Genomic DNA, 55,074 nt, shown 5'->3' on the forward strand with positions numbered 1-55,074 from the left:
CTACCTGCGCGACGACCCGGCCTGCGCCTTCCGCTGCTTCATCGACATCTGCGGCGCCGACTACCCGCAGCGGGCGCGCCGCTTCGACGTCGTCTACCACCTGCTGTCCCTGCGCCATAACATGCGGGTGCGCGTGAAGGTGCAGACCGACGCCGCGACGCCGGTCCCTTCCGCCATTCCCGTCTTCCCGGCGGCCAACTGGTTCGAGCGCGAGACCTACGACCTCTACGGCATCCTGTTCTCGGGCCATCCCGACCTGCGCCGGCTGCTCACCGATTACGGCTTCGAGGGTCACCCGCTGCGCAAGGACTTCCCGCTGACCGGCTTCGTCGAGGTCCGCTACGACCAGGACGAGGCGCGGGTCGTCTACGAGCCGGTCAAGCTCACCCAGGAATTCCGCAACTTCGACTTCCTGTCGCCGTGGGAGGGCACGGACTACGTGCTTCCGGGCGATGAGAAGAAGTCGAGCTGAGGGTCGCGGTCATGTCTGAGCACAACATCCGCAACTTCTCGATCAATTTCGGGCCGCAGCACCCGGCGGCGCACGGCGTGCTGCGCCTCGTGCTGGAACTCGACGGCGAGGTGGTCGAGCGGGTCGATCCGCATATCGGCCTGCTGCATCGCGGCACCGAGAAGCTGATCGAGCACAAGACCTATCTCCAGGCGACGCCCTATTTCGACCGGCTCGACTACGTGTCGCCGATGAACCAGGAGCACGCCTTCTGCCTGGCGATCGAGAAGCTCGCCGGGATCGAGGTGCCGCGGCGGGCCCAGCTCATCCGCACCCTGTTCTGCGAGATCGGCCGGCTGCTCTCCCACCTCCTCAACGTCACCACGCAGGCGATGGACGTCGGCGCCCTCACGCCGCCCCTCTGGGGCTTCGAGGAGCGCGAGAAGCTGATGATCTTCTACGAGCGCGCGAGCGGTGCCCGTTTGCACGCCAACTACTTCCGCCCCGGCGGCGTCCACCAGGACCTGCCGCCCGCGCTGATCGACGACATCGAGGCGTTCTGCGATCCGTTCCTGCAGGTGGTCGACGACCTCGACAACCTCGTCATGGCCAACCGCATCTTCAAGCAGCGCAACGTCGACATCGGCATCGTCTCGGTGGACGAGGCGATGGCCTGGGGCTTCTCCGGCGTGATGGTTCGCGGCTCGGGGATTCCGTGGGACCTGCGCAAGTCGCAGCCCTACGAACTCTACGAGGAGATGGAATTCGACATCCCCGTGGGAAAGAACGGCGATACCTACGATCGCCAGGTGATCCGCATGGAAGAGATGCGGGAATCCGTGAAGATCATGAAGCAGTGCTGCGCCAAGCTGCGCGAGCCCGCCGGACAGGGGCCGATCGCCTCGGTCGACGGCAAGTTCGCGCCGCCGCCGCGCCGGGAGATGAAGCGCTCGATGGAGGCGCTCATCCACCACTTCAAGCTCTACACCGAGGGTTTTCACGTGCCCGAGGGTGAGGTGTATGCGGCGGTCGAAGCCCCCAAGGGCGAGTTCGGCGTCTACCTCGTGTCGGACGGCACCAACAAACCCTACCGCTGCAAGATCCGCGCGCCGGGCTTCGCCCATCTTCAGGCGATGGACTGGATGTGCCGCGGTCACCTGCTCGCCGACGTGTCCTGCGTGCTCGGCACGCTCGACATCGTGTTCGGCGAAGTGGACCGCTGAGGGAGACGGACCGAAACGTCATGGCGAACCGCAGGCTAGCCCCCGCCGCCGAGCAGCCCCAGAGCTTCGCGTTCACCCCCGAGAACGCCGACTGGGCGCGCGGCCAGATCGCGAAATATCCGGAGGGCCGGCAGGCCTCGGCCGTGATCCCGCTGCTGTGGAAGGCGCAGGAGCAGAATGGCGGCTGGCTGCCGCAGAAGGCGATCGAGGCGGTCGCCGACCAGCTCGGCATGCCGCATATCCGCGTGCTGGAGGTCGCGACCTTCTACACGATGTTCGCCCTGGAGCCGGTCGGCCGGTTCTGGATCCAGGTCTGCGGCACCGTGCCCTGCGATTGCTGCGGGGCGAAGGAGCTGAAGGCCGCGCTCCACGATCGCCTCGGCCCCTCGGGCCACGTCTCGGCCGACGGCAATTTCTCCTGGCTCGAGGTCGAGTGCCTCGGCGCCTGCTGCAACGCGCCGATGGTGCAGATCAACCAGGACTATTACGAGGATCTCAACCCCGAGAGCCTCAACAAGCTCATGGACGATCTGGTCGCCGGCCGTCCCGTCAAGGTCGGCTCGCAGATCGGCCGGATCTCCTCGGAGCCGAAGGACGCCGTCAACACCCTGACCGACGAGAGCCTGTTCGACGGCTCCCGCATCGGCGCGTGGCGCAAGCGCTTCGAGCAGACCGAGGGCGCCGACAAGGGCGAAGACAGCGTCAAGAAGGACGAGGCCGCCTCGACCGAGGCCCGCGTCAAGGACGAGCCCAAGCCGGCCCGCCCGTCGGCCGGACGCGCCAACGAGTCGAACGCCGTCGATGCCCCCGCCGAGCGGGCGAGCGCCGGCGAGACGCCGGTGAAGCCGGAGGATCGGGCCGAGGCCCGCGAGGCCGAGACGGCGCCGGCCCAGGCCGTGGCGCTCGAAGAGGACAAGCTTCTCCGCACCGAGCCGCCGCAGCATCCGGCGACCGTCGGCGCCGGGGACGACGTGCCCGAGGGCGAGAACCCGGAGGCCCGGGCCGACGCCGCCGGCACCCGGCCGAAGGGCCTCGACGCGCCCCGCGACGACCGTCCGGACGACCTGACGAAGATCAAGGGCATCGGCCCGGTCAACCAGCGCCGGCTCAACGACCTCGGAATCTGGCACTACGACCAGATCGCCGCGTGGTCGCCGCCGGAGGTGGCCTGGGTCGGCGCCTATCTCGCCTTCCCCGGCCGGATCGACCGGGAGAATTGGGTCGGACAGGCTTCCGACCTCAGCGGCAGCAAGGGTTGAGGAGCGGATCATGCTCTCCGATCAGGATCGCATCTTCACCAATCTCTACGGCCAGCACTCGCCGGGGCTCGACGCCGCGAAGAAACGCGGCGCCTGGGACGGCACCAAGTTCCTGCTGGAGATGGGCCGGGACTGGATCATCGACGAGATGAAGGGCTCGGGGCTGCGCGGTCGCGGCGGCGCCGGCTTCCCGACCGGGCTCAAGTGGTCGTTCATGCCCAAGAAGTCCGACGGGCGCCCGCACTACCTCGTCGTCAACGCCGACGAGTCGGAGCCGGGCACCTGCAAGGACCGGGAGATCATGCGGCACGATCCGCATCTCCTGATCGAGGGCTGCATGCTGGCCTGCTTCGCCATGGGCGCGCATGCCTGCTACATCTACATCCGCGGCGAGTACGTGGCGGAGAAGTTCGCGCTCCAGCGCGCGGTGGACGAGGCCTACGAGGCGCGCCTCGTCGGCCCGTCCAACGTCCACGACTACCCCTTCGACATCTACGTCCACCACGGCGCGGGCGCGTATATCTGCGGCGAGGAGACGGCCCTCATCGAGAGCCTCGAGGGCAAGAAGGGGATGCCGCGGCTGAAGCCGCCGTTCCCGGCCAATATGGGCCTCTACGGCTGCCCCACGACCGTCAACAACGTCGAGTCGATCGCGGTGGCCGGCACGATCCTGCGCCGGGGCGGCGCGTGGTTCGCGGGCCTGGGCGGCAAGAACAACACCGGCACCAAGCTGTTCTGCGTCTCGGGCCACGTCAACAAGCCCTGCAACGTCGAGGAAGAGCTCGGCATCACCTTCCGCGAACTGATCGACCGGCATTGCGGCGGCATGCGCGGCGGCTGGGACAATCTTTTGTGTTCCATCCCGGGCGGTTCATCCGTCCCGCTCGTTCCGGCCGAGCAGATCATCGACGCCAAGATGGACTTCGACACCCTGCGCAACCTCGGCTCGGGCCTGGGCACCGCGGCGGTGATCGTGCTCGACAAGTCGACCGACATCGTCGGCGCGATCGCCCGTATCTCGTACTTCTACAAGCACGAGAGCTGCGGCCAGTGCACGCCCTGCCGCGAGGGCACCGGCTGGATGTGGCGCGTGCTGACCCGCATGGCCGCCGGCCGGGCGCAGAAGCGCGAGATCGACATGCTGCTCGAAGTCACCAAGCAGGTCGAGGGCCACACCATCTGCGCGCTCGGCGACGCGGCCGCGTGGCCGATCCAGGGGCTGATCCGGCACTTCCGCCCCGAGATCGAGAAGCGGATCGACCAGTACAGCGCCAACCCGCACATGGATGCGGTGCCGATGGCGGCGGAGTGAGTGCCATGACCGGCGAACCCAACAATCTGGTTCGCGTCTACCTGAGGCGCATCGACGAGAACGTCGATCGCCTCATCGACGACGTGAACGACCTGAAGGGGCGGGTTTCCGGTGTCGAAGAGAATCTGGCCGGCGTCCATCGCCGGATCGACCGCCTTGAGATTCGCGTCGAGCGCATCGAGCGCCGACTCGATCTCGCCGACGCGACACATTGAGCTGAACCGATGACCAAAATTCTCATCGACGGCACCGAGGTCGATGTCCCGGCCGACTACACCCTGCTTCAGGCCTGCGAGATCGCGGGTGCGGAGATCCCGCGCTTCTGCTTCCACGAGCGGCTGTCGATCGCCGGCAATTGCCGCATGTGCCTGGTGGAGCTCAAGGGCGCGCCGAAGCCCGTGGCCTCCTGCGCCTACGCGGTGAAGGATTGCCGCCCCGGTCCCAACGGCGAGCCGCCGGAGGTGCTGACGCGCTCCGGCACGACGAAGAAGGCGCGCGAGGGGGTGATGGAGTTCCTCCTCATCAACCACCCGCTCGATTGCCCGATCTGCGATCAGGGCGGCCATTGCGACCTGCAGGATCAGGCGATGGCCTACGGCGTCGACTCGACCCGCTACAGCGAGAACAAGCGGGCGGTCGAGGAGAAGTATATCGGCCCGCTGGTGCGCACGGCGATGAACCGCTGCATCCACTGCACCCGCTGCGTCCGCTTCCTCGCGGAAGTCGCTGGCGTGCCGGATCTCGGCGCCATCGGCCGTGGCGAGGACATGGAAATCACGAGCTACCTCGAAGAGGCGATGGGCTCGGAGCTGCAGGGCAACGTCGCCGACCTCTGCCCCGTCGGCGCGCTGGTCCACAAGCCGCAGAGCTACAACGTGCGCCCGTGGGAGCTGCACAAGACCGAATCCGTCGACGTGATGGACGCGGTGGGCTCGGCGATCCGTCTCGATGCCCGCGGCCGCGAGGTCATGCAGATCGAGCCGCGCATCAGCGAGGAGATCAACGAGGAGTGGATCTCCGACAAGACCCGCCACGTGGTCGACGGCCTGCGCCTCCAGCGCCTCGATCGCCCGTTCCTGCGCGAGAACGGCCGCCTGCGTCCCGCCTCCTGGGGTGAGGCCTTCTCGGCGATCGCCGCCCGGGTGAAGGGCGCCGATCCGAAGCGCGTCGGCGCCCTCGTCGGCGACCTCGCCGGCGCGGAGGAGATCTTCGCGCTCAAGCAGCTGATGGGCTCGCTCGGCGTCACGAATCTCGACGCGCGTCAGACCGGCGAGACGCTCGATCCGGCCTGGGGCCGGGCCGCCTACACGCTCGGCGCGACCATCGCCGGCATCGAGCAGGCGGACGCGATCCTGATTGTCGGCGCCAACCCGCGCACCGAGGCCTCGCTCCTCAACGTGCGCATCCGCAAGCGCTGGCGCATGGCCCCGGTCTCGATCGGCCTGATCCTCGACGAGCAGCCGGACCTCACCTACCCCTACACCTATCTCGGCGCCGGCACCGACACGCTCGGCTCCATCGCCAAGGGCGAGCACAGCTTCCTCGACGTGCTGAAAAAGGCCGAGCGTCCGCTCGTCATCGTCGGCGAGGGCGGCCTCGGCGCGCTCGCCGCCGCCGCGGCCCTGGCCAAGGATGTCGGCGCGGTGAGCGAGGGCTGGAACGGCTTCGGCGTGCTCAACACGGCGGCCGCCCGCGTCGGCGCCCTCGATCTCGGCTTCGTGCCGGGGGAGGGGGGCCTGACCTTCACGCAGATGCTGGAGCCGGGCGCGCTCGACGTCGTGTTCAACCTCGGCGCCGACGAGCGGGTGATCGCGCCGGGTGCCTTCGTGATCTACCAGGGCACCCACGGCGATGCCGGCGCGAGCCGCGCCGACGTGATCCTGCCGGGGGCCGCCTACACCGAGAAGAGCGCGACCTACGTCAACCTCGAGGGCCGGGTGCAGATGGCCAACCGCGCCGGCTTCCCGCCGGGCGACGCCCGCGAGGACTGGGCGATCCTGCGCGCGCTCTCCGACGTGCTCGGCAAGCGCCTGCCCTACGATTCCCTCGCCGCCCTGCGCAGGGCGATGTATGCGGAGCATCCGCATCTCGCGGCGGTCGGGCAGGTCGAAGCATCCGACGCGGCGGCCACCTTGTCGACGCTCGCGGCGCTGCCGGGCGGGGGCGCGAAGGGCGCCTTCTCCTCGCCGGTCGCCGACTTCTACCTCACCAACCCGATCGCCCGCGCCTCGCGGGTGCTCGCCGAGTGCTCCGGCCTCGCCCGGGGCCGCGCCCTCGAAGCGGCGGAATAAGGGACGCCCGCGATGACCTTCTGGGAAGTGCTCGGCACCGTCCTCCTGATCGCGCTGAAGAGTTTCGTGCTGCTGGCGGCACTGCTCGTCTTCATCGCCTACGCGCTGCTTGCCGACCGCAAGATCTGGGCGGCGGTGCAGCTGCGCCGCGGCCCGAACGTGGTCGGGCCCTGGGGCCTGTTCCAGTCCTTCGCCGACCTGTTGAAGTTCGTGCTGAAGGAGCCGGTGATCCCGGCGGGCGCCAACAAGGCGATCTACCTGCTGGCGCCGCTGGTCTTCGCCATGCTGGCGCTCGCCTCCTGGGCGGTGATCCCGCTTGCCGACGGCTGGGCGATCGCCGACATCAATGTCGGCATCACCTACATCTTCGCGATCTCCTCGCTCGGCGTCTACGGCGTCATCATGGGCGGCTGGGCCTCGAACTCGAAATACGCCTTCCTCGGTGCGCTCCGCTCCGCCGCGCAGATGATCTCCTACGAGGTCTCGCTCGGCTTCGTCATCATCTGCGTGCTGCTCTGTGCCGGGAGCCTCAACCTCTCGCGCATCGTCATGGCGCAGGACACCGCGCTCGGCCTGTTCGGCTGGTACTGGCTCTGGCTGTTCCCGATGTTCGGCGTGTTTTTCGTCTCGGCGCTGGCCGAGACCAACCGCCCGCCCTTCGACCTGCCGGAGGCCGAATCGGAGCTCGTGGCGGGCTACATGGTCGAGTATTCCTCGACTCCGTACCTGCTGTTCATGCTCGGCGAGTACGTGGCGATCATGACCATGTGCGCGCTCGGCACCGTCCTCTTCCTGGGCGGCTGGCTCTCGCCGATCCCGTTCGTGCCCTTCACCTGGGTGCCCGGCGTGATCTGGTTCGCGCTCAAGGCCAGCTTCCTGTTCTTCATGATCGCCATGGTGAAGGCCATGGTGCCCCGCTACCGCTACGACCAGCTCATGCGGCTCGGCTGGAAGGTCTTCCTTCCGCTCTCGCTGATCTCGGTCATCGTCGTCGCCTTCGTCCTCAAGCTCACCGGCCTCGCGCCGGGCGCTTGAACCTCACGAAATTGGAGATCGCGCCGTGCAGCTCGATCAGGTCGCCAGAAGCCTTCTCCTGAAGGAGTTCGTGTCGGGGTTCTTCCTCGCCATGAAATACTTCTTCAAGCCGAAGGCCACGATCAACTACCCCTTCGAGATGGGCCATCGCGGACCGCGCTTCCGCGGCGAGCACGCGCTGCGCCGCTATCCCAACGGCGAGGAGCGCTGCATCGCCTGCAAGCTCTGCGAGGCGATCTGCCCGGCCCAGGCCATCACCATCGAGGCGGGCCCCCGCCGCAACGACGGCACGCGGCGCACCACGCGCTACGACATCGACATGGTGAAGTGCATCTATTGCGGCATGTGCCAGGAGGCCTGCCCGGTGGATGCCATCGTCGAGGGGCCGAACTTCGAGTTCTCGGTCGAGACCCGCGAGGAGCTGCTCTACGACAAGCAGAAGCTGCTCGAGAACGGCGATCGCTGGGAGCGCGAGATCGCCCGCAACATCGCGATGGACGCGCCCTACCGCTAGTCCGCCGCCGGTTGTGCCTTGCACAGCCCAGTTCTATAGACGGGCCGCCGCCTGCGGCCGAGGGTCCACCGAGGCAGAAGGGAGCCGCTCGACCGAGCGGCCGATGCTGAAAATCGCATGACCGCAGCCGCCGCCTTCTTCTATCTCTTCGCGGGCCTCGCCGTGGCCTCGGGCTTCATGGTGATCGCTGCCAGGAACCCCGTCACCTCGGTGTTGTTCCTGATTCTCGCCTTCGTGAACGCCGCCGGGCTGTTCGTGCTGATGGGCGCCGAGTTCCTGGCGATGATCCTCGTCGTCGTCTATGTCGGCGCCGTGGCGGTGCTGTTCCTCTTCGTCGTGATGATGCTCGACGTGGACTTCGCCGCCCTCCGCCAGGGCTTCCAGCGCTACCTGCCGATCGGCGGCCTGATCGGGGCGATCTTCCTGATCGAGCTGCTCCTCGTCGTCGGCACCTGGACTATCGATCCGGGCCTCGTGCAGGCGCCGCTCGGCCGCGCCGCCCACGGCGAGACCGCCACCAACACCGAGGCGCTCGGCCGGGTGCTCTACACGGACTACGTCTACGCCTTCCAGATCGCCGGCCTGATCCTGCTGGTGGCGATGATCGGCGCGATCGTGCTGACCCTGCGCGAGCGCACCGGCGTGAAGCGTCAGAACATCTCGGTGCAGAACGCCCGCACCCAGGCGATGGCGGTCGATACCATCAAGGTGCCCTCGCGGCAGGGCGTGGAGGTCTGAGGCCGATGATCGGATTGAGCCACTACCTGACGGTCGCCGCGATCCTGTTCACGCTCGGCGTGCTCGGCATCTTCATCAACCGCAAGAACGTCATCGTCATCCTGATGTCGGTCGAGCTGATCCTGCTCGCCGTGAACATCAACCTCGTCGCCTTCTCGACCCACCTCAACGACATCACCGGACAGGTCTTCGCCCTGTTCGTGCTGACGGTCGCCGCGGCCGAGGCCGCGATCGGGCTCGCGATCCTGGTGGTGTTCTTCCGCAACCGCGGCTCCATCGCCGTCGAGGACGTGAGCATGATGAAGGGCTGACGGCTCCCCCGCGCCGCCCCTTCGTCCGCCTGCTGCGAGGCAATCGAATTCTATGTATCACGCGATCGTCTTCTTCCCGCTGATCGGTGCCCTGATCGCCGGCCTGTTCGGCCGGCGCATCGGCGCGCGGATGAGCGAGCTCGTGACGACGGGCTGCCTCGCCTTCGCAGCCCTGCTGTCCTGGGGCGCCTTCTTCCTCGTCACCGGCGACGGCCGCGCCGAGACGGTGCCCGTCGCGCAATGGTTCTCGGCCGGCGACCTCGTGGTCGACTGGGCCTTCAAGGTCGACACGCTGACGGCGGTGATGCTCGTTGTCGTGACCTCGGTCTCGACCCTCGTGCACCTCTACTCCATCGGCTACATGCACGAGGATCCGCACCGGCCGCGCTTCTTCGCCTACCTGTCGCTGTTCACCTTCGCCATGCTGATGCTGGTGACCGCCGACAACCTCGTGCAGATGTTCTTCGGCTGGGAGGGCGTCGGCCTCGCCTCCTACCTGCTGATCGGCTTCTGGTACGAGAAGCCCTCGGCGAATGCGGCGGCGATGAAGGCCTTCATCGTCAACCGCGTCGGCGATTTCGGCTTCTCGCTCGGCATCTTCCTGGTGTTCGTCCTCACCGGTTCAGTGGGGTTCGACGCCATCTTCGCCAAGGCGCCGGAGCTGAAGGACGCGACTTTCCACTTCCTCGGCCATGACTGGCACGCCCTGACGCTCGCCTGCCTGCTCCTGTTCATGGGTGCCATGGGCAAGTCGGCGCAGTTCCTGCTGCACACTTGGCTCCCCGACGCGATGGAGGGCCCGACGCCGGTCTCGGCGCTCATCCACGCCGCCACCATGGTCACCGCCGGCGTGTTCATGGTCGCCCGCCTGTCGCCGCTGTTCGAGCTGGCGCCGACCGCGCTCACCGTCGTCACCGTCATCGGCGGCATCACCGCCTTCTTCGCGGCGACCGTCGGCCTCGTGCAGAACGACATCAAGCGGGTCATCGCCTACTCGACCTGCTCGCAGCTCGGCTACATGTTCGTTGGCCTCGGCGTCGGCGCCTACGCCACCGGCGTGTTCCACCTCTTCACCCACGCCTTCTTCAAGGCGCTGCTGTTCCTCGGGGCCGGCTCGGTCATCCACGCGATGCACCACGAGCAGGACATGCGGAACATGGGCGGCTTGCGCCCCTACATCCCCTTCACCACGGCGATGATGACGATCGGCACGCTCGCGCTGATCGGCTTCCCCTTCACCGCCGGCTACTATTCCAAGGACGCGATCATCGAGGCGGCCTACATGTCCGACCGCCCGGGCCACGTGCTGGCGTTCCTCGCCACCGTGATCGCCGCGCTGATGACCTCGTTCTACTCCTGGCGGCTGTTCTTCCTCACCTTCGAGGGCCCGCAGCGCTGGGCGGCGCACGGCGCCCACGGCCACGACGCGCATCACGATCACGCGCATGACGACCATGCGCACGCCGATCACGGGCATGGCGCGCACGCCCACGCGGCGACCGCACACCAGGCCGACGGCGCGCCGGGCCACCACGAGGGCGTCGCCCACGACGACAAGGGACACGACGTCGAGCCCGCCTCGCACAGCGCGATCGAGCATCACGACGACCACGCCCACAAGCCGCACGAGAGCCCGCTCGTGATGACGATCCCGCTCGGCATCCTGGCGTTCGGCGCCCTGTTCGCCGGCCTGATCTTCAAGGACCGCTTCATCGGGCACGACATGGACAAGTTCTGGGGCCACGCGCTCCCGCACGGGTCCGGCAACGACATCATGCACAAGATCCACGACGCGCCGGGCTGGGTCGCCGCCTCGCCCTTCGTGATGCTGGTGCTCGGCTTCCTCCTGGCCTTCTGGATGTATCTCCGCCGGCCCGACATGCCGCACCGCCTCGCCGAGTCTCAGCCGATCCTGTACCGTTTCCTGCTCAACAAGTGGTACTTCGACGAGATCTACGACCGGATCTTCGTGCGGCCGGCCAAGAACTTCGGCCTGTTCCTCTGGAAGGAGGGCGACGGCCGCATCATCGACGGCTTCGGCCCGAACGGCATCTCGGCGCGCGTGGTCGACATCACCCGCGGCGTGGTCCGCCTGCAGACCGGCTACGTCTACCACTACGCCTTCGTGATGCTCGTCGGGGTCGCCGGCCTGATCACCTGGTACCTCGTCTCCGGCGTGCCTGGGGGGACCCACTGATGCTCGGCCTCGGTCTTCTCTCCGGGCTCCTGATCGTCCCGCTCGCGGGCGCCGCCTTCATCCTGACCCTGGGTGAGGAGACGGCGGCGGTGAAGCGCAACGCCCGCTGGGCGGCGCTGATCACCACGATCGTCACCTTCCTGCTCTCGCTGGTGGCCTGGGCCCGCTACGACATCGCGAGCCCGAGCTTCCAGCTCGTCGAGAGCCATGCCTGGCTCGCCGAAACGATCCGGTTCAAGCTCGGCGTCGACGGCTTCTCGATGCCGCTGATCCTGCTGACCACCTTCCTGATGCCGTTCTGCATCGGGGCCTCGTGGCTCTCGGTCGAGAACCGGGTCAAGGAGTACTTCGTCGCCTTCCTCGTCCTCGAGACGACGATGATCGGCGTGTTCTGCGCCCTCGATCTCGTGCTGTTCTACCTGTTCTTCGAGGCCGGCCTGATCCCGATGTTCCTCATCATCGGCATCTGGGGCGGCAAGCGGCGCATCTACGCGAGCTTCAAGTTCTTCCTCTACACCCTGCTCGGCTCGGTGCTGATGCTGCTCGCCATCATGGCGATGTACTGGGAGGCCGGCACCACCGACATCCCGACGCTGCTCGCGCACCGCTTCCCCGTCGGCCTGCAATGGTGGCTGTGGCTCGCCTTCTTCGCGAGCTTCGCGGTGAAGATGCCGATGTGGCCGGTCCATACCTGGCTCCCCGACGCCCACGTCGAGGCGCCGACGGCGGGCTCGGTGATCCTGGCGGGCATCCTGCTCAAGATGGGCGGCTACGGCTTCATCCGGATCTCGCTGCCGATGCTGCCGGACGCCTCCGCCTCCTTCGCGCCGCTCGTCTTCGCCCTGTCGGTGATCGCGATCATCTTCACCTCGCTCACCGCGATGATGCAGACCGACATCAAGAAGCTGATCGCCTACTCGTCGGTGGCGCATATGGGCTTCGTCACGCTCGGCCTGTTCACCCTGAACGAGCAGGGCATCCAGGGCGCGCTGTTCCTGATGATCTCCCACGGCATCGTCTCGGGCGCGCTCTTCCTCTGCGTCGGCGTCGTCTACGACCGGATGCACACCCGCGAGATCGCGGCCTATGGCGGCCTCGTGAAGCGGATGCCGCTCTACGCCGCGGCGATGATGGTCTTCACCATGGCCAATGTCGGCCTGCCCGGCACGTCTGGCTTCGTCGGCGAGTTCCTGGCGATGATGGGCGCCTTCCGCGCCAACCCAACGGTGGCGTTCTTCTCTGTCTTCGGCATCATCCTCTCGGCCGGCTACGCGCTCTGGCTCTACGCCCGGGTGATCTACGGCAAGCTCGACAAGCCGAACCTCCAGGGCATCCTTGATCTCGACCTGCGCGAGAAGATCATCATCGCGCCGCTCGTCGCGCTGACGATCTGGTACGGCGTCCATCCGGCCCCCGTGCTCGACACCTTCGCGCCCTCGACCGAGGCGCTGATGCAGAACATGCGCACGGCGCTCGCCAACACGCAGACCGCGGAAGCCGCCGCCAAGGCCGCGAAGCTCGCGGCGGCGGACAACATGGCTGGACCCGAGTCCCAGAAAACCGTCGAGGCCGCCGCGCGATGACCCCGATCCAGTCCGTCCTGCCGGCGATCACGCCGGTCCTGCCGGAGATCGTCCTGAGCGTCGGCGCTCTGCTGCTCGTCCTCTACGGGGCGTGGCGCGGCGAGCGCTCGTCCGAGGGCGTCAACGTCGGCGCGCTGATCCTCCTGATCTTCACCTTCTTCCTCGTCGTCTCGCAGACGGGCAACGTGACGACGCTGAACGGCGCCTTCATCGCCGACCCGTTCGCGCGGGTGATGAAGTCGCTGATCCTGATCGGCTCGGCGGCGACCATCCTGCTCTCGCGCGACTACTTCCAGCGCGAGCGTATCGACCGGTTCGAGTACCCGATCCTGATCGTGCTCTGCACCATCGGCATGCTGGTGATGGCCTCGGCCAACGACCTGATCTCGCTCTATCTCGGGCTGGAACTGCAATCGCTCGCCGCCTACGTCATCGCCGCCTTCCACCGCGACGACGTGAAGTCCACCGAAGCCGGCCTGAAGTACTTCGTGCTCGGCGCGCTCTCGTCGGGCATGCTGCTCTACGGCGCCTCGCTGGTCTACGGCTTCACCGGCACGGTCTCCTTCCCCGGCATCGTGACGGCGCTGAACGGTCCGTCGAGCTTCGGCATCGTGCTCGGCATCGTGTTCGTGGCCGCGGGCGTCGCCTTCAAGCTCGCGGCGGTCCCGTTCCACATGTGGACGCCGGACGTCTACGAGGGCTCGCCGACGCCGGTCACCGCCTTCTTCGGCTCCGCGCCGAAGGTCGCCGCCATGGCGATGACGGTGCGCGTGTTCATCGGCGCCTTCCCCGACGTCACGGCGGTCTGGCAGCAGATCATCGTGTTCGTCTCGATCGCCTCCATGGCACTCGGTTCGTTCGCCGCCATCGGCCAGCGCAACATCAAGCGCCTGATGGCCTATTCCTCCATCGGCAATGTCGGCTACGCCCTGATCGGCCTCGCCGCCGGCTCGGAGGAGGGCGTGCGCGGCGTGATCATCTACATGGTGATCTACCTCGCGATGACGCTCGGCGCCTTCGCGGTGCTGCTGTCCCTGCGCCGCAAGGACAAGATGTTCGAGACGATCGACGATCTCTCAGGGCTCTCGCGCACCCATCCGTGGCTGGCCTTCTGCCTCGCCGCGATGATGTTCTCGCTGGCCGGCATCCCGCCGCTCGCCGGGTTCTTCGCGAAGTTCTACGTCTTCGCCGCCGCGATCAAGGCGGGGCTCGTCACGCTCGCCGTCGTCGGCGTGGTGACCTCGGTCGTGGGTGCCTTCTACTACCTGCGCCTCGTCAAGGTGATGTACTTCGACGAGGCGAGGGCCCCCTACGAGCGGATCCCGCCGGGCTCGGCGATCGTGCTCGGCGTGTCGAGCGCGGTCGTGGTGCTGTTCTTCCTCGTCCCGGCCCCGCTGGTCGCGGCGGCGGGCGACGCCGCCAAGGCGCTGTTCTGAGGCGGATGCAGTTCCGGCTGAGCCAAGCCGCCCGGTCCGAGGGACACCGGCTTCACAGCCACGACCGGCTCGACTCGACCAACAGCGAGGCCCTACGCCTCGCCCGCGGCGAGGCGGGCCCGCTCTGGGTCACGACCCAACGCCAGGAGGCGGGCCGCGGCCGCCGCGGCAATGCCTGGACCTCGCCGGAGGGCAACCTCGCCGCGAGCCTGCTGCTGCCGGTGGCCGGCGTGGCGCCGGAGATGGTGGCGACGCTGGGATTCGTCGCGGGCGTGGCGCTGGTCGATGCGATCAGAGATGCGTGCCGCCTGAACCCCTCTCCCGGCACGCGGGGAGGGGGTCGCGACGACACGGTCGCCGAACCCCTCTCCCCGCAGGCGGGGCGAGGGGATGCGCTGCGGCCGCAGGGCATTGCTGCATGGGCCTCGGCCATCCATCTCAAATGGCCGAACGACGTGCTCGCCGACGGCCGAAAACTCGCCGGCATCCTCCTGGAAGCCGAGACGCTGCCGGGCGGGCGGCGGGCGGTGGTGATCGGTTTCGGGGTCAACGTCGCGGCGGCGCCCGACGGTTTGCCCTATCCGGCGGCGGCTCTGTCCGCCTTTTCCGCGGCGGATGCGCCGATGCTGCTCGAATTCCTGTCGGAACGGTTTGTGGAAGCCGTCCGGATCTGGAACAAGGGGCGCGGATTCTCGAACATCCGGCGGCGGTGGTTGGAGCGCGCGGCGGGGGTGGGTGCCCCCGTGTCGGTTCGCATGGCCGAGGCCACGCTGACGGGCATCTTTGAAACGATCGACGAGGGGGGGCGGCTCGTGATCCTCGCCCCGGATGGAACCCGACGAACCGTGACGGCGGGCGAGGTGCATTTCGGAAGTGCCGCGACGGCGGCCTGAGACTGGATAGACGAACAAGATGACGACACGGCAGGACGAACTCGTCTTCGTGCCGCTCGGCGGCGTGGGCGAGATCGGGATGAATGCGGGCCTCTACGGGATCGGACCCGAGAAGCAGCGCAAATGGATCATGGTCGATTGCGGAATGGGGTTTGCCGGCGAGGAGGGACTGCCGGGCGTCGACCTGATGTTCCCCGACCTCACCTTCATCGAGGAGCGCAGGAAGGATCTCCTCGGCATCTTCATCACCCACGCGCACGAGGACCATATCGGCGCGATCTCGGAGCTGTGGCCGCGGCTCAAGGCGCCGGTCTACGCCACGCGCTTCGCCAAGCAGCTTCTGGAGACGCGCCGCCTCTCCGAGCCCGGCGCGCCGAAGGTGGACCTGCGCGAGATCAAGCCGGGCCGGCGCGTCACCGTCGGCCCGTTCGAGCTCGAATTCGTGCCGGTGGCGCACTCGATCCCCGAATCGAACGCGGTGGCGATCCGCACAGAGCACGGCCTCGTGCTGCATACCGGCGACTGGAAGCTCGACGACACGCCGGTGGCGGGCGATTCGACCTCGCCGGACGCCTTCACCAAGCTCGGTGACGAGGGCATCCTCGCGCTGATCTGCGACTCGACCAACGTGCTGCGCGAGGGCCGTTCGCCGAGCGAGGCGGAGGTCTCCGCGACCCTGCGCAAGCTGATCGAGAACGCCCCCCACCGCGTGGCGGTGACGACCTTCGCCTCCAATGTCGCCCGCATCCGCGCCGTGGCGGAGGCCGCCCAGGCCTGCGGCCGCCAGGTGATCGCGGTCGGGCGCGCCATGGACCGGGTCATCGATGTCGCCCGCGAATGCGGCTACCTCGACGGCCTGCCGGACTTCCTCTCGGCCGATTCCTACTCGCACATCCCGCGCGACAAGGTGGTCTGCCTGCTCACCGGCTCGCAGGGGGAGCCGCGGGCGGCGATGTCGCGGGTCTCGCGCCACGACCATCCGGCAATCTCGCTGACCGCCGGCGACCGGGTGATCTTCTCCTCGCGCGCCATCCCCGGCAACGAGCGCGACGTCGGCGCCATCATCAACGACCTGATCGAGGACGGCATCGAGGTCATCACCGACCGCACCGAACTCGTCCACGTCTCGGGCCATCCCCGCCGCGAGGAGATGGTGTCGATGTATGGCTGGACCCGGCCGAAAGCGGTCGTGCCGGTCCACGGCGAGGCGCTGCATCTCGACGAGCACGCGCGCTTCGCCCGCTCGCAGGGCGTCGAGGCGGTGGTCAAGGCCCGCAACGGCGCGGTGGTGCGCCTCGCGCCGGGCAAGCCGGAAGTGGTCGAGCATGTCCGCGCCGGGCGGCTCTACAAGGACGGCAACGTCCTGATCGATTCCAAGGACCGGGCGATCCCCGAGCGGCGCAAGCTCGCCCAGACCGGCATCGTCTCGGTGGCGCTCGCCATCGACGAGCGCGGTGAGATGGCCGGCGAGCCGGCGGTCGATATCATGGGCCTGCCCAATCGCGGGCGCGACGGCGAGCCCCTGCTCGACACCGTGGTCGACACGGTCAACCGGACGATCAACGGCCTGTCGCGCGGCAAGATGAAGGACTCGGAGGCCGTCGAGATCGCGGTCGACCGCGCCGTGCGCTCGGCCGTCAACGAGGCCTGGGGCAAGAAGCCCGCCTGCCACGTGCAGGTGGTGGAGGTGTGATCGTATCTCTCCTCCCCCTTGTGGGGAGGAGCCGGAGGTGGGGGTGGTGCCGCCGGACTCCGGTGGAGCAAGCGGCACCACCCCCACCCCTAACCCCTCCCCACAGGGGGAGGGGAACGCGAGGGAGGAAAACAAACATGATCGGACGGCTCAATCACGTCGCCATCGCGGTGAAGGATCTCGACGCGGCGACGGCGGTCTACCGCGACACGCTCGGCGCCAAGGTGACCGAGCCGCTGCCGCAGCCGGAGCACGGCGTTACGGTGGTGTTCGTCGAACTGCCCAACAGCAAGGTCGAGCTGATGTCGCCGCTCGGCGAGAACTCCACCATCCAGGGCTTCGTCGACAAGAACCCGGCCGGCGGCATCCACCACGTCTGCTACGAGGTCGAGGACATCATCGCCGCCCGCGACCAGATGAAGGCGGCCGGCGCCCGGGTTCTCGGCACCGGCGAGCCGAGGATCGGCGCCCACGGCAAGCCGGTGATCTTCCTCCACCCCAAGGATTTTCTGGGGACGCTGGTGGAGCTGGAGCAGGTCTGAGAGACCGGCTCCGACGCAACTCGGTCGGGCGCCGGCCCGGCCGTTCCTCGACCGTTCGAGAATGATGACCCGCTCGCCTCTTCGCACCCTGACCGCCTCGACCCCGCTGACCCTCCTGACGGTGGCGGTGCTGATCGCCCTGTTCGCGGCGGTGGCGGTGAAGGGGTTCGAACTGACGGTGTTCGGCGCGCTGGCGCTCTACTTCGTCCTGTGGTGGACCTTCCTGTTCGCGATCCTGCCGCTGGGCAATGCCGCCGAGGCGGATCCGCAGCGGCTGGTGCCGGGCCAGGATCCGGGGGCGCCGGCGAGCCCGCGCCTGCGCGAAAAGGCCCTGCTGACGACGATCCTGGCTGCGGTCGCGTTCTTCGCAGCCCTTCTGATCTTCCCGCTCGCCCGGTTGTGAGGGCGAAGGGGCCGCGCCAAGCAGAGACGTCTGCTGCCCGCCGGTCAGCGACCTGAGACCGAGGTGGCGCGGGCCAGGGGACGCCCCATAATAAAAAAGCAAGGCACGAGGCCTTGCTTTGAACAAATGCAGTCTGTTCCAGCCAGATTTTCTCGCGCATTTCTTACGGCGCGGCGGCTGATTGTTCCTCCCAAGACCCGGACCGTGCGCTGCCTCGTGGGCAACGACCATCACGGCGCTGCTTATAGGAAGAACATTTCCCTTTGTCATCAGGCGAGAGACGGTTCGCGGCGCTTTTTTGCAAAGGGCGCGGCAAACCGCCCCCGCCATCTGCCGGGGGAGGAGCGCGGCGCTGCTTCGCCGGCTTCGTTCCGCCTCATTGCGAACCGATCCTGTGTTGGCAGGGCGCTTGTGTTTTGCGAGGGCAATGTGTTGTGTGCCTTCGCACGCTGGCCTAGCTCCTCCCCCGGCTGCGCCCGCCGTCTTCCAAGGTCGATCGATGCGTCTCTCCCGCTACTTCCTGCCGATTCTGCGCGAGACGCCCAAGGAAGCGGAGATCGTCTCGCATCGGCTGATGCTGCGCGCCGGGATGATCCGTCAGGAGGCGGCCGGCATCTACGCGTGGCTGCCGCTGGGCCTGCGCGTCCTCAACAAGGTTTGCGACGTGATCCGCGCCGAGCAGGACCGCGCGGGCGCCGTCGAGATCCTGATGCCGACGATCCAGGCCGCGGACCTGTGGCGCGAGTCCGGCCGCTACGAGGCCTACGGCAAGGAGATGCTGCGCCTGAAGGACCGCCACGAGCGCGAATTGCTCTACGGCCCGACCGCGGAAGAGGTCGTCACCGAGATCTTTCGCGCGAGCGCCCGATCCTACAAGGATCTGCCCAAGAACCTCTATCAGATCTCGTGGAAGTTCCGCGACGAGGTGCGTCCGCGCTTCGGCACCATGCGCTCGCGCGAGTTCCTGATGAAGGACGGCTACTCGTTCGACATCGATCAGGCCGCCTCGCGCCATTCCTACAACAAGGTCTTCGTCTCCTACCTGCGCACCTTCGAGAGGCTCGGCCTGCGGGCGATCCCGATGCGCGCCGACACGGGGCCGATCGGCGGCGATCTCAGCCACGAATTCATCATCCTGGCCAAGACCGGCGAGAGCGAGGTCTTTTGCGACCGCGCCTATCTCGACATGCCGGTGCCGCCGCCATCGGTCGATTTCGACGACGTGGCGGGGCTGCAGGGCGTCGTCGATGCCTGGACCTCGCACTACGCCGCCACCGACGAGATGCACGACGAGGCGGTCTTCGCCGAGGTGCCGGAGACCGCGCGGCTCTCCGCCCGCGGCATCGAGGTCGGCCACATCTTCTATTTCGGCACCAAGTACTCGGCGCCGATGAAGGCGGTCGTCACCGGCCCCGACGGGGCGGAGCGGCCGGTCCATATGGGCTCCTACGGCATCGGCCCGAGCCGGCTCGTGGCCGCGACCATCGAGGCGAGCCACGACGAGGCCGGCATCATCTGGCCGGACGCGATCGCCCCGTTCGACGTGGCCCTGATCAACCTCAAGGTCGGCGATGCCGCCTGCGACGGCGCCTGCGCCGAGATCCAGGCGGCTCTGGAGACGGCGGGCCTGTCGGTGCTCTACGACGACCGCGACGAGCGGCCGGGCGCCAAGTTCGCCACCGCCGACCTCATCGGCCTGCCCTGGCAGGTCATCGTCGGCCCGAAGGGGCTCGCCGAGGGAAAGGTCGAGCTGAAACGTCGCGCCAGCGGCGAGCGCGAGACCCTCGATCCGGTCGATCTCCCCGCTCGGATCCGGCGCGTCTGAGGATCGGCCGCGATGGCGCTCGCCTTGGGTAAGGGCCGCATCTCCCTGAGCGGCGTCCTGGCACGGCTGAGAAGCGCCCGTGCGAGCGCCTCCACGCCGCCCTTCGCGGGCTTCGAGTGGCTCATCGCCGGGCGCTACCTGCGGGCGCGCCGCCGGGGCGGCGGCGTCTCGGTGGTGGCCCTGTTCTCGGTGCTCGGCATCGCGGTGGGCGTGGCCACCCTCATCATCGTGCTCTCGGTGATGAACGGCTTCCGCTCGGAACTGCGCTCCAAGATCATCGGCCTCAACGGCCACGTCTTCGCCGCGCCGATCGACCGGCTCTTCACCGACTACGTCGATCTCTCCGACCGGCTGGAGAAGGTCGCGGGCGTGCGCGCCGTGGTGCCGATGGTGCAGGGTCAGGCCTTCGCGTCCTCGCCCTACGGCGGTTCCGGCGTGCTGGTGCGGGGCGTGCGCGAAGCCGACCTGCCGAAGATCCCGGCCATCTCCTCCGCCATCAAGAGCGGGACGCTGGAGGGCTTCGACGACGGCCAGGGCGTCGCCCTCGGCAAACGGCTCGCCGATTCCCTCGGGCTGCAGGCGGGCGATCAGGTCACCCTCTCGACGCCGAAGGGCGCGAGCACTCCCTTCGGCACCGCCCCGCGCACCAAGGCCTACACCGTCAAGGCGATCTTCGAGATCGGCGTGACCGATTTCGACACCACCATGGCCTTCATGCCGCTCAACGAGGCCCAGGCCTTCTTCAACCGCGACGGCGACGTCAGCGTGATCGAGATCTACATCGACGACGCCGATGCGGTCGGCGAGATGCGCGAGCCCCTGGAGATGGCAGCCGAGCGCCCGATCCTCCTGACCGATTGGCGCCAGACCAACCGCACCTTCTTCGGCGCTCTGGAGGTGGAGCGGAACGTGATGTTCCTGATCCTCAACCTCATCGTGATCGTGGCGACGCTCAACATCATCTCGGGCCTGATCCTGCTGGTGCGCGACAAGTCCTCCGACATCGCGATCCTGCGCACCATGGGCGCGACGCCGGGCACGATCATGCGAGTCTTCCTCATCAACGGGGCGCTGATCGGCCTCGTCGGCACGGCGATCGGCCTCATCGGCGGCGTGCTGTTCACCCTCAACATCAAGCCGATCCAGCGCACTCTGTTTCCCACCGCCTGGGACCCCACCGTGCGCTTCCTCGCCGAGATCCCGGCGGAGATGAACACGAGCGAGGTCGTCATCATCGTGATCACCTCGATCCTGCTCTCGCTGGTGGCGACCCTCTATCCCTCCTGGCGCGCCGCCCGGCTCGATCCGGTGCAGGCCCTGCGCTACGGCTGACGGAACGCCCCGATCATGGCTCAGACGAATGCCGGCGGCGCCCAGCCCGTGCCGGCCCTGTTCTTCGCGGGCGTCCAGCGCCGCTACACGCAGGGCGAGGGCGCGCTCGAGATCCTGCGCGGGACCGATCTGGCGATCTGGCCGGGCGAGCTGGTCGCCCTGGTGGCGCCCTCGGGGGCGGGAAAGTCGACCCTGCTCCACATCGCCGGCCTCCTGGAGCGGCCCGACGGCGGCGAGGTCTATATCGGCGGCCAGCCGACCGCGGGCATGTCGGATGCCGAGCGCACCCGCCTGCGGCGGGAGGAGATGGGCTTCGTCTACCAGTTCCACCACCTGCTGCCCGAGTTCTCGGCGCTGGAGAACGTGGTGCTGCCCCAGCTCATCCGCGGGCTCGCCCGCAAGGAGGCGGAGGCCCGCGCCGCCGAACTCCTGAGCTTCCTCGGCCTCAAGGACCGCCTGCCGCACCGCCCGGCCGAACTCTCAGGCGGCGAGCAGCAGCGCGTCGCCATCGCCCGCGCCGTCGCCAACGGCCCCCGCCTGCTGCTCGCCGACGAGCCCACCGGCAACCTCGACCCGCAGACCTCGGGCCGGGTCTTCAACATCCTGCTCCAGCTCGTGCGCGCCTCCGGCCTCGCGGCACTCATCGCGACCCACAACATGGAACTCGCCGGCCGCATGGACCGGCGCGTGACCATCCGCGACGGGATGATCGAGCAGCTCTCATAAGCGGGCGTTCTTGCCATTGTTGTCAAATATGCCAACAATGGCAGCATGACGCGGCGAACGCGCCCGATCTCGTGGATCAAGGCAGCCCGAAAGGCGTTCGAGTCGTTTCCGCCGGGTGCTCGGCAGGAGTGCCTGCGCGCGCTCACCGTCGCCGCGGAAGGCGAGCGCGCCGACATCGTCAAGCCGATGCAAGGATTGGGGGCGGGCATCTGAAAAGTTGCGCTGCGCCACCGGGGAGATGCGTTCCGCGTCGTCTACGCCGTGCAGATCGGGAGCGATCTCTGGGTGCTTCACGCCTTTCAGAAGAAATCGACGAGCGGGATCAAGACACCGCAGCACGAGATCGACACCGTGCGTGAGCGCTTGAAGCGCCTGAAGGAGGCTCTCTCATGAGCGACGACTTCGAACTCGTCCGCGGCAGCGGCAACGTCTTCCGCGATTTCGGAAGCACGAACGCCGATGCCGAGCAATTGAAGGCGTTGCTCGGCGCCCAGATCATCGCCTGCCTCGACCGTCGCGGCCTGACCGTGAGAGCCGCCGAGGCGGCGACGGGAATCGCCGCCGCGGACTTCTCCCGCATCCGCCGGGTCAAGCTCGATCGCTTCACCGTTGATCGTCTCATGACCATCCTCAACCGGCTCGGCCAGCAGGTCGATGTCGTGGTTACCCTGCGCGAGCGACCTGCAGCTTGAGCCTTCAACCGGGCGTAGGAATTTTTTAACCACGACCCACCCGCCATCCGGATTTGGGCTTTACAAAGAACAAAACAGGAACAAAAATTACTCCATCAACACGGAGTGGAAGCCATGACCAAGCGCGTGTTCCTCACCAGCCTCGTCGAATTCACCTCCTTCGGCCTGCTCTTCGGCGCGGTGGCGCTCTGGGCGGTAGCCTTGGCGCCGATCCATTAACGTCCTGCGTTCGGGCGCGGTTTGTTCCCGTCCTAGAGGCGTTGCGCACAGGAAATGGCGCCGGGCCGGCCTTTTCCGCCCCGCGTCGCGGGAGTGGGCGGCTTCGGCGGGGAAGAACGGTGGATATCGTCCCCGGTGCGGCCCATCGGTGACAGACTTGGAAGGGCTTGAGCGGCGATCTTAAGGGGCTCCGAGCAGGGTCCCCATGGCGCGCACACTCAAAGAAATCGGCTTCGTCCACCTCCACGTCCACTCGTCCTACTCGCTGCTCGAAGGCGGCGTGAAGGTCGCCGACCTGGTCAAGGCGGCGGCCGCCGACCGGCAGCCCGCGCTGGCGCTCACCGACACCAACAACCTGTTCGGCGCGCTCGAATTCTCGGAGAAGGCCGCCGGCACCGGCATCCAGCCGATCGCGGGCCTTCAGCTCACCGTCTGCTTCGAGGCGCCCGATCCGATGGCGCGCATGCCGCAGGCGGGCTGCGCCAACATCGTGCTGCTCGCCCAGGACGAGACCGGCTACGGCAACCTGCTGCGGCTCGGCAGCCGCGCCCATTTCGACGGCCCGCTCGGCGCCGCCCCCAACCTCGCCGTCTCGGCGCTGGAGGGCAATGTCGACGGGCTGATCGGCCTGACCGGCGGACTCACGGGCCCGCTCGACACCAGCCTGCGCACCGGCCGCGCCGATCAGGCGGCACGTCGCCTGGAGGTCCTCAAGGGGGCGTTCGGCGAGGAGCGCCTCTACGTCGAGATCCAGCGCCACGGTCTCGACGACGAGCGCGCGGTCGAGCGCGAATTGCTGCGCCTCGCCGATGGAAACGGCCTCGGCATCGTCGCGACGAACGAGCCGTTCTTCGCCAAGCCCGGCGATTACGACGCCCACGACGCCCTGCTCGCCATCGCGGAGGGCCGCCTCGTCTCCGACGAGCGCCGCCGCCGTCTCACGCCGCGCCACGCCTTCACGACGCGCGCCGAGATGATGGAGCTGTTCCGCGATCTGCCGGACGCGCTCGCGGCCTCCGTCGAGATCGCCATGCGCTGCGCCGTTCGGGCGCGGACCCGCAAGCCCATCCTGCCGAACTTCGCCAGCGTCGCGGCGGGCGAGCCCCCGCCCATGGCCGAGGCTCTGGCCGAGGCCGCCGAGGCGCCGGTCCGGGCGGTCGCCGCCGACGAGCCGACCGAGCTGTGCCGCCAGGCCGAGGCCGGGCTGGAATTGCGCCTGAAGCAGCACGGCACCGCCCCCGGCTTCACCGAGGAGGATTACCGCGCGCGGCTGAAGTTCGAGCTCGACGTCATCGTCAAGATGAAGTTCCCGGGCTACTTCCTGATCGTCTCGGACTTCATCAAGTGGGCCAAGGACCACGACATCCCCGTCGGGCCGGGCCGCGGCTCGGGCGCGGGCTCGCTGGTGGCGTGGTCGCTCCTCATCACCGATCTCGACCCGCTCCGCTTCGGCCTGCTGTTCGAGCGCTTCCTGAATCCCGAGCGCGTCTCGATGCCGGACTTCGACATCGACTTCTGCGTCGAGGGCCGCGAGCGGGTGATCCGCTACGTGCAGGAGCGCTACGGCGAGCGGCAGGTCGGGCAGATTATCACCTTCGGTACCCTGCTCGCCCGCGGCGTGCTGCGCGACGTCGGCCGCGTGCTGGAGATGCCCTACGGGCAGGTCGATAAGCTGACCAAGCTCGTGCCGCAGAATCCGGCCAACCCCGTGACCCTGGCGCAGGCGATCGAGGGCGAGCCGAAGCTGCAGCAGGCGATCGAGGAGGAGCCGATCGTCGCCCGGCTCATCGAGATCTCGAAGAAGCTCGAGGGCCTGCACCGCCACGCCTCGACCCACGCCGCCGGCGTGGTGATCGGCGACCGGCCCCTCGAAGAGCTGGTGCCGCTCTACCGCGACCCGAAGACCGGGATGCGGGTGACCCAGTTCAACATGAAGTGGGTGGAGCAGGCGGGTCTCGTCAAATTCGACTTCCTCGGCCTCAAGACCCTCACCATGCTGCGGTGCTGCACCGACCTGCTGAAGCAGCGCGGCATCGACGTGGATCTCGCCCAGATCCCGCTCGACGACAAGAAGACCTACGAGCCGATGGGGCGCGGCGAGACCGTCGCGGTGTTCCAAGTGGAATCCGCCGGCATGCGCAAGGCGCTGTGCGAGATGCAGGCCGACCGCCTGGAGGACATCATCGCCCTGGTGGCGCTCTACCGGCCGGGCCCGATGGCCAACATCCCGGTCTATTGCGAGCGCAAGCTCGGGCGCGACGCCGGCAACGAGGCGAGCTGGTACCCGCACCCGATGCTGGAGCCGATCCTGCGGGAGACGTTCGGGATCATCGTCTACCAGGAACAGGTGATGGAGGTCGCCAAGGTTCTGGCCGGCTACACGCTCGGCGAGGCCGACATGCTCCGCCGCGCCATGGGCAAGAAGATCAAGGCGGAGATGGACGCCCAGCGCGACCGCTTCGTGAAGGGCTGCCTGGAGAGCGGAATTCCCGAAGGGAAAGCCAACGAGATCTTCGACCTCTTGGCCAAGTTCGCCGATTACGGCTTCAACAAGTCCCACGCGGCGGCCTACGCGCTGGTGACCTACCAGACCGCCTATCTGAAGGCGAACTATCCGGTCGAGTTCCTGGCCGCCGCCATGACGCTCGACATCGACAACACCGACAAGCTCGCGGAATTCCGCCAGGACGCGCAGCGCCTGAAGATCACCGTCGAGCCGCCCTCGGTGAACACCTCCGGCGTCGTCTTCGACGTGCGGGAGGGGCGCATCCTCTACGCGCTCGCCGCGATCAAGGGGGTCGGCCGCGCGGCGGTGGAATCGATCGTCGCCGCCCGCGGGGACACGCCGTTCAAGGACCTCGCCTGCTTCGCCCGGCGCCTCAACCCGCGCCACGTCAACAAGCGGACGCTGGAGAACTTGATCGCGGCCGGCGCGCTCGACTGCATCGAGCCCGACCGGGCGCGGGCCTGGGCGGCGGTCGAGCCGATGATGAAGATGGCGCAAGGCGCGGCCGAGGCCGAGACCTCCGGCATCACCGACATGTTCGGCGGCGTCGCCTCGGTCGATGTGGCGCTTCGCATCCCGCCCCACGAATTCTGGACCCACACCGACAAGCTCAAGCGCGAGTGCGACGCCATCGGCTTCTTCCTCTCGGGCCACCCGCTCGACGAGTACGGGCCGATCCTCGAAAAGCTGCGGGTCCAGTCCTGGGCCGATTTCTGCCGGGCAGTGCGGGCGGGCTCGGCCAGCGTCGGCCGCATCGCCGCCTCGGTGCTCGACCGCTCGGAGCGGCGCACCAAGAGCGGCAACAAGCTCGGCATCGTCATCCTCTCGGACCAGACCGGCCACTTCGAGGCGATCATCTTCTCCGAAGGGCTCAACCAGTACCGCGACATCCTCGAACCCGGCCGTCCGCTGGTGCTGACGATCCAGGCGAACCTGGAGGGCGAGGACGTGCGCGCCCGCATCACCACCGCCGAGCCCCTCGATCAGGCCGCCGCCCGCCACCAGAAGGGGATGCGCATCTTCCTGCGCGACGACCGGGCCTTGAGTTCGGTGCAGCAGCGCCTGACCCTGCGCGGGGAGGGCGAGGTCTCGCTGATCCTGATCCTCGACGGCGGCGAGCGCGAGGTCGAGGTGCGCCTGAAGGACCGCTATCAGGCGACGCCGCAGGTCGCAGGCGCCCTGCGCGCCGTGCCGGGCGTGGTGCAGGTGGAGGTGAACTGAGGCTGCCACCGGACGAACCCGCCGGTAACCAAACCCGTCACCTCCGCAAGATATGGGTGTGACAGATCCGTTCGTGCCTCACCGCCGCCACAGCTCGGTGATTCTGCCAAGGTATGGTTCGGCCGATCGCGAGGTCACGGCATGGGCTCCGGCTGGCGGAGCCCGCCTGCCTCCGGGGAGCGGCCGAAGCCCTTGCGAATGCCGCGGCGCCGCGTAACCGCCGCCTGATGGAGTGTGGGATGACCGGACACGGTTTGAGACTGATGGCGGCCGCCGCCCTGGTGGGGCTGACCGGCGCCGCGCAGGCGGCGCAGTGCGGCAACACGGCCGCCGGCTTCGAGTCCTGGAAGGACGAGTTCATCGCCGAGGCCAAGGGGCGGGCGAGCCCGACGGCGCTGGCGGCCCTGGCCAACACCTCCTACTCCACCGCGACCATCTCGGCCGATCGCGGTCAGAAGAGCTTCAAGCTCTCCCTCGACCAGTTCCTGGCCAAGCGCGGCGGCAACACCATCGTCTCCCGCGGGCGCGCCCTCAAGGCGCAGAACGCGGCGCTCTTCGCCTCGATCGAGCAGCGCTACGGCGTGCCGCCGGGTCCGCTCCTGGCGATCTGGGGCATGGAGACCGGCTTCGGCGCCGTGAAGGGCAACGTCAACACGCTCTCGGCGGTGGCCACGCTGGCCTACGATTGCCGCCGCTCGGCCTATTTCACCGAACAGCTCTACGCCGCGCTCAAGCTCGTCGACAGCGGCGTGCTGACGCCGACGACCCGGGGCGCCGCCCACGGCGAGGTCGGCCACACCCAGTTCCTCCCGAAGAACGTGCTGACCTACGGCGTCGGCGGCAGCCTCGACAGCGCCCCGGTCGCGCTGAACTCCACGGCCAACTTCCTGAAGGGCCATGGCTGGCAGCGCGGCGCGGGCTACCAGCCCGGCGAACCGAACTTCGCCGCGATCCAGGGCTGGAACGCGGCCGGCGTCTATCAGCGCGCCATCGCGCTCCTCGGCGCCCGGATCGACGGGCAGTAGTCCTTCGATCCGTCACCGCGAGCGGAGCGAAGCAGTCCAGGGCGCGACCGTGCCGGATGGGGCGGTGCTCTGGATCACTTCGGCTCCGCCTCGCGATGACGGAGGAGCGGCGAGGCGCACCCTTCCCGCAGCCGCTCGGCCACGAGCGCCTGGAGCGACCACAGGTGCCGGTCGTGGATGCCGAGCCGGGCGCAGGCTTCCACGGTTCGGAACAGATACTCGGCGCTCGGGCCGAGATGCCCGCAGGCCGTCGCGATCCTGCGCGCGAGCTCTTCGTCGGAGAGGCGGCCGGCGTAGCGGTCGCTCCGCCGGTTCACCGTGAAGGTCAGGGCCGTGACCGGTCCGGCCGCCGTCTCGACCGTGACCCAGCGCCCCTCGTAGCCCTTGCCCTTCATCTCCCGCCGCCAGACCGGCATCAGGGTCGCGTGCGGGTCGGCATCGTCCAGCCGGAAGGCGACGCCGCGGCAGATCCCGCCCCGGTCGAGCCCCAGAACGAGGCCCGGATTCTCCGGCGTGCCGCGATAGCGCCGCTGCAGCAGGCAGAAGCGGCGGTGCCACCCCCGCAGCGTGCCGACCCGCTGCTCGGTGAAGGCGAATTCCGGGCTCCACAGCAGCGACCCGTAGGCGAACACCCACAGGCCCCCGTCGGCCGAGGCGCGGCGCGCCAGCATCGCGTCGAGTTCGGGCGCGAGGTCGTCGTCGGCGAGCAGCGTCAGCGCGTTCGGGTCGTCGGAAACGGGGTCGGGATGGGCACGGGCGATCAGGTCGAGGGAGAGCGACAGGGGACGAGGGGCCATCGGGCCGGAGCGGAGCATTTTCGGGGACCTGCGCGCAACCCCGTTCAGGCCCCCGGCGAATCCAATTCCGGAAACGGCTCGCTGCGGTGCCCCTCGCACACTTCCTCCTCGTCGCGCAGGACGGTGAGCGCGCCGGCCTCCTCCCGCACCACGAGCTTCGGCCGCTCCGGCTTGCCGAAGGTGCGGCCGCTCATCCGGGTCGAGACGCAGTAGAGCCGGCGGCCGCCATCCTCGAGCGGGCCGGCGATCCGGCTGTGGGCGAACCGCACCGGGATCAGCGAGACCGAACCGAAGGCGACCTGCCGCAGGGCCAGGGCGGCGATGCGCTCGCGCACCGTGCCGGTGGAGGCTGCCGGGGCGGGCGGTGCCGCGGTCGCGGTGCAGCCGCCGGCCGCGACGACCATCGCCAGCACCACTCCACCGCGCCGCCCGACCATCGCCGAATCTCCCGAACGGCGGAAAGCCTAGCGATTTCGCGCATGGCGGGAAACGGGTTCGCCGTCGCAACCCGATTTCGCTGCGCGAAGCAGTCCCGTTCCGGCCCCGGAATGATTATCTCTCTCTCATGCAATGGATCGACGAAGGCCTCGTGATCGGCCTGCGCAAGCACGGCGAGACCGGGGTCGTGCTCGAACTGATGACGCCGGAGCACGGCCGCCATCTCGGGCTCGTCCATGGCGGGCGCTCGCGGCGGATGCAGCCGATGCTCCAGCCCGGCAACACGCTGCGCGCCACGTGGCGGGCGCGGCTCGACGGGGCGCTCGGCTCCTACGCCGTCGAGCCGCTGACCATGAACGCCTCGCGGCTGATGGATTCGGGGCTGGCGCTCTACGGCATCGGCCATCTCTCCACGCTGCTGCGGCTCCTGCCCGAGCGCGACCCGCATCCGGCGCTCTACGAGGCGGCGCAGATCCTGATCGCCCATCTCGACGATCCGGAGATCGCGCCCGCGCTGATGGTGCGGTTCGAACTCGCCCTGCTCGCCGGCCTCGGCTTCGGCCTCGACCTGTCGCATTGCGCGGCCACGGGCGCCAACGACGCCCTGGTCTACGTCTCGCCGAAGAGCGGGCGGGCGGTCAGCGCCTCGGCGGGCGAGCCGTATCGTGACCGCCTGCTCGCCCTGCCGCCCTTCCTGCGCGACCGCGACCAGCCCGGCAGCGGCTGGCGCATGCCGGACGGCCAGGACGTTCGGGAGGGGTTTACCTTGACGGGATATTTCCTCGATCAGCACGTCTGGCGCCCGAGGCAGCAGGGCGCGCCGGAGGAGCGGGCACGATTCGTCGCACTCGGCACTGGCCAGGGGTGATGATGTTCGTGTTATGTTCCTGCGTGATTTCGAAGGGAACGCGGTCGGTCCTGCCGGGCCGCGGGGACGGATGCGGGCGAGGGGCCGGCATCCGGTCCGGATTGACGATGGGGAGTGAGTGATGGGTCAGCCCGTCCTGCCGCCGCCGGGCGACGGCATCGAGAGCGTCGAGCTGAAGACGGCGCTGGAAGAGCGCTACTACGCCTACGCGCTCTCCACGATCATGCAGCGCGCGCTGCCCGATGCCCGCGACGGCCTGAAGCCCGTGCACCGGCGCATCCTCTACGGCATGCGCCTGCTCCGGCTCGATCCGAGTTCGGCGTTCAAGAAATGCGCGAAGATCGTCGGCGACGTGATGGGTGACTTCCACCCCCACGGCGACCAGGCGATCTACGACGCATTGGTGCGCCTCTCCCAGGACTTCGCCCAGCGCTACCCCCTGGTCGATGGCCAGGGCAATTTCGGCAATATCGACGGCGACGGCCCGGCCGCCTACCGCTACACCGAGGCGCGTCTCACCGAGGTCGCCCGGCTCCTGCTCGACGGAATCGACGAGGACACGGTCGATTTCCGGCCCTCCTACAACGGCGAGAAGGAGGAGCCCGTCGTCCTGCCGGCGGCCTTCCCGAACCTTCTGGCCAACGGCTCGCAGGGCATCGCGGTCGGCATGGCGACCTCGATCCCGCCGCACAACGCCGCCGAACTCTGCGACGCGGCGCTCTACCTGATCCAGAACCGCGAGGCGACCTCGGAGCAGCTCTGCACCTTCGTGCAGGGGCCGGACTTCCCCACCGGCGGCATCCTGATCGATTCACCCGACGTGATCCGTGAGGCCTACCGCACCGGCCGCGGCGGGTTCCGCGTCCGCGCGCGCTGGGCCAAGGAGGATCTCGGCCGCGGCACCTGGAATATCGTCGTCACCGAGATTCCCTACGGCGTGCCGAAGGCGCGGCTCATCGAGAAGCTCGCCGACCTGCTCCAGGAGAAGAAGCTGCCGCTTCTCGCCGACGTGCGCGACGAATCGGCGGAGGATGTGCGCGTCGTGCTGGAGCCGCGCTCGCGCTCGGTCGATCCGGTGATGCTGATGGAATCGCTGTTCCGGCTCTCGGAGCTGGAGGCGCGGGTCCCGCTGAACCTCAACGTGCTGGTCGGCGGCGTCGTGCCCCGCGTCATCGGACTGGCCGAGTGCCTGCGCGAGTGGGTCGATCACCGCCGGGTCGTGCTCCAGCGCCGCTCCGGCTATCGCCTCGGCCAGATCGAGCGCCGCCTGGAGATCCTCGGCGGCCTGCTCATCGTCTATCTCGACCTCGACGAGGTGATCCGCATCATCCGCGAGGAGGACGAGCCGAAGGCGGCCCTGATGGCGCGGTTCGAACTCACCGAACTCCAGGCCAACGCCATCCTCGACACCCGTCTGCGCTCCCTGCGCCGGCTGGAGGAGATGGAGCTCAAGCGCGAGTTCGAGGAACTCACCAAGGAGAAGGAGGGGATCGAGGCGCTGCTCGGTTCCGAGAAGCTCCAGTGGACGGAGATCACCAAGCAGATCCGCGCGGTGAAGAAGACCTTCGGGCCCGAGACCAAACTGGGCAAGCGGCGCACCACCCTGGAGAACCCGCCCGACACCGCCGGCATCGACTTCACCGCCGCCATGGTCGAGCGCGAGCCGATCACGGTCATCCTGTCCGAGAAGGGCTGGATCCGGGCGCTCAAGGGGCACGTGACCGAGTTGGCGGGGGTCGCCTTCAAGGGCGACGACACGCTGAAGGTCTCTTTCCTCAGCGAGACCACGGCAAAAATCCTGCTGCTCGCCTCGAACGGCAAGGTCTTCACGCTCGAAGCCTCGAAGCTGCCGGGCGGGCGCGGCTTCGGCGATCCGGTGCGGCTGATGGTCGATCTCGACGACGGCACCGAGATCGTCGCGGCGCTGCCCTACAAGCCGGACAGCAAACTGCTGGTGGCGGGCTCCGACGGGCGCGGCTTCATCGCGCCCTCCGACGCGCTGGTCGCCAACACCCGGAAAGGAAAGGCGATCCTCGGGCTCGACGAGGGGGTCAGCGCCGTGCTGCTGGTGCCGGCCGAGGGCGACCACATCGCCGTCTGCTCGTCCGACAAGCTGATGCTGGTCTTCCCGGCTTCCGAGGTGACGGAGCTCGGCCGCGGCAAGGGCGTGCGCCTGCAGCGCTGCCGCCAGAGCCGGCTCGCCGACGCCTGCGTCTTCACCCTGGCGGAGGGCCTGCCCTGGCGCGACGGCTCGGGCCAGGCGCGGCTCGCTCAGAGCGCGATGCTGGAGAAGTGGATGGGCCACCGGTCCGATGCCGGCACGCTGATGACCCGCAGCTTCCCGAAATTCGAGCGGTTCGGGAAGTAATTTCTTGGGATTTTGGGGCGGTGCTCAACGAGTCCGATCGACCGAAGGGCCGCCTCGCGAAGTCCTTCCCGTCATTGCGAGGCGGAGCCGAAGCAATCCAGCGCTCCGCCCTTTCCGGAGAGCTCGCGCCGCTGGATCGCTTCGCCGAGGCTCGCGATGACGGCGGACGATGCGAAGGCGTCGCCTCAGCGGCGGCGGAACTGCTGGCCGCCGCGCTGGGGCGGACGCGGGCCGGAGGAGCGCTCGTCCTTGTGGCGGAACACGAGGCGGCCCTTTTCCAGGTCGTAGGGGGACATCTCGACGGTGACGCGGTCGCCGGCCAGGGTCTTGATGCGGTTCTTCTTCATCTTGCCGGCCGTGTAGGCGACGATCTCGTGACCCTGGTCGAGCTGCACGCGGTAGCGCGCGTCCGGCAGGATCTCGACGACCAAGCCGTCGAACTGCATCAATTCCTCTTTCGCCATGCACCTGTCTCCGGCCGGGCTGCCTGCACGGGGCGCTCCGGCAAATTCAAAAATCGGTCTGTCGTGCGAAACGCGCGGCGCTGCGGGTCCGATCCGCTCGGGACGAGAGGCGTCAGCGATGCCGGGCGTCGGGCGCCTTTCGCGAAACTCCCGGATCGGGGAGTCCTCCCTTCGGCCGGACAAGCGGCACGACGGGCGTTTCGCGAAGGGCACCAAGCCTGCGACTTAAGCGTCGGAGGCGGTTTGTGCAAGAATATCCGCGGCGGAACGGCCGCTTGACCTCAACCAACGGTGGGTTTCGTGGCCTCCACCGTCGCGGAACGGCCCTATGGTGAGGTTTCGTTGCCGGCAAAGTCGAGCCGCCCGTCGGGAAGCCGGCGCCAGGCCTGGACCGTGAAGGGCGGCTTCACGAGGTCGCCGCCCGCGTCGAACGCCACCTCGCCGAGCACCGTGCGAAGGGGCACGCCGCTATGCAGGGTGGCCGCGACCTTGGCCGGCTCGACCGAGCGCGCGCCCTCGATCCCCTGGCGCAGGACCTCGACCGCCGCGTAGGCCGAGGCGGCGAACATCTCGGCCTCCGGGCTCCGCGGCGTCCGGGTGCCCTTCGGCTCGGGCAGGCGAGGGGGCGCGGGCGACACCGTCATCAGCGTGCCCTCGGCACCGGGAACTTGCGAAAAATCCCGGTCGAGCAGGCCATCGCTGCCGATCACCACCGTCGTCAGGCCGGCCTCGCGCATCGCCCGGATCAGCCCTGCGGCCGGGGCGGACAGGCCGCCGAAATAGAGCGCCTCGATCCCGAGCGCCCGCAGCTTGGCGACGAGGGCGGCCGTCTCGCGGTCGTCGCGGGAGACGCCCTCGAACAGGCGCTCCTGCCCGCCGCGGGCTTTCAAGGCGCGGGCGGCCTCGTCGGCGAGGCCGCGGCCGAAGCTGGTCTTGTCGTGGACGATGGCGACCGGTTTGCCGCGGAAGCGCTCGGCGAGCAGCGCGCCGCCGAGCGCGCCCTGCTGCGCGTCGCTGCCGGAAAGCCGGAACAGCAGGCCGGCACCGCGGCGGGTCAGCGGCGCCCAGGTCGCGCCGGGCGTGACCGAGACGATGCCGGCCTCCTCGTAGACCGGGCTCGCCGCGGCCGCCGCCCCGGAGGTCAGGGGGCCGATGACGAAGCGCACGCCGCTGCCGGCGAACCGGCGGGCGACCGCCACCGCCTGCTTCGGGTCGGCGGCATCGTCCTGCACCACGAGCTGGAGCTTGCGGCCCAGCACCCCGCCCGCGCGGTTGATCTCGGCGACCGCCTGCTCGGCGCCGAGCCGCGCCCCCTGGCCGAACCCGGCATCCGGCCCGCTCAAGGGGGCGGCGAGCCCGATCCTCAGCGGCTCGGCGGCGCCGGCGGGACCCGCGAGCGTCAGGGCGAGAAGGGTTGCCAACGCGCTCCGCTTCGTCACACCACCCCCCGTCCGGTCGCCGGAATGTCCCCGGATCTTGATGCGGCCCGCTCGCGGCGCTGGCAAGCGCCGCCGTTGGCCGCATCCCGGGCCGCATTGCGGAACGGCCCGGGACGCCTACCTCTCCGGAGACGGGACGGTCGGGGGCGGCGGAACCGAAGCTTTCAGGACGTGAAGCCCATGCTCTCCACCGAGGACGACATCCTGCGCGCCGCCGAGGGCTGGCGGCGCGAGGGGCGCGCGGTCGCGCTCGCCACCGTGATCGAGACCTGGGGCTCGGCGCCCCGCCCGGTCGGAAGCCACCTCGTCATCGACGGCGACAGCCGCTTCCTCGGCTCGGTCTCCGGCGGCTGCGTCGAGGGCGAGGTCATCACCGAGGCGCTCGACGTGATCGCGGACGGGCGCTCCCGCACCCTGGAATTCGGCGTCGCCGACGAGACCGCGTGGCGGGCCGGCCTCTCCTGCGGCGGCCGCATCCGCGTCTTCGTCGAACGCATCGACTGATTTTTTTCCGCGCGACCACCGTTTTCCCCGCGAGCGCGTGCCCGCCTCGCATCGAGCGACAGACCCCATGCGCCTCGACATCCTGTCGGCCCTCAACGCGGAGCGCGCGGCGCGCCGCCCGGCCCTGATCGTCACCGATCCCGAGGATGGCGGTCAGCGCCTCGTGCGCGCCGCCGAGATCGACGCCGATCCGCTCGGCCCCCTGCTGCGCGAGCGCCTGCGCAGCGGCCGCAGCGGCCTCGGCGAGGGCCCGGACGGGCGTCCCGTCTTCGTGGCCGTCCACGCGCCGCCGGTGCGCTTCGTCGTGGTGGGGGCCGTCCATATCTCGCAGGCGCTGGTGCCGCTCGCGGGAGGGCTCGATCTCGACCTCACGGTGATCGATCCCCGCACCGCGTTCGCCAGCCCGGAACGGTTTCCCGGTGTGCGCCTGATCGCCGAATGGCCGGACGAGGCGCTCGCCGCCATCGGCCCGCTCGATGCCTACACGGCGCTCGCCGCCCTCACCCACGACCCGAAGATCGATGATCCCGCCCTCGTCGCGGCCCTGCGGGCGGATTGCGCCTATATCGGCGCCCTGGGCTCGCGAAAGACCCATGCGCGGCGCGTCGAGCGCCTCGGGGAGGCGGGGTTCGACGCGGCGGCGATCGGCCGGATCCACGCGCCGATCGGGCTCGATATCGGTGCGGTCTCGCCCGCCGAGATCGCCCTGTCGATCCTCGCCGAGCTCGTCGCGACCCTGCGCAAGGGGCGCATCGAGGGCCGCGACGCGGCGCCGACGGGACGCTGAGCCGATGCAGTTCGGACCGGTCGCGACCCGCGACAGCGCGGGGCTCATCGCCGCCCATACCGTGCGCGCCGAGGGCGCGGGCCTGAAGAAGGGGCAGCCGATCCCGGCGGAGGAGGCCCTGCGGCTGGCCGAATCCGGAATCCCCGAGATCCTGGCCGTGCGGCTCGAGCCCGGCGATGTCGGCGAGGACGCGGCGGCGGCCCGCCTCGCCGGCCATCTCGCCGGGGCGGGGTTGCGAGCGGAGGCGCCGTTCACCGGGCGCTGCAACCTCTTCGCCGAGGCCGCGGGGGTGTTCGTGGTCGCGCCGGCCTGCATCGACGCGGTCAACGCGGTCGACGAGGCGATCACGGTCGCGACCCTGCCGGCCTTCCGGCCCGTCGCCGCGGGCGAGATGGTCGCCACGGTCAAGATCATCCCCTACGCGGTCGCCGCCGCGCCGCTGGAGCGGGCGCTCGCCGCCGCCGCCGCGCCGCCGATACGGCTCGCGCCCTACCGTGTGGCGCGGGTCGGCGTCGTCTCCACCCTGCTGCCCGGCCTGAAGGCGGCGACCGTCGCCAAGACCCTGCGCGTGCTCGCCGAGCGGCTGGCGCCGACGGGCGCGCACATCGTGACGGAGACCCGCGTGCGGCACGAGGCCGGCGCCGTCGCGGCCGCCGTCACGAACGCGGTCGCCCAGGGCGCGGAGTTGGTCGTGGTGTTCGGCGCCTCGGCCATCGCCGACCGGCGCGACGTGATCCCCGCCGGGCTCGAGGCGGCGGGCGGCCGAGTCGAGCAGTTCGGGATGCCGGTCGATCCCGGCAACCTTCTGCTGCTCGGCGCCCTCGGCTCCGTGCCGGTGATCGGCGCGCCGGGCTGCGCCCGCTCGCCCAAGGAGAACGGCTTCGACTTCGTCCTCCACCGCCTTCTCGCGGGCCTGTCCGTGACCCGGGCCGACATCGTGCGCCTCGGCGTCGGCGGCCTCCTCACCGAGATCCCCCTGCGCGGCCAGCCGAGGTCCGGCGGTGACGGCGGTTGAGCCGCGCGTCGGCGCGGTGATCCTCGCCGCCGGCCTCGGCTCACGGTTCGGGACTGCGCCGAAGATGCTCGCGCCCTATGCCGGCACGCCGATGGTGCGGCGCGCCGCCGAGGCGGCCCTGGCCTCGCGGGCCGGGCCGGTCGTCGCGGTCCTCGGCGCCCATGCGGAGGCCGTGCGGGCCGCCCTCGACGGCCTCGCCCTGACGCTGGTCGAGAATCCCGACCCGGCCGCCGGCCTCTCGGCCTCGCTGCGCCTTGGCCTCGCCACCCTGCCGCCGGAGACGGCGGCGGCGGTGGTGCTGCTCGGCGACATGCCGCGGATCGGGCCGGCCCATGTCGATGCGCTGATCGCGGCCTATGCGGGCACCGCGCCGCGTCCCTCCGCCGTGGTGCCGGTGAGCCAGGGGCACCGCGGCAACCCGGTGCTGCTCGACCTCGCCCGCCTCGGTGCCGACCTCGCCGCGCTGACCGGCGACCGCGGCGCCGGGCCGATCTTGAAACGGCGCGGCGACGTGCTGGAGGTGCCGGCCGATCCGGCGGTGATCTTCGACGTCGACACGCCGGAGGCGATGGGGAGCTGAGGCCGAGATCAGGTCTTCCGCGCCGCGCGCTTCGCCTCCGCCCGGCAGCGGTCGGAGCAGTAGCGGACCTCCTCCCAAACCCGCTCCCACTTCTTGCGCCACGCGAAGGGGCGGCCGCACTGGGCGCAGATCTTCTGGGGGAGGTCGCCCTTGCGGCGCATCGGCGGCATTGGCTGGAGCATCGTCCCGAACGGTGGGCACCGGCTTTCGGAAAAAGACGATGCAAAAACAAGAGACCAAAGCATCGCCCTGGATCCGGGATCCAGCGCGATGCTTCAGCGCCCGATCTGCCCGGCCTCGTTGAGCGGCACCGGGCTCCAGCGGGTGAGCTGCACGTAGCCGTCGCGGGCGGCGACCACGATGTGGCGGCGGTGGCGGTGCACCACGGTGCCCGCGGCGTGGCGGTGCGCCTCGGTCCAGCCCTCGGCGGCGGCGACGAAGACGCGGGCCTCGCCCAGCCGGGCGATGGTCTCGATCGCGCCGAAGGCGCGCACGCGGCGCAAGACCTCGGCGACGTCCTTGCGGAAATCGAGGGTGCGGTCGGCGTCGTTCACCCGCGGCCAGTAGGAGCCGTCGCCCTGCGGCTCCGCCTTGCGCCAGCGCTCGGCCAGGTCTTTCCCGATCGGCCCGAGGGCGAGGCGGCGGGCCGCCATCTGGCACTTGGCGAGCAGCGTCTCGTGGGTCTCGCGTTCGATGAGGGGGAAGATGTCCTGGGCGAGGATGTCGCCGGTGTCGAAGCCCTGCTCGGCGAGCACGTGGGCGGTGACGCCCCAGCTTTCGTAGCCGTCGAGGACCGCCTTGAAGAGCGGGTAGGGACCGCGACCCGTCGGCAGCGGCGAGGGGTGGACGTTCAGCGCGTAGCGCACCCGTCCGTGCCAGCCCCGCACGAGCCAGGGATAGCCGGCGACGACGAGGACCACGTCGCGGCCGTGCTCCTGGGCGAGCCGCTCGATGTCGTCGGGCAGGAGGCGCGAGAGCTGGATCGGGATGCGGTGGCGCCGGCTCTGCGCCACCACGACCTCGTTGAAGTCGTAGATGCCGTCGCAGGGCCGGGTGAACAGCTTCACCGGCTTCCAGCCGGCCTCGATCAGCCCGTCGAACACGCCGCCGAGGAAGTCGATGCCGGCGAAGGCGAATTTCATGGGTGGCGACGTCCCGTGACTGGCCGCATCGCCCTGCGACGTTCGGCGCGGGCCTGCGGCGGCGGAGGCCGGCTCCACGCCGACCGGCTCCGCCTTAGCTAGTGGATTTCGGGCAAGGGTGAAATCTTCGGACGAAGACGGCCCGACAGGGGGCATCATGGAACGGGTCGTGATCTACGGCGGAACCGGCGGCATCGGCCTCGCCACGGCGCGGGCCCTGCGCGCCCGGGGCGCGGCCCTCCACCTCGTCGGGCGCGACCCGGAGCGCCTGGAGAAGGCGGCGTCCGACCTCGGCGAGACGGGCTTCACCGCGGGCGACGTCAGCGATCCGGCCCTTTTCCCGCGGGTGGCGGGGGAGGCGGGCGACCGGCTCGGCGGCCTCGTCTACGCGGTCGGAACGATCCAGCTCGCGCCGCTCGCCAAGCTCGATCCGGCGCGCATCGAGGCGGATTTCCGCATCAACGCCCTCGGCGCCTTCCTGGCGGTGCAGGCGGCGGCCCCCGCGCTCAAGGCCGGCGCGGGGGAGGGGAGCGCGGGCGTGGTCCTGTTCTCCACGGTCGCCGCCGCGCAGGGGTTTTCACATCACGCCTCGGTCGCCATGGCGAAGGGCGCGGTCGAGGGGCTCGCCCTCTCGCTCGCCGCGGAACTCGCGCCCGCGATCCGGGTGAACGTGGTCGCCCCCTCGCTGACCCGGACGCCGCTCGCCGAATCCATCACCCGCAACGCGACGCTGGCTTCCGGCATCGCCTCGATGCACGCGCTCCAGCGCCTCGGCGAGCCCGAGGACGTCGCCGCGCTCGCCGCCTTCCTCGTCGGCCCGGAGGCGGCCTACGTCACGGGGCAGGTGATCGGCGTCGATGGCGGGCGCTCCTCGCTGCGCACCAAGGGGTGATGTCCGGCCGCCGCCTCACAGCGTGCTCCAGATCGCGAGGGCGAGGTAGGGGCTCCACCGGTCGAGCGGCGTCTCGAACTGGCCCCCGGCGGAGAGGCGGAAGCGGTAGCCGCCGAGCGCGTAGTCGGTGGCGTGCATCCCGACGCTCCATTTCCGGTAGTCGGTCCGGTCGCCGTAGAGGGCGGCCTCCGGGCCGAGATACGCCCCGAACAGGGCGGTGCCCCAGGACAGCCGGAGATAGGCGTCGCCGCGGGCGGAGCCGAGGATCACCGTCGCGGTCGCCAGCGTCGTCTCCGTCGGCCGCGCCCAGACCTCGCCGTGCAGGCGAAGACCCGCCCGCAGGGGCAGGGCTTGCAGGTGGCCGGGACGGGACAGCGCCTCCCAGGACGCTTCCGGGCCGGCGAACAGCGTGACCGCGCCCCAGTCGCGGATGAACTGGTAGCCGGCGAGCGCCGCGCCGAGGGCGGTGAAGCGCATCAGGACGGGGTCGCGGCCGCCGCCCTCCCTCCGCACGCCGACGCCGGCCGTCACCAGGGCGACGGGGCCGTCGCGGTCGAAGCGATCGAAGGCGAGCTTCGCGCCGCCGGCGGAGAAGGTCGAGGCGCCGGCCTCCATGCTGCCGAACAGGACGGCCCGCAGCGCCGTGTCGTCCGCCCTGGCCGGACTGCCGAGGACGACGGCCAGGACGACGAGGCCGGGCCGGTGATCGGCGCGGCGGCGGGTGGCCCGCCGGATTGCGGCCGGACCCTGGTGACCGTCGTTCGGAGGAGCGCGTTTCGACATTGCAGGTCGCGCCGAAACCGGAGGGACGACCAATGGTTGTCACAAATCGCGGCGGTGATTAAGTAGAATTCACGATTCACGACAAGTTATCGGATCGCTTTTACTTGAGATGATATATCGCAGTTGTCGGCCAACCTGAGCGTGGTTTGCCCCTGTGTGGCAAGACACGCGCGCGGGGGTGATGGCGCTTGGCGGATGGTTCGGGTTGGGCTAGAGCCGCGCTCACCGAAAGATCAACGGCCGAGCCGGTTTGTCCTCCGCTGCCCGCACCTCCGACGTTCTCACCATGCTTGCGAGCCAGGAGAGCGAGCGGCTGACCGTCGGCGACATCGTCGCCGTGCTGCGGGACCGCGCCTTCGCGCTGCTCGTGGTGCTGCTCGGCCTGCCCAACTGCCTGCCGATGCCGCCGCCGATCCCGCTGGTCTGCGGGCTGGTCCTTCTCGTCATCGCCATCCAGATCGTGGCGGGGATGTCGGCCCCCTGGTTGCCGCGGCGGCTGCTCGACCAGTCGATCGCCCGCGCGACGGTGGAGAAGGCGGTGAACCGGGCGGTGCCGCTCCTGCGCCGGCTGGAGCGCTGGTCGCGCCCGCGGCTGAGCGTGTTCGACGGGGCCGTCGGCATGCGCGGCATGGGCGTGCTGATCCTGGCGCTGGCGCTGGCGCTCATCGTGGCGCCGCCCTTCTTCGGCCAGATCCCGCTCGGGCTCGCCGTCTCGCTGATCGGCCTCGGACTGGTCGAGCGCGACGGGTTCGTGGTGCTGATCGGCCTGCTGATCGGCGGCGTCGGCGTCGGGATCTCGATCGGCTTCGTCTACACCCTGTTCGCCAGCATCATGAGCGCCTTCACCTGGCTCTCCCAGGCGATCCCCGGCCTGGGGCTGTAGGGCGCCTTTCCCCTCCGCCGCTTCGACCGAAGCCGAGGTGATCAGCCGGAAACCGTGTCACGCCTCCAGGTGGCGCCGCCGCACGAGGCGGTGGATCAGCCCGCCGCGGGGGCCGACCAGCATCGAGACGAGGTAGAGCGCGCCTGCCGCCAGCACGATCGCCGGTCCCGTCGGGAGCCGGATGCCGGCATGGTAGGAGACGAGCAGGCCGGTCACGCTGGAGAGCATCGAGACCAGCATCGCCACGGGAATCAGGCCCGACAGGTCGGCGGCCCAGAACCGGGCGGTGATCGCCGGCAGCAGCATCAGGCCGACCGCCAGCAGCGTGCCGAGCGCCTGGAAGCCGCCGACGAGGTTGACCACCACGAGGGCGAGGAAGGCGGAGTGGACCGGGCCGCCGGCGCGGCTCACCGTGCGCAGGAACAGCGGATCGACGCACTCGATCACCAGCGGGCGGTAGAGCAGGGCGAGCGCGACCAGCGTCAGGCTGCTGATGCCGCCGAGCAGCGTGAGCGCGTCGTCGTCCAGCGCCAGCACGGTGCCGAACAGGATGTGCAGCAGATCGACCTGCGAGCCGCGCAGCGACACGAGGAACACCCCGCCCGCCAGCGAGATCAGGTAGAAGGCGGCCAGACTCGCGTCCTCCTTCAGCACGGTCGAGCGGGTGACGAGCCCGGCGGCCAAGGCCACCGCGAGGCCGGCCACGAGCCCGCCCAGCGTCATCGCCGGCAGCGACAGCCCGGCGACGAGGAAGCCCGCGGCGGCGCCGGGGAGGATGGCGTGGCTCATCGCCTCGCTCATCAGGCTCATCCGGCGCAGCATCAGGAAGACGCCGAGCGGCGGCGCCGACAGGGAGAGCGCGAGGCAGCCGGCGAGCGCCCGGCGCATGAAGCCGAACTCGACGAAGGGGCCGACCAGGATGTCGGTGAGATCGGCGAGCGTCACGAGACGGCCCCGTGACGCGCGTGGGCATGGCCGTGCCCCTGATGATCGTGGTGGGCATGGTCGTGCCCGTGATCGTGCGGTTCCGCCGCCGCGATCCCGGGCGTCGGCGCCTCGTGATGCGCTTCGTGATGTCCCTCGTGATGCCCTTCATGGCGGCAGATCGCGGCGGCCTCGTCCCAGGCCTCGGACAGGCGCAGCGCCCGCGCCAGCACCGGCGGCGTCAGCACCTCGCGGGTCGGTCCCCAGGCGATGGGGCGGCGGGCGAGCACGAGGGTCGAGGGGAAATGCGCGCGCACCTGGGCGAGGTCGTGCAGGGCCGCGACGACGGTGCGGCCTTCGCGGTGCCAGCCGCGGATCAGCGCGATGAGGTCGGCGGTGGTGCGCTCGTCGATGCCGGTGAAGGGCTCGTCGAGCAGAATGATCCGCGCGTCCTGCACGATCAGCCGGGCGAACAGCGCCCGCTGGAACTGTCCGCCGGAGAGGGTGCCGATCGGCCGGTCCTCGAAGCCGGTGAGCCCGACCATCGCGAGCGCGTCGAGCAGGCGCGCGCGCTGGCGGGCGAGGCTGCGCCACGCGCCGAGCGGGCGCCACAGGCCCATCGCCACGAGGTCGAGGACGCTCAAGGGGAAGCTGCGGTCGATCTCGGCCGCCTGGGGCAGGTAGGCGATGGTGCCGGAACGCGACTCCGCCTCGACCGTGCCGTCGAGGGGGCGGACCTCGCCGACGATGCCCTTCAGGAGGGTGGATTTCCCCGCTCCGTTCGGCCCCACCACGGCGAGCAGGTCGCCGGCCGCGACGGCGCCGTCGAGATGGTGGACCGCCGGATGCCGGTCGTAGCCGAGCGTCAGGCTCCGGAACCGGATGGCGCCCGCCCGTGCCGACCCATCGCTCGCGATCCCGCTCACGGCTTCGCTCACGACTGGGCCCACAGGATCACCGCCCAGAGCAGGCTCGACAGAATGAGGGCCGCCGCCAGTCGGAGGCCGGCTCCGCTGCGGAACAGCGAGCGGCGCGGGAGGCGGACGGTCCCGCCGGCACGGGTCATGGGATCTCCGAGGATGGACCGGCGCGGGCGGTATCGCGGAGGCCGGGGATGCGTGACCCGCGCCGTTCCCCGCCTCGTTGCCCGATTGCGGCCGGACGCCTATCTTAGTGCGGCTGATACACTGTAACACGGATCGAGTTCAATCGGCCCGTGCCGAGCGGTGATCGCGGGCACCGAAACCGGGGAGGTCGGGATGCGCGGTCACGCGCAGCGGGAACACGGCGAGGGCGACCGCCACGGGCACGCGCATGACCATCACGGTCATGACGGGGCCGGCTGCGGCGGGGCGCACGGCGAGGCCGGCGACGTGGTCGAGCGGGCGGAGCGCCTGTGCCAGGCCCGCGGCCTGCAGTTCACGCGGCTGCGGCGGGACGTGCTCGCGGCGGTGGCGTCGGAGCACCGGCCCCTCGGCGCCTACGACATCGCCGAGCGGATGAGCGCCCCCGGGCGCCGGGTCGCGGCGGTGTCGGTCTACCGGGCGCTCGACTTCCTCACCGAGCAGGGCTTCGTCCACCGCATCTCCAGCCGCAACGCCTTCGTCTCCTGCGGGCACGAGCACGGCGCGGGGGCGGGCCTCGTCTTCCTGATCTGCCGCACCTGCGGCGGCATCGACGAGATGACCGCGCCGGCGGTCGAGAGCGCCCTCGACCAGACGCTGGCCGGGGCCGGCTTCACCCCGACGAGCCGGATCCTGGAGGTCGAGGGCGAGTGCGGCGCCTGCCGCGGACGCGGCGACGCGCCGGACGCGCCGGGTCGCGCGTAGCCCGTCAGAACGCGTTGCGGTAGGCCCGCGGCGAGGCGATCGTGCGGAAGAGGATCGTGATGTCGAGCCAGAGCGACCAGTTGTCGATGTAGTGCAGGTCGGCCTGGACGCGGGCTTCCATCGCCGCGTCGGTGAGGGTCTCGCCGCGGAAGCCGTTGACCTGCGCCCAGCCGGTGATGCCCGGCTTCACGTTGTGGCGGCGGGCGTAGAGGGCGATGCGCCGCTCGAAGCTGCGGTCGTGGGCCAGCGCGTGCGGGCGGGGGCCGACGAGGGACATGTCGCCCCGGATCACGTTGAGGAGCTGGGGCAGCTCGTCGAGATTGGTCCGGCGCAGAAGGGCGCCGATGCGGGTGATGCGGTCGTCGTCGCGGGAGGCCTGCCGGAAGGGCGCGTCAGGGGCGGCCTTCATGCTGCGGAACTTGAACACGCCGAAGGCTTCCTGGTTGAAGCCGTAGCGCCGCTGCCGGAAGAAGACCGGGCCGGGGCTGTCGAGCTTGATCAGCACGGCGAGGGCGACGAACAGGGGGGCGAGCAGCACGAGCCCGAGCCCCGCGAGGGTTACGTCGAAGGCGCGCTTGAGCAGGATCTCGCCCACCGAGAGCGGGCGGCGGCCGATATTGATGCCCGACAGCCGGCCAACCCGGGCGACCTGCAGGTCGGGGAAGCGGTCCATCATCGTGCCGGGGCGCAGATGGAGGGCGGCCGGCACCCGCAGGAAGGCGTCGATGCAGCGCTCGATATCGGCGGGCTCCGACCAGGGCACCAGCACGAAGACGTCGTCCGGCCGCAGGAAGCGCACCACCGAGACCGCGAGGTCGAGATCCTCGGCGAGCAGGGTCTCCGCGCTTCCGGGGCCGGATGCGGGATCGAAACGGCGCAGGTAGCTCGTGCCGACGACGCGAAGCCCCAGCGCCTCGACGTCGTTGTTGGCGTAGAAATTCGTCACGTCCTCCTCGTAGCCGACGAGGTGGACGCGGCTGACGGACGGCGAGGTCGAGGTGCTGCAGCGGCGCACCAGCGCCACCGCCGCCGCCCGGACGAGGACCGTGACCGGCAGTCCGGTGAGGAAGAAGGCGACCGTGGCGACGCGGGAGAAATCCTGCGTCGTCTTCGTCGCGAAGCCGGCTAGGAGGGCGACGGCCCAGGCCATCAGCCACAGCGTCGCCCGGCGCTGCAGGTGCGGCGTCTGCGACAGGCAGCGCTCGATGCCGTACTCGCCGCGGGCGAGGTTGGTCGGCACCACGATCAGGGACAGGAACCCGGCCGTCTGCAGGTTCATGCTGCGGGTCAGCGGGATCAGCCCCCCGTCGCCGATATAGGCGTGGTAGGCCGCGTCCACCGCGAAGCCGGCCGCGAAGATCGCCACGAGATCGGCCGCGAGCAGCGCGGCCGAGATGCCGACGCGCAGGGCCGTGCGCCGCCGCTGCGGCAGAAGCGAGGTCCAGACGGACCGGCGCGTCCGGTCTTCGGGCAGGCGCTGGTATTGCTGGGGTGGGCGCTCGTGAAACATGTGTCCCGCGTTGTGCTGCCCTGAAGGCGGTGATCTGTCCCGAAGCGGGACGTTTTCGGTCGCCGCCCCCGGTTCCGCGTCGTCCCGCGCAAGCCGCGCACCGGATGCGCCCGGAGACCGGTGCCGCGGCGGCCGACATGCGACCGGCGAACGAAAGCGCGGCCGTCCCTCCGGAGGGCCTTCGTCCGTCACCGCCGCGCGGGCCGAACGCGGATCCGGCCCCGATCGATCCAGCCGGCGCCGGTGCGACGCCGAGGTGAGACGAAAATCGCGGATTTTGAGAGGGAATCAGTAATCGAGCGGCGCGGGGCCGTGCGAAACCAGCGCCCGGCATTGGAAGAAATCAAGACCGGATCGCTGTCCGCCCTCGCTTCGCGCCCGACGCGCGACCCGGACATTTGATTTCGGGCGCGCCGCCCTTCGCGCGCGCTCCGTTTCCGGCCTCCACCGTGCCGGTAGCCCCGGTCTATGCACAGGAATTATTGCCCGGACCGATCGGGCTCGGCGGCGGCCCGTTCTTCGGCTTCGCCGCCGGCGCGGGCGGCCTCGGCGCCGCCCCGCTCGCAGAATGGGCCGACCCTGTCGGCCTCGAGCGGGCCGACGACCTCCGCGCCGTCCCGCCCTCGGGATGGCGAGGGTGTTCCCGCCGCGGCCGCTGCGGCGCCGCGGGCGGCCGATCTTCCTTAATCGTTATGGATAACAAGACGTTACGGCCTCGTCCCGGATCCGCTGTCCGGGACGAGGCGTGGCGGAGGCGTCTCAGGCCGCCTCCTCGCTTTCGGGCCGGGCGACGGTCTGGATCGACTCGAACCCTTCGAATTGCGGGTGGCCGAGATAGAGCGGCTTGGTGCCCGGCACGCGGCCATGCGCCTTGCGGAACTGTTCCGAGCGGGTCCAGGCCTCGAAATCGGCCCGCGAGCGCCAGATCGTGTGCGAGGCGTAGAGGATGTGATCCTCGGCCTCCGGCCCCTTCAGGAGGTGGAACTCCACGAACCCTTCCATCTCGCCGAGATGACTGTCGCGTCCGAGCCAGACCTGCTCGAAGTCCTGCGCCGAATCCTTCACGACCTTGAACCGGTTCATCGCGATGAACATGCCCGAATGCTCCTGATCTGATCGAGCCCGCCGCCGCGCGACTGCTCGAAATTGATGACTCTACGTAGTCTCGCTCGTAAGCTGAAGCCGGACCGGCTTCACCGCCTCTAGTGTGAGAGCTCTCTTGTCAGCGAATTCGTGAGAAATCCCGCGAAACTCAAGCGAGGGTTGCCGATTTTTCAGCAGGAACGTTTCGAGAACAGAAACACGGTAGCAAACTGAAAACTCCCGTCCGGCAACAGGTAGGCTCTTGCATTGTGTATGCACTTCATGGTGATGCTGCAGCTAGGCTAAACCACAGCGATACGGTAGCCTCGCAGCGCATCTGCCCAACCCGCTTGGGTAGTAGAAGCGTTTCGAGGTGCCCGAAGACGCTGGCAAATGCTCAAGCGCTGCCGACCTAAGGTCCTTGGGTTGGTCCGCGACATCGAACAGGGACCGTGCCGTAAGATGATGCCGAAACAGACAACCGATGTCGACCGCCTCGTCGGGCTCCGGATCACCGCGCTGCGCAAGGCACGCGGCTTGAGTCAGACCGCGCTCGGGACCGCTGTGGGTGTGACCTTCCAGCAGGTCCAGAAATACGAGAAGGGCCAGAACCGCGTCGGCGCCGGCCGCCTGCGCGAGATCGCCCGCTTGCTCGAAGTCCCGGTCTCCGCCTTCTTCGAGGAAGGTGACGGCGCCGCCGCCCAGGAGCAGACGGAAGTGTTCGGCTTCCTGCGCGCCCACGGAGCGGTCGATCTGCTGCGCGCCTTCGCCACGATCGAGGACGACCAGTTGCGCCGCGAGGTTCTGGCGATCGTGCGCAGCGCCGCCCGCCTCGGCCGCAAGAAGGAAGCGGAAGTCGTCGAAGCCTGAGCAACGCGCCGCCGAGCGGATGCCGGTCCGGCGTCCGACGGCGGGTCGGACCGAGCATCGAGAGCCGCGACCACCAACGTGACCGGTTGCGGCTCCCGATCATCATATCGGACGGCGGCTGCCGGCTGTCGCACGCGGCGCCGTTCCCTCCGATCCTATCGCGGCGCGGCCGCGGCTTCCCGTTCGCGGCCTTCGCGGACGTGCCTCATGCGCCGGTCGTCTCCGCGATCAGGTGGAAGAAGCTGCCCGTGACGTAGCCCCGGCGATGTCCGGCGAGGCCGAGCGGCACCCCTTCCGCATCCGTCACCCGCGCGAGCGCGAGGTCGTCCCCGGGGGCCGGCGTGAGCTCGCTCGCGTAGTGGAACTCGTGGCCGACGAGGCGCGTGCCGGTGGGGCCGAGTAGCCCGTCGGCAAGGAGATGCGCGACCCGGTAGCCGAGATGGAGCTTGCGCCGCCGGTACGAGGTCGCGACCGGTAGCAGGCCCGCCATCGGATGGGTGATCCCGTCCGCATCCTCCAGGCTCTCGCCCAGAACCATGTAGCCGCCGCACTCGCCGTGGACCGGCCGCGTCCGCGCGAAGGTCCGCAGGCCGTCGCGGAAGCGGTCTGCCGCGGCGAGCCGGCCCGCATGCAGTTCGGGATAGCCGCCGGGCAGCCAGCAGGCGTCGCAATCAACGCCCGGCGGTTCGTCGGCGAGCGGCGAGAACGGCACGATCTCGGCGCCGGCCGCGCGCCAGCCCGCCAGCATGTGCGGGTAGAGGAAGGAGAAGGCCGCGTCCCGCGCCACCGCGATCCGCTGCGCCGGCGGCCTCGGCAGGCCCCCGGTCGCGGCGGGTGCGTGCCCGCCGGCGACGGAGAGGATCGCGTCGAGGTCGAGGGAGGCTTCCGCGAGGTCGGCGAGGCGGTCGAGACGGGCGTGGAGGTCGGCGGTCTCGCCGGCCTGTACCAGGCCGAGATGGCGCTCGGGCAGAACGAGGTTCGCCTCCCGCGGGAAGGCGCCGAGCACCGGGAGCCCGACCCGCGACAAGCCCGCCTCGACGAGGCGGCGGTGGCGCGGGCTCGCGACCTTGTTGAGGATCACGCCGGCGATCCGGATCCGCGAATCGTAGGCCGCGCATCCGAGCGCCACGGCCGCCGCCGATTGCGCGGCGCCCGACACGTCGAGAACGAGGAGCACGGGCCAGCCGTAGCGCGCGGCGATGTCGGCATTTGCGCCCGTGCGGCCCTCGCCCGCGACGATGCCGTCGTGCAGCCCCATCGAGCCCTCGGCCACGACGAGGTCGGCCTCGTGCGCGCTCAGGCCGGCGCAGGCGTCGAGCAGCGCGTCGGGCATGGCGAAGCTGTCGAGGTTGAGGCTCGGAGCACCCGTCGCCGCCTCGTGGAAGGCAGGATCGATGTAGTCCGGCCCGCATTTGGCGCCCCGCAGCGCCACGCCCCGGCGGCGCAAAGCCCGCATCAGCGCGAGCGTCACCGTGGTCTTGCCGGAGCCGGAGCGCGGCGCCGCGACGAGGAGGCCGGGGGCGGGGCTCACGAGGCGGCCTCGCCCGACGTGTCGCCGCACGCCCCGACCGCGCCGCGGGGGCGGAAGCGGCGGTCGTAATCGGGAGCGTAGAGGGCGCTCTCGCGGAAATCGGCCGGGTCGAGGGCCGGTCCGACCAGGATCAGGGCGGTGCGCTCGATCTTCTCCGCCCGGACGCGCTCGGGAAGGGTGGCGAGCGTCCCGGTCAGCACCCGCTCGTCCGGCCAAGTCGCGCGGAACACCACCGCGGCCGGGCCGTCCGCCCCGTAGAACGGGACGAGATCGGCGCAGGCCTGCTCGATCACGTGGATCGAGAGGTGGAGCGCCAGCGTCGCGCCGGTGGCGGCGAAGGCGGAGAGTGTTTCGCGCTCCGGCATCGGGCTCGCCCGGCCCGAGGTGCGGGTGAGAACCACCGATTGGGTGAGGCCCGGCACGGTCAGCTCGCGCCGCAGCAGGGCGGCGGCGGCGGCAAACGAGGGGACGCCCGGCGTGACGGTGTAGGGGATGCCCAGCGCGTCGAGCCGGCGGGTCTGCTCGGCGAGCGCGCTCCAGACCGAGAGGTCGCCCGAATGCAGCCGCGCCACGTCCCGGCCGGCCGCGTGCGCGGCGCGGATCTCGTCCATGATCGCGTCGAGGTCGAGGGGCGCGGTGTCGACGATGCGCGCGCCGGGAGGGCACCACGACAAAATCTCGGGCGCCACCAGCGAGCCGGCGTAGAGGCAGACCGGGCAGGCGGCGATCCGGTCGCGGCCGCGCAGGGTGATGAGGTCGGCGGCGCCCGGCCCGGCGCCGATGAAGTGGACGGTCATGAGCGTCCGCTTACAGCATCGGGCCGGCCGTTGGGGAGAGACGATGATCGAGGGCCGCGCCGGGTTCAGCGGCAAGGCGCCGCCGCGGCCTCGCCCCAGCCCGGCAGGGGGAAGGCCCGGTCGTAGGCCAGGTTGAAGGCGAAGGCGTAGGCCACATAGAAGGCCGCGATCGCGAGATCCATGACGAGGGCCTGGGCGAGGCCGATGCCGAGATACCAGGCGATCGGCGGCAGCAGGATCACGAGCAGCCCCGCCTCGAACAGCACGGCGTGCCCCACCCGAAGGCCGAGGCTCTTCCGGGTGTGCCCGGCCAGGCGCTGCATCGTTCGGTCGAAGCCGAGATTGTAGACGTAGTTCCACGCCGTGGCGGCGAGCGCGCTGCCGACGCCGATCACCCCCATGTCGGAGGCGTGCAGCCCGAACAGCACGGTCCCGAACGGGACGACGAGCGCGAGGCTGATCAGCTCGAACAGGATCGCGTGGCGGATACGGTCGCGTGTGGTGCGCATGGACTTGTCTCGGGAAGACTGGGTTGGTGCGCCGCCTTCTATCTGTGATACCCGGTGAGCCAAGTTAGGACGTATCTGGAAATCGGATAGATGGCCGTCTCGCTCGATCAGCTTCAGGCCTTCGTGGCGGCGGCCGAGGCCGGTTCCTTCTCGGGGGCGGCCCGCGCGCTGCGGAAGGCACAATCGGCCGTCAGCACCCATGTGGCGAATCTCGAGACCGATCTCGGGCTGGCGCTGTTCAGCCGGACGGGCCGGAACCCGGTGCTCACCCCGGCCGGGGAGCGGCTTCTGTCGGAGGCGCGCGTCGTGCTGGACCGACGCGAGCACCTGATCGGCGTGGCGAGCAGCCTGGAGCAGCGGGTGGAGAACCGGCTGGTCGTCGCCATCGACGAGCTTTATCCCGAGCACGCGCTGGGCGCCCTCTTCGCCGAGTTCGCTCAGGCCTTCCCCTTCGTGGAGCTGGAACTGCTGTTCCCGCTGATGGAGGATGTCAGCCGGATGGTGCAGTCGGGCGCCGCCGACCTCGGCGTGATGTGGCGCCAGGAGATCCTGCCCACGGAACTCGGCTTCCAGACCATCGGCTGGGTGCCGCTCAAGCTCGTCTGCGGGCGCGACCACCCCCTCGCGAAGGCGCGGGTGGAGTGGGAGGAGTTGAAGCGCCACCGCCAGATCCTGGTGGCCGCGCGCAGCGACGGGCCGGAGAAGCGCCGCCTGCGGGTCGCCGCCGAGGTGTGGTGGGTCGAGAGCTACTGGGTCATCCTGGAGATGGTGAAGCACGGGATCGGCTGGGCCTTCGTGACCGATCACGTCATCGCCGCCTCCCAGACCGCGCCGGACCTCGTCACGCCGGACCTGCAGTTCGACGAGGGCGACTGGCCCATCGCCCTGGAACTGGTCTGGCACAAGCAGCGGCCCTGCGGCCCCGCCGCGTCGTGGCTCCGCGCGCGCTTCGCGGCGGAGAGGATCGGCAGCCTGTCGGGGGGCCGGGCCGGTTGAGGGGCGGGCCCCGAACGCGGGCCTACGCGACCCGAACGCGGTTCCGGCCCGCCGACTTGGCGTCGTAGAGCGCCTTGTCGGCGCGCTCCAGGCTCTCGGTCAGGTCCTCCCCGGCCTTGAGCATCGCGACGCCGATGCTCACCGTGATCGGAATGGACAATGCCTTCCAGGGGACGGGGAGGCTGCCGACTGCGCGGCGCAGGCGCTCGGCGAGATAGGTCGTCGCGTGGTGGTCGCGTCCGGGCAGCACGATCCCGAACTCCTCGCCGCCCAGACGCGCGAGGTGTCCGCCCTCGGGCAGGAGCGCGGACGCCCGCGCGGCGAAGTCGCGCAAGACCGCGTCGCCCGCCGCATGCCCGAACCGGTCGTTGATCGTTTTGAAGTGGTCGAGGTCGGCGATGATGATGCCGGCCTCGGTCAGGCCGCCGGCCTCGGCCGCGAGGCCCTGCCGGTTCAGCGCCCCGGTCAACGCGTCCGTCCGCGCCATCCGCTCCACGGCGGCGTGGGCCCGCTCCGCTTCCAGGGCGAGGATCGCGGTGGTCAGGAGGATCGAGGTGATGTGATCGACGATGAAGATGGCGATGACCGACAGGCGGATCGAGGGCTCGGGGAGCGGCAGCAGGGGCAGGCAGATCACCAGCGCGATCGCGAGGAGGGCCCAGGCGACCAACTGGCGGAGCGGGGATCGCGCCGGCGAGTTGCGGAAGACGTAAGCCGCCGCCGCGGCCTCGTGGATCGCGTAGGCGATCGTGCTGCCGGCATTGACCGCGGCGGGGCTGCCGCCCGCCAGCGTCAGCAGGAGGTGCGTGGCAGTGGGCAGCAGGAACAAGCCGAGCATCGGCGCCGTGACCGCCGGGCGCCCGTCGAAGAGCCGCAGCCCGATCCAGAAGGTCGCTCCGGCGAGCGACCATCCGAACGGCGACCAGATGCTGCCGTAATAACCGAAATCGACGAACCACACGGCCATGGCCGCGCAGACGGCGTAGCTCGCTCCGAAGCAGAGGAAGTAGGTCTTTTGTCGGCGCAGCAGCCAATTGCAGAGGAAGATCGCGGCGCAGGCGCCGAATACCAGGAAATCGGTGAACTGCAGGGTCGGAACCGACAACTCCGTCACCGCGAACGCCTCCCTGCCGCACGGGGCGGTGTTGGCCCAGATCGCGTGAAAGGTTCCCTTCGTCGGGGGGCGCGACGCGACTTCTTGGTTAAGGAAGTCTGTCGGCCGGTGCCGCGAGGGCGCAGGTCGCGCCCGCGCTGGCAATGCGGGGCAGGAGGAGGCGCGCCTCCGGGCCGGCGCAGGCGAGGGCCGCCGCCTCCGCCACCGAGCCGACGCCGCGGCTCGCCTCGATCCGGCTCGAGCGGGTCACGACCCGCGCGTCGGCCGCCGTCAGGGCCGCCGCGTCGACGCCCGCCGGCACGAGGCCGAAGGCGGCGGCGGCCTCGTGGATCGCCGGTTCGCCGGCCCGGTCCGCGGCGGTGGCGAGGGCGGAGAGCCGTTCCGGCGCGAGCCCGGCCTCGCTGAGGGCGCGGCGCAGGAGCGCGACGATCTCCGCACCCGTCGTCGCCCGGCGGAAGCCGATGCCGGCGACGATGCCGGGCGGGCTCACGGCTTGGTCCAGACCCATTGCGTGATCGGCATGGCCGGGCGCCAGCCGGTGAGGCCGCCGACCGGTACGGCCTGGGCGACCGAGAGCCGGCGCAGGGCGCCGCCCGCCTCCGCGAAGGCGGCGAGCAGGGCGGCCTCGCCCTCCAGGGTGACGGCGTTGGCGACGCAGCGCCCGTCGGCGGGCAGCGCGTCCCGGCAGGCGGCGAGCAGGCCCGGCTCGGCGACGCCGCCCCCGACGAAGACCGCCCGCGGGCCGGCGAGACACTGTGGGATCTCGGCGCCGGCCCGCGGGCGCAGGGCGGCGAGCGTCACCGCGCGGATCTCCGCCTTGGTGAGCTGGCCGTCATTCTCGAACCACCCGTCGTCGAGGCCGGGGCTCAGGGGGACGATCCGGGCGCCGGGTGCGTCCTCGATCTCCACCGCGACGGTGTTGAGGGCGGCGATCTCCGTCAGGTCGAAGTCGTCGGCCCGCGCCGCGCGGACCCGCTCGTCCGGGCCGCCCATCGCTTCGAGGACGGTGAGCTGGGCGGTGCCGAGCCCGCGCCCGGCGAGCAGAGCGGCGAGGGCCGCGGGCGTCGCGCCGTCCCAGGACAGGGCGAGGAGGCGCGCGCCGGGCTGGAGATGGGGCACGATCCCGAAGAGGTCGCGCCCGTGCAGCGTCAGGCAGGCGGTCTCGGGCAGCGACCAGCCGAGCCGGGCGGCGGCGAGGCTGAAGGCGGAGGGCTGCGGGAAGGCGCGGATCTCGGCGGCCGGCACCAGCCGGGCGATCTCGGCGCCGATGCCGTAGTGGAACGGGTCGCCGGTGGCGAGGAGGCAGGTCGGCCGGCCGCGCCGCGCCAGGATGCCGGGATAGGCGTCCCCGATCGGGCTCGGCCAGGCGCGGGTCTCGGCGGCAAGGGGGGCGGCGAGGGCGAGGTGGCGGCGCCCGCCATAGACCACTTCCGCTCCGTCGAGGGCGGCGGCGGCGGCGGGCGAGAGTCCGGCCCGCCCGTCCTCGCCGATGCCGACGATGGCGAGCCAGGGCGCGCGGCCCGGCTCCGGAGGCAGCGGCGCCGTCACGGCAGGGGACACCGAACGGGCGGCCACGGGGTCGTGTGCATGAAAAGAGTCCGCGATGACGAAAGAGCCGTCCCGCGGACTTCGTTACGCGCCCCCGGCCTGGACGGCCAGGGGCGGATCGGTGCGGTTCGGCCTCAGATCGCCGGCCGGACGGCGAGGGGAGCGGCCGTCTCCGGCCCGGCCGCGGCGGACACGCCGAGATAGGCACGGCGGGCGGGCTTGAGCGCGAACCACGCCATCGCGGCGACGATGAGGTCGAGGACGATGGCGATGCCGAAGACCGGCACCCAGCTTCCGACCGCGTCGTGGATCAGCGCGGCGACGGGACCGCCGAGCAGCGAGCCGACGCCCTGGGCCATGTAGAGGAAGCCGTAATTGGTGGTGGCGTGCTTGGTGCCGAAGGTGTCGGTCAGGGTCGAGGGGAACAGCGAGAAGATCTCGCCCCAGGCGAAGAACACGACGCCCGAGAGCAGGGCGAAGGCGTAGGCGTTCTCGCGGAACATCAGCAGCAGGCCGATGGCCACCGCTTCGAGGGCGAAGGCGACCGCCATGGTGTTCTCGCGGCCGACATGGTCCGAGACCCAGCCGAAGAAGGGCCGCGTCAGGCCGTTGGTGATGCGGTCGAAGGTGAGCGCGAAAGGCAGCGCGGCGAAGCCGAACACCATCGCGTCGGCGACGCCGAATTCCTTGGCGAAGGCGGCGAACTGCGCGACCACCATCAGGCCGCCGGTCGACATCATCGCCATCATGGCGAACATCAGCCAGAACAGCGGGGTCCTCAGCATCTGCGCCGGGGCGACGTCGCGGGCGGCACTCGCCACCTTGTCGGCGGGGATGGCGGGGGTCTCGCCGGCCTTCGGCGTGCGCAGGCCCAGAGCCGCGACGAAGCCGACGACCGCCATGATCGCGCCGAACACCAGCAGGGTGTGGCGGTAGCCGGAGGCCGCGATCATGTCGGTGATGGGGAAGGTGGTGGCGATGGCGCCCATGCCGTAGCCCGCCGCCACGACGCCGGCGGCGAAGCCGCGCCGCTCGGGGAACCAGCGCACCATCAGGCCGACCACGCCGACATAGACGATGCCGGTGCCGAGGCCGCAGAGCAGGCCGTAGGTCGCGTAGAGCCCCCACAGCGTGTCGGTGTAGGAGGCGGCGACCCAGCCCAGCCCCGAGAGGGCGGCGCCCAGCGCGATCATGGCCTTGGCGCTGAAACGCTCGATCAGCCAGCCCTGCACCGGCGAGAAGAAGGTCTGGAGCACGATCAGCATCGTGAAGGCGACCTGCACGGCGGCGAGGCTCGCGCCGGTGGTCGCCTGGAACGGCTTCACGAACAGCGTCCAGACATATTGCGGGCTGGAGATCGTCATCATGACGAGGAGACCCAGGCCGAGCTGGATCCACCGCGTCCGATCGGAAACTGTATGCATCATTCACTCCCTTACGGCGCCGTGGCGCCGCAAAGGGCATGCCAGAGGCGAACGTCAGGCTCGCGCGCTGACGAGCCAGCAGGCGGCGCCGAGATCGACCGGACCGGCCCCGAAGCGCTCGGCGAAGAGCTGCCTGATGATTTTTAAGGCAGCCTCCTGCAGCGCCGGCTCGCGCTCGCGCAGCAGGCGGGCGACGGGACCGCGGGTCGCCACGAAGTCGGCCGCCGCCTCGATGGTCTCGCCCACCCGCATCACCCGATCGACCGGCTCGCACTCGATGCCGCGAAAACCGGCTGCCTCAAGAATAGGCAAAAGCGCGTCCGGTGCGGCGAAGCGGAACGGGCCTGGGGCGCACGGCTGCGGCGGCTCGACCTCCGGCAGGAGCGGCAGCACCGCGTCGCGCGGGACCGTGACCCAGGCGTTCTCCGCCATGCTCCGCCAGCAGAGAAAGCTCAGCCGTCCGCTCGCGGCGAGGGAGCGGCGGATATTGGCGAAGGCGGCGGTGGAATCCTCGAAGAACATCACGCCGAAGCGGGAGAGGGCGTGGTCGAA

At 70.1% G+C, this 55,074-nt stretch carries 56 protein-coding genes (2 of these 56 only partly in view); 35 read left to right on the top strand and 21 right to left on the bottom strand.

The genetic code is table 11. From position 1 onward, the window contains the following. The 20 genes from ABS772_RS14630 to ABS772_RS14725 form a co-directional block, all read left to right on the top strand. Positions 1-472, top strand: the 3' portion of a protein-coding gene (locus ABS772_RS14630) for an NADH-quinone oxidoreductase subunit C (RefSeq protein ID WP_238257328.1). It extends 188 nt beyond the left edge of the window; 472 of the gene's 660 nt are visible here — the last part of the coding sequence; its start codon lies beyond the left edge, outside the window; it ends in the stop codon at positions 470-472. Between the two features lie 11 nt (positions 473-483). Continuing rightward, positions 484-1,674: an NADH-quinone oxidoreductase subunit D gene (locus tag ABS772_RS14635; protein ID WP_238257327.1), complete on the top strand. Its 1,191-nt coding sequence runs from the start codon at positions 484-486 to the stop codon at positions 1,672-1,674. A 20-nt stretch (positions 1,675-1,694) separates the two neighbouring features. Further along, positions 1,695-2,933 carry an NADH-quinone oxidoreductase subunit NuoE gene (gene nuoE / locus ABS772_RS14640; protein ID WP_350395574.1) on the top strand — a complete coding sequence of 413 codons (1,239 nt, stop codon included), beginning with the start codon at positions 1,695-1,697 and terminating at the stop codon, positions 2,931-2,933. Between the two features lie 10 nt (positions 2,934-2,943). Beyond that, on the top strand, positions 2,944-4,245 hold the full coding sequence (nuoF, locus tag ABS772_RS14645) for an NADH-quinone oxidoreductase subunit NuoF (protein WP_017486717.1): 1,302 nt from the start codon (positions 2,944-2,946) through the stop codon (positions 4,243-4,245). A 5-nt stretch (positions 4,246-4,250) separates the two neighbouring features. Further along, complete coding sequence (locus ABS772_RS14650; protein ID WP_350395576.1) at positions 4,251-4,460, top strand: hypothetical protein; 210 nt, start codon at positions 4,251-4,253, stop codon at positions 4,458-4,460. A gap of 9 nt (positions 4,461-4,469) precedes the next feature. Further along, complete coding sequence (nuoG, locus tag ABS772_RS14655) at positions 4,470-6,536, top strand: NADH-quinone oxidoreductase subunit NuoG (protein ID WP_350395577.1); 2,067 nt, start codon at positions 4,470-4,472, stop codon at positions 6,534-6,536. A 12-nt stretch (positions 6,537-6,548) separates the two neighbouring features. Continuing rightward, positions 6,549-7,571, top strand: coding sequence for an NADH-quinone oxidoreductase subunit NuoH (nuoH, locus tag ABS772_RS14660; protein ID WP_350395578.1), 1,023 nt, complete (start codon positions 6,549-6,551; stop codon positions 7,569-7,571). 25 nt (positions 7,572-7,596) lie between these two features. Beyond that, a complete protein-coding gene (gene nuoI / locus ABS772_RS14665; protein ID WP_238258157.1) occupies positions 7,597-8,085 on the top strand; it encodes an NADH-quinone oxidoreductase subunit NuoI in 489 nt (162 codons plus the stop codon). Positions 8,086-8,202: 117 nt separating this feature from the next. Continuing rightward, complete coding sequence (locus ABS772_RS14670) at positions 8,203-8,823, top strand: NADH-quinone oxidoreductase subunit J (RefSeq protein ID WP_238258155.1); 621 nt, start codon at positions 8,203-8,205, stop codon at positions 8,821-8,823. Positions 8,824-8,828: 5 nt separating this feature from the next. After that, positions 8,829-9,134: an NADH-quinone oxidoreductase subunit NuoK gene (nuoK, locus tag ABS772_RS14675; protein WP_003598182.1), complete on the top strand. Its 306-nt coding sequence runs from the start codon at positions 8,829-8,831 to the stop codon at positions 9,132-9,134. A gap of 52 nt (positions 9,135-9,186) precedes the next feature. Then, entirely contained in the window at positions 9,187-11,331 is a 2,145-nt protein-coding gene (gene nuoL, locus ABS772_RS14680) for an NADH-quinone oxidoreductase subunit L (RefSeq protein WP_350395580.1), read from the top strand. Continuing rightward, on the top strand, positions 11,331-12,914 hold the full coding sequence (locus tag ABS772_RS14685; protein WP_350395581.1) for an NADH-quinone oxidoreductase subunit M: 1,584 nt from the start codon (positions 11,331-11,333) through the stop codon (positions 12,912-12,914). The genes nuoL and ABS772_RS14685 overlap by 1 nt, the downstream gene beginning before the upstream one ends. Further along, on the top strand, positions 12,911-14,350 hold the full coding sequence (gene nuoN / locus ABS772_RS14690; protein WP_350395582.1) for an NADH-quinone oxidoreductase subunit NuoN: 1,440 nt from the start codon (positions 12,911-12,913) through the stop codon (positions 14,348-14,350). The genes ABS772_RS14685 and nuoN overlap by 4 nt, the downstream gene beginning before the upstream one ends. 5 nt (positions 14,351-14,355) lie before the next feature. After that, the gene (locus tag ABS772_RS14695; protein WP_350395583.1) at positions 14,356-15,243 is read left to right on the top strand and encodes a biotin--[acetyl-CoA-carboxylase] ligase; all 888 of its coding nucleotides are present in this window, start codon (positions 14,356-14,358) and stop codon (positions 15,241-15,243) included. Between the two features lie 19 nt (positions 15,244-15,262). Further along, positions 15,263-16,936, top strand: a complete 1,674-nt coding sequence (locus ABS772_RS14700) for a ribonuclease J (RefSeq protein WP_238257590.1) — start codon at positions 15,263-15,265, stop codon at positions 16,934-16,936. 137 nt (positions 16,937-17,073) lie between these two features. After that, a complete protein-coding gene (gene mce, locus ABS772_RS14705) occupies positions 17,074-17,478 on the top strand; it encodes a methylmalonyl-CoA epimerase (RefSeq protein WP_003598176.1) in 405 nt (134 codons plus the stop codon). 61 nt (positions 17,479-17,539) lie between these two features. After that, positions 17,540-17,881 (top strand): DUF1467 family protein, encoded by a 342-nt coding sequence (locus ABS772_RS14710; protein ID WP_350395585.1) that lies wholly within the window; start codon positions 17,540-17,542, stop codon positions 17,879-17,881. 499 nt (positions 17,882-18,380) lie between these two features. Further along, positions 18,381-19,706, top strand: a complete 1,326-nt coding sequence (gene proS, locus ABS772_RS14715; RefSeq protein ID WP_350395586.1) for a proline--tRNA ligase — start codon at positions 18,381-18,383, stop codon at positions 19,704-19,706. 12 nt (positions 19,707-19,718) lie between these two features. Then, positions 19,719-21,038, top strand: a complete 1,320-nt coding sequence (locus tag ABS772_RS14720) for a lipoprotein-releasing ABC transporter permease subunit (protein WP_350395588.1) — start codon at positions 19,719-19,721, stop codon at positions 21,036-21,038. A gap of 15 nt (positions 21,039-21,053) precedes the next feature. Continuing rightward, the gene (locus tag ABS772_RS14725) at positions 21,054-21,764 is read left to right on the top strand and encodes an ABC transporter ATP-binding protein (protein WP_238257584.1); all 711 of its coding nucleotides are present in this window, start codon (positions 21,054-21,056) and stop codon (positions 21,762-21,764) included. Here the strand turns inward: ABS772_RS14725 and ABS772_RS14730 are convergent. Then, positions 21,759-22,058, bottom strand: a complete 300-nt coding sequence (locus tag ABS772_RS14730; RefSeq protein WP_350395589.1) for a hypothetical protein — start codon at positions 22,056-22,058, stop codon at positions 21,759-21,761. The two genes, ABS772_RS14725 and ABS772_RS14730, sit on opposite strands and share 6 nt — an antisense overlap. Here ABS772_RS14730 and ABS772_RS14735 point away from each other — a divergent pair. The 4 genes from ABS772_RS14735 to ABS772_RS14750 all read left to right on the top strand — a co-directional run bounded on the left by ABS772_RS14735 (position 22,050) and on the right by ABS772_RS14750 (position 27,427). Then, the gene (locus ABS772_RS14735) at positions 22,050-22,157 is read left to right on the top strand and encodes a type II toxin-antitoxin system RelE/ParE family toxin (protein WP_350395590.1); all 108 of its coding nucleotides are present in this window, start codon (positions 22,050-22,052) and stop codon (positions 22,155-22,157) included. The two genes, ABS772_RS14730 and ABS772_RS14735, sit on opposite strands and share 9 nt — an antisense overlap. Further along, entirely contained in the window at positions 22,154-22,456 is a 303-nt protein-coding gene (locus ABS772_RS14740) for a helix-turn-helix domain-containing protein (RefSeq protein WP_238257581.1), read from the top strand. Before ABS772_RS14735 ends, ABS772_RS14740 begins: the two co-directional genes overlap by 4 nt. 424 nt (positions 22,457-22,880) lie before the next feature. After that, positions 22,881-26,402: a DNA polymerase III subunit alpha gene (gene dnaE / locus ABS772_RS14745; RefSeq protein ID WP_350395591.1), complete on the top strand. Its 3,522-nt coding sequence runs from the start codon at positions 22,881-22,883 to the stop codon at positions 26,400-26,402. Between the two features lie 239 nt (positions 26,403-26,641). Continuing rightward, positions 26,642-27,427 (top strand): lytic murein transglycosylase, encoded by a 786-nt coding sequence (locus tag ABS772_RS14750; RefSeq protein ID WP_238257577.1) that lies wholly within the window; start codon positions 26,642-26,644, stop codon positions 27,425-27,427. A gap of 74 nt (positions 27,428-27,501) precedes the next feature. On the opposite strand, the gene ABS772_RS14755 is transcribed toward ABS772_RS14750, so the two are convergent. Continuing rightward, positions 27,502-28,224, bottom strand: coding sequence for a gamma-glutamylcyclotransferase (locus tag ABS772_RS14755; RefSeq protein ID WP_350395592.1), 723 nt, complete (start codon positions 28,222-28,224; stop codon positions 27,502-27,504). Positions 28,225-28,268: 44 nt separating this feature from the next. Next, positions 28,269-28,661, bottom strand: a complete 393-nt coding sequence (locus ABS772_RS14760) for a hypothetical protein (RefSeq protein ID WP_350395593.1) — start codon at positions 28,659-28,661, stop codon at positions 28,269-28,271. Positions 28,662-28,789: 128 nt separating this feature from the next. Here ABS772_RS14760 and recO point away from each other — a divergent pair, with 128 nt between their 5' ends. Both recO and parC read left to right on the top strand, forming a co-directional pair. Then, on the top strand, positions 28,790-29,530 hold the full coding sequence (gene recO / locus ABS772_RS14765; protein ID WP_350395594.1) for a DNA repair protein RecO: 741 nt from the start codon (positions 28,790-28,792) through the stop codon (positions 29,528-29,530). A gap of 121 nt (positions 29,531-29,651) precedes the next feature. After that, the gene (gene parC / locus ABS772_RS14770; protein ID WP_350395596.1) at positions 29,652-31,898 is read left to right on the top strand and encodes a DNA topoisomerase IV subunit A; all 2,247 of its coding nucleotides are present in this window, start codon (positions 29,652-29,654) and stop codon (positions 31,896-31,898) included. 185 nt (positions 31,899-32,083) lie between these two features. On the opposite strand, the gene infA is transcribed toward parC, so the two are convergent. Beyond that, the gene (gene infA, locus ABS772_RS14775) at positions 32,084-32,362 is read right to left on the bottom strand and encodes a translation initiation factor IF-1 (RefSeq protein WP_017486696.1); all 279 of its coding nucleotides are present in this window, start codon (positions 32,360-32,362) and stop codon (positions 32,084-32,086) included. A gap of 326 nt (positions 32,363-32,688) precedes the next feature. After that, a complete protein-coding gene (locus tag ABS772_RS14780) occupies positions 32,689-33,801 on the bottom strand; it encodes a branched-chain amino acid ABC transporter substrate-binding protein (RefSeq protein WP_350395597.1) in 1,113 nt (370 codons plus the stop codon). A gap of 180 nt (positions 33,802-33,981) precedes the next feature. Here ABS772_RS14780 and ABS772_RS14785 point away from each other — a divergent pair, with 180 nt between their 5' ends. The 4 genes from ABS772_RS14785 to ABS772_RS14800 all read left to right on the top strand — a co-directional run bounded on the left by ABS772_RS14785 (position 33,982) and on the right by ABS772_RS14800 (position 36,687). Continuing rightward, entirely contained in the window at positions 33,982-34,305 is a 324-nt protein-coding gene (locus ABS772_RS14785; protein ID WP_238257566.1) for an XdhC family protein, read from the top strand. 67 nt (positions 34,306-34,372) lie between these two features. Beyond that, the gene (locus ABS772_RS14790; RefSeq protein ID WP_238257564.1) at positions 34,373-35,092 is read left to right on the top strand and encodes an XdhC family protein; all 720 of its coding nucleotides are present in this window, start codon (positions 34,373-34,375) and stop codon (positions 35,090-35,092) included. 4 nt (positions 35,093-35,096) lie between these two features. Continuing rightward, positions 35,097-36,107 carry a molybdopterin-binding protein gene (locus ABS772_RS14795; protein ID WP_350395598.1) on the top strand — a complete coding sequence of 337 codons (1,011 nt, stop codon included), beginning with the start codon at positions 35,097-35,099 and terminating at the stop codon, positions 36,105-36,107. Next, a complete protein-coding gene (locus ABS772_RS14800; RefSeq protein ID WP_350395599.1) occupies positions 36,094-36,687 on the top strand; it encodes a nucleotidyltransferase family protein in 594 nt (197 codons plus the stop codon). Before ABS772_RS14795 ends, ABS772_RS14800 begins: the two co-directional genes overlap by 14 nt. Positions 36,688-36,695: 8 nt before the next feature. On the opposite strand, the gene ABS772_RS14805 is transcribed toward ABS772_RS14800, so the two are convergent. After that, positions 36,696-36,857 carry a DUF2256 domain-containing protein gene (locus ABS772_RS14805; RefSeq protein WP_238256327.1) on the bottom strand — a complete coding sequence of 54 codons (162 nt, stop codon included), beginning with the start codon at positions 36,855-36,857 and terminating at the stop codon, positions 36,696-36,698. 105 nt (positions 36,858-36,962) lie between these two features. Next, a complete protein-coding gene (locus ABS772_RS14810; protein WP_238256326.1) occupies positions 36,963-37,829 on the bottom strand; it encodes a methionyl-tRNA formyltransferase in 867 nt (288 codons plus the stop codon). Between the two features lie 157 nt (positions 37,830-37,986). Between ABS772_RS14810 and ABS772_RS14815 the strand changes: the two genes are divergently transcribed. Further along, on the top strand, positions 37,987-38,721 hold the full coding sequence (locus tag ABS772_RS14815; protein WP_350395601.1) for an SDR family NAD(P)-dependent oxidoreductase: 735 nt from the start codon (positions 37,987-37,989) through the stop codon (positions 38,719-38,721). 15 nt (positions 38,722-38,736) lie between these two features. Here ABS772_RS14815 and bcsS read toward each other — a convergent pair whose 3' ends face one another. Beyond that, positions 38,737-39,504 (bottom strand): cellulose biosynthesis protein BcsS, encoded by a 768-nt coding sequence (bcsS, locus tag ABS772_RS14820; protein WP_350395602.1) that lies wholly within the window; start codon positions 39,502-39,504, stop codon positions 38,737-38,739. 286 nt (positions 39,505-39,790) lie between these two features. Between bcsS and ABS772_RS14825 the strand changes: the two genes are divergently transcribed. Next, positions 39,791-40,387, top strand: coding sequence for an exopolysaccharide biosynthesis protein (locus ABS772_RS14825; protein ID WP_238256323.1), 597 nt, complete (start codon positions 39,791-39,793; stop codon positions 40,385-40,387). A 57-nt stretch (positions 40,388-40,444) separates the two neighbouring features. Here the strand turns inward: ABS772_RS14825 and ABS772_RS14830 are convergent, their stop codons facing one another. The 3 genes from ABS772_RS14830 to ABS772_RS14840 are packed head-to-tail and all read right to left on the bottom strand — an operon-like array spanning position 40,445 to position 42,377. After that, the gene (locus ABS772_RS14830) at positions 40,445-41,332 is read right to left on the bottom strand and encodes a metal ABC transporter permease (RefSeq protein ID WP_238256322.1); all 888 of its coding nucleotides are present in this window, start codon (positions 41,330-41,332) and stop codon (positions 40,445-40,447) included. Continuing rightward, positions 41,329-42,249 carry a zinc ABC transporter ATP-binding protein AztA gene (gene aztA, locus ABS772_RS14835; protein ID WP_350395603.1) on the bottom strand — a complete coding sequence of 307 codons (921 nt, stop codon included), beginning with the start codon at positions 42,247-42,249 and terminating at the stop codon, positions 41,329-41,331. The genes ABS772_RS14830 and aztA overlap by 4 nt, the downstream gene beginning before the upstream one ends. Continuing rightward, positions 42,246-42,377, bottom strand: a complete 132-nt coding sequence (locus ABS772_RS14840; RefSeq protein ID WP_350395604.1) for a hypothetical protein — start codon at positions 42,375-42,377, stop codon at positions 42,246-42,248. The genes aztA and ABS772_RS14840 overlap by 4 nt, the downstream gene beginning before the upstream one ends. Before the next feature lie 193 nt (positions 42,378-42,570). Between ABS772_RS14840 and ABS772_RS14845 the strand changes: the two genes are divergently transcribed. Beyond that, positions 42,571-43,140, top strand: coding sequence for a Fur family transcriptional regulator (locus tag ABS772_RS14845; RefSeq protein ID WP_350395606.1), 570 nt, complete (start codon positions 42,571-42,573; stop codon positions 43,138-43,140). A gap of 4 nt (positions 43,141-43,144) precedes the next feature. On the opposite strand, the gene ABS772_RS14850 is transcribed toward ABS772_RS14845, so the two are convergent. Together ABS772_RS14850 and ABS772_RS14860 are read right to left on the bottom strand one after the other, a co-directional pair. After that, positions 43,145-44,650, bottom strand: coding sequence for a sugar transferase (locus ABS772_RS14850; RefSeq protein ID WP_350395607.1), 1,506 nt, complete (start codon positions 44,648-44,650; stop codon positions 43,145-43,147). A 759-nt stretch (positions 44,651-45,409) separates the two neighbouring features. Further along, positions 45,410-45,745 (bottom strand): antibiotic biosynthesis monooxygenase family protein, encoded by a 336-nt coding sequence (locus tag ABS772_RS14860; protein ID WP_350395609.1) that lies wholly within the window; start codon positions 45,743-45,745, stop codon positions 45,410-45,412. Between the two features lie 450 nt (positions 45,746-46,195). Here ABS772_RS14860 and ABS772_RS14865 point away from each other — a divergent pair, with 450 nt between their 5' ends. Next, positions 46,196-46,603, top strand: coding sequence for a helix-turn-helix domain-containing protein (locus ABS772_RS14865; RefSeq protein WP_238255375.1), 408 nt, complete (start codon positions 46,196-46,198; stop codon positions 46,601-46,603). Between the two features lie 205 nt (positions 46,604-46,808). Here ABS772_RS14865 and ABS772_RS14870 read toward each other — a convergent pair whose 3' ends face one another. The 3 genes from ABS772_RS14870 to ABS772_RS14880 all read right to left on the bottom strand — a co-directional run bounded on the left by ABS772_RS14870 (position 46,809) and on the right by ABS772_RS14880 (position 49,440). Continuing rightward, positions 46,809-48,134: a cobyrinate a,c-diamide synthase gene (locus ABS772_RS14870; RefSeq protein ID WP_350395611.1), complete on the bottom strand. Its 1,326-nt coding sequence runs from the start codon at positions 48,132-48,134 to the stop codon at positions 46,809-46,811. Continuing rightward, positions 48,131-48,931 carry a precorrin-4 C(11)-methyltransferase gene (cobM, locus tag ABS772_RS14875; RefSeq protein ID WP_350395613.1) on the bottom strand — a complete coding sequence of 267 codons (801 nt, stop codon included), beginning with the start codon at positions 48,929-48,931 and terminating at the stop codon, positions 48,131-48,133. Before cobM ends, ABS772_RS14870 begins: the two co-directional genes overlap by 4 nt. Positions 48,932-48,996: 65 nt before the next feature. Beyond that, positions 48,997-49,440 carry a PACE efflux transporter gene (locus tag ABS772_RS14880; RefSeq protein ID WP_350395614.1) on the bottom strand — a complete coding sequence of 148 codons (444 nt, stop codon included), beginning with the start codon at positions 49,438-49,440 and terminating at the stop codon, positions 48,997-48,999. Positions 49,441-49,530: 90 nt separating this feature from the next. On the opposite strand from ABS772_RS14880, the gene ABS772_RS14885 reads away from it, so the two are divergent. After that, on the top strand, positions 49,531-50,436 hold the full coding sequence (locus tag ABS772_RS14885; RefSeq protein WP_350395616.1) for a LysR family transcriptional regulator: 906 nt from the start codon (positions 49,531-49,533) through the stop codon (positions 50,434-50,436). 22 nt (positions 50,437-50,458) lie between these two features. Here ABS772_RS14885 and ABS772_RS14890 read toward each other — a convergent pair whose 3' ends face one another. From ABS772_RS14890 to ABS772_RS14910, 5 genes are all read right to left on the bottom strand, one after another. Then, positions 50,459-51,550, bottom strand: a complete 1,092-nt coding sequence (locus ABS772_RS14890; RefSeq protein WP_350395618.1) for a GGDEF domain-containing protein — start codon at positions 51,548-51,550, stop codon at positions 50,459-50,461. A gap of 88 nt (positions 51,551-51,638) precedes the next feature. Continuing rightward, positions 51,639-52,058, bottom strand: a complete 420-nt coding sequence (locus tag ABS772_RS14895; RefSeq protein WP_350395619.1) for a cobalamin biosynthesis protein — start codon at positions 52,056-52,058, stop codon at positions 51,639-51,641. Further along, positions 52,037-53,098, bottom strand: a complete 1,062-nt coding sequence (cbiE, locus tag ABS772_RS14900; protein ID WP_350395621.1) for a precorrin-6y C5,15-methyltransferase (decarboxylating) subunit CbiE — start codon at positions 53,096-53,098, stop codon at positions 52,037-52,039. The genes ABS772_RS14895 and cbiE overlap by 22 nt, the downstream gene beginning before the upstream one ends. A 134-nt stretch (positions 53,099-53,232) precedes the next feature. Continuing rightward, entirely contained in the window at positions 53,233-54,522 is a 1,290-nt protein-coding gene (gene oxlT / locus ABS772_RS14905; protein WP_350395622.1) for an oxalate/formate MFS antiporter, read from the bottom strand. Positions 54,523-54,576: 54 nt separating this feature from the next. Further along, positions 54,577-55,074: the 3' portion of a class I SAM-dependent methyltransferase gene (locus ABS772_RS14910; RefSeq protein WP_350395624.1), read on the bottom strand. Its footprint extends 348 nt past the window's final position; the window shows 498 of its 846 coding nt (coding positions 349-846); its start codon lies beyond the right edge, outside the window — the gene reads right to left on this strand; it ends in the stop codon at positions 54,577-54,579.

Origin of the sequence: Methylorubrum podarium (assembly GCF_040270385.1) — a bacterium.
GTDB lineage: Bacteria > Pseudomonadota > Alphaproteobacteria > Rhizobiales > Beijerinckiaceae > Methylobacterium > Methylobacterium podarium.

What these genes read in the sequence shown, in the direction of transcription:
- ABS772_RS14650 (WP_350395576.1), top strand. Translation starts at nt 4,251, where the DNA reads ATGACCGGCGAACCCAACAATCTGGTTCGCGTCTACCTGAGGCGCATC.
- nuoE (WP_350395574.1), top strand. Translation starts at nt 1,695, where the DNA reads ATGGCGAACCGCAGGCTAGCCCCCGCCGCCGAGCAGCCCCAGAGCTTC.
- nuoH (WP_350395578.1), top strand. Translation starts at nt 6,549, where the DNA reads ATGACCTTCTGGGAAGTGCTCGGCACCGTCCTCCTGATCGCGCTGAAG.
- ABS772_RS14700 (WP_238257590.1), top strand. Translation starts at nt 15,263, where the DNA reads ATGACGACACGGCAGGACGAACTCGTCTTCGTGCCGCTCGGCGGCGTG.
- nuoK (WP_003598182.1), top strand. Translation starts at nt 8,829, where the DNA reads ATGATCGGATTGAGCCACTACCTGACGGTCGCCGCGATCCTGTTCACG.
- parC (WP_350395596.1), top strand. Translation starts at nt 29,652, where the DNA reads ATGGGTCAGCCCGTCCTGCCGCCGCCGGGCGACGGCATCGAGAGCGTC.
- ABS772_RS14810 (WP_238256326.1), bottom strand. Translation starts at nt 37,829, where the DNA reads ATGAAATTCGCCTTCGCCGGCATCGACTTCCTCGGCGGCGTGTTCGAC.
- ABS772_RS14880 (WP_350395614.1), bottom strand. Translation starts at nt 49,440, where the DNA reads ATGCGCACCACACGCGACCGTATCCGCCACGCGATCCTGTTCGAGCTG.
- ABS772_RS14755 (WP_350395592.1), bottom strand. Translation starts at nt 28,224, where the DNA reads ATGGCCCCTCGTCCCCTGTCGCTCTCCCTCGACCTGATCGCCCGTGCC.
- cobM (WP_350395613.1), bottom strand. Translation starts at nt 48,931, where the DNA reads ATGACCGTCCACTTCATCGGCGCCGGGCCGGGCGCCGCCGACCTCATC.
- ABS772_RS14805 (WP_238256327.1), bottom strand. Translation starts at nt 36,857, where the DNA reads ATGCCGCCGATGCGCCGCAAGGGCGACCTCCCCCAGAAGATCTGCGCC.
- ABS772_RS14840 (WP_350395604.1), bottom strand. Translation starts at nt 42,377, where the DNA reads ATGACCCGTGCCGGCGGGACCGTCCGCCTCCCGCGCCGCTCGCTGTTC.
- nuoN (WP_350395582.1), top strand. Translation starts at nt 12,911, where the DNA reads ATGACCCCGATCCAGTCCGTCCTGCCGGCGATCACGCCGGTCCTGCCG.
- oxlT (WP_350395622.1), bottom strand. Translation starts at nt 54,522, where the DNA reads ATGCATACAGTTTCCGATCGGACGCGGTGGATCCAGCTCGGCCTGGGT.
- proS (WP_350395586.1), top strand. Translation starts at nt 18,381, where the DNA reads ATGCGTCTCTCCCGCTACTTCCTGCCGATTCTGCGCGAGACGCCCAAG.
- ABS772_RS14720 (WP_350395588.1), top strand. Translation starts at nt 19,719, where the DNA reads ATGGCGCTCGCCTTGGGTAAGGGCCGCATCTCCCTGAGCGGCGTCCTG.
- ABS772_RS14845 (WP_350395606.1), top strand. Translation starts at nt 42,571, where the DNA reads ATGCGCGGTCACGCGCAGCGGGAACACGGCGAGGGCGACCGCCACGGG.
- ABS772_RS14725 (WP_238257584.1), top strand. Translation starts at nt 21,054, where the DNA reads ATGGCTCAGACGAATGCCGGCGGCGCCCAGCCCGTGCCGGCCCTGTTC.
- infA (WP_017486696.1), bottom strand. Translation starts at nt 32,362, where the DNA reads ATGGCGAAAGAGGAATTGATGCAGTTCGACGGCTTGGTCGTCGAGATC.
- recO (WP_350395594.1), top strand. Translation starts at nt 28,790, where the DNA reads ATGCAATGGATCGACGAAGGCCTCGTGATCGGCCTGCGCAAGCACGGC.
- ABS772_RS14815 (WP_350395601.1), top strand. Translation starts at nt 37,987, where the DNA reads ATGGAACGGGTCGTGATCTACGGCGGAACCGGCGGCATCGGCCTCGCC.
- nuoL (WP_350395580.1), top strand. Translation starts at nt 9,187, where the DNA reads ATGTATCACGCGATCGTCTTCTTCCCGCTGATCGGTGCCCTGATCGCC.
- ABS772_RS14785 (WP_238257566.1), top strand. Translation starts at nt 33,982, where the DNA reads ATGCTCTCCACCGAGGACGACATCCTGCGCGCCGCCGAGGGCTGGCGG.
- ABS772_RS14750 (WP_238257577.1), top strand. Translation starts at nt 26,642, where the DNA reads ATGACCGGACACGGTTTGAGACTGATGGCGGCCGCCGCCCTGGTGGGG.
- ABS772_RS14670 (WP_238258155.1), top strand. Translation starts at nt 8,203, where the DNA reads ATGACCGCAGCCGCCGCCTTCTTCTATCTCTTCGCGGGCCTCGCCGTG.
- ABS772_RS14795 (WP_350395598.1), top strand. Translation starts at nt 35,097, where the DNA reads ATGCAGTTCGGACCGGTCGCGACCCGCGACAGCGCGGGGCTCATCGCC.
- mce (WP_003598176.1), top strand. Translation starts at nt 17,074, where the DNA reads ATGATCGGACGGCTCAATCACGTCGCCATCGCGGTGAAGGATCTCGAC.
- ABS772_RS14760 (WP_350395593.1), bottom strand. Translation starts at nt 28,661, where the DNA reads ATGGTCGGGCGGCGCGGTGGAGTGGTGCTGGCGATGGTCGTCGCGGCC.
- nuoG (WP_350395577.1), top strand. Translation starts at nt 4,470, where the DNA reads ATGACCAAAATTCTCATCGACGGCACCGAGGTCGATGTCCCGGCCGAC.
- bcsS (WP_350395602.1), bottom strand. Translation starts at nt 39,504, where the DNA reads ATGTCGAAACGCGCTCCTCCGAACGACGGTCACCAGGGTCCGGCCGCA.
- ABS772_RS14865 (WP_238255375.1), top strand. Translation starts at nt 46,196, where the DNA reads ATGATGCCGAAACAGACAACCGATGTCGACCGCCTCGTCGGGCTCCGG.
- ABS772_RS14850 (WP_350395607.1), bottom strand. Translation starts at nt 44,650, where the DNA reads ATGTTTCACGAGCGCCCACCCCAGCAATACCAGCGCCTGCCCGAAGAC.
- ABS772_RS14685 (WP_350395581.1), top strand. Translation starts at nt 11,331, where the DNA reads ATGCTCGGCCTCGGTCTTCTCTCCGGGCTCCTGATCGTCCCGCTCGCG.
- ABS772_RS14790 (WP_238257564.1), top strand. Translation starts at nt 34,373, where the DNA reads ATGCGCCTCGACATCCTGTCGGCCCTCAACGCGGAGCGCGCGGCGCGC.
- ABS772_RS14860 (WP_350395609.1), bottom strand. Translation starts at nt 45,745, where the DNA reads ATGTTCATCGCGATGAACCGGTTCAAGGTCGTGAAGGATTCGGCGCAG.
- ABS772_RS14635 (WP_238257327.1), top strand. Translation starts at nt 484, where the DNA reads ATGTCTGAGCACAACATCCGCAACTTCTCGATCAATTTCGGGCCGCAG.
- ABS772_RS14895 (WP_350395619.1), bottom strand. Translation starts at nt 52,058, where the DNA reads ATGGGTCTGGACCAAGCCGTGAGCCCGCCCGGCATCGTCGCCGGCATC.
- dnaE (WP_350395591.1), top strand. Translation starts at nt 22,881, where the DNA reads ATGGCGCGCACACTCAAAGAAATCGGCTTCGTCCACCTCCACGTCCAC.
- ABS772_RS14710 (WP_350395585.1), top strand. Translation starts at nt 17,540, where the DNA reads ATGATGACCCGCTCGCCTCTTCGCACCCTGACCGCCTCGACCCCGCTG.
- ABS772_RS14885 (WP_350395616.1), top strand. Translation starts at nt 49,531, where the DNA reads ATGGCCGTCTCGCTCGATCAGCTTCAGGCCTTCGTGGCGGCGGCCGAG.
- ABS772_RS14825 (WP_238256323.1), top strand. Translation starts at nt 39,791, where the DNA reads ATGCTTGCGAGCCAGGAGAGCGAGCGGCTGACCGTCGGCGACATCGTC.
- ABS772_RS14695 (WP_350395583.1), top strand. Translation starts at nt 14,356, where the DNA reads ATGCAGTTCCGGCTGAGCCAAGCCGCCCGGTCCGAGGGACACCGGCTT.
- ABS772_RS14740 (WP_238257581.1), top strand. Translation starts at nt 22,154, where the DNA reads ATGAGCGACGACTTCGAACTCGTCCGCGGCAGCGGCAACGTCTTCCGC.
- nuoF (WP_017486717.1), top strand. Translation starts at nt 2,944, where the DNA reads ATGCTCTCCGATCAGGATCGCATCTTCACCAATCTCTACGGCCAGCAC.